Annotated in this window: 45 protein-coding genes (1 of these 45 running past the window's edge); 19 read left to right on the top strand and 26 right to left on the bottom strand. The window is 62.2% G+C overall.

The genetic code is table 11. The features are described from left to right. The 6 genes in view from ACI3KW_RS16685 to ACI3KW_RS16710 are tightly spaced (at most 60 nt apart) and all read right to left on the bottom strand, a layout consistent with a single transcriptional unit that may run on beyond the window. Positions 1 to 587: the 5' portion of a GNAT family N-acetyltransferase gene (locus ACI3KW_RS16685; RefSeq protein WP_404849017.1), read on the bottom strand. The gene continues 226 nt to the left of window position 1, outside the view; only the first 587 of its 813 coding nucleotides appear in the window; its start codon is at positions 585 to 587; the stop codon falls past the left edge of the window. Beyond that, positions 584 to 1,318: an aspartate/glutamate racemase family protein gene (locus tag ACI3KW_RS16690; protein ID WP_404849018.1), complete on the bottom strand. Its 735-nt coding sequence runs from the start codon at positions 1,316 to 1,318 to the stop codon at positions 584 to 586. Before ACI3KW_RS16690 ends, ACI3KW_RS16685 begins: the two co-directional genes overlap by 4 nt. Then, positions 1,315 to 2,133, bottom strand: coding sequence for an ABC transporter permease (locus ACI3KW_RS16695; protein ID WP_404849019.1), 819 nt, complete (start codon positions 2,131 to 2,133; stop codon positions 1,315 to 1,317). Before ACI3KW_RS16695 ends, ACI3KW_RS16690 begins: the two co-directional genes overlap by 4 nt. Before the next feature lies 1 nt (position 2,134). Beyond that, the gene (locus tag ACI3KW_RS16700) at positions 2,135 to 2,992 is read right to left on the bottom strand and encodes an ABC transporter permease (RefSeq protein WP_404849020.1); all 858 of its coding nucleotides are present in this window, start codon (positions 2,990 to 2,992) and stop codon (positions 2,135 to 2,137) included. Between the two features lie 60 nt (positions 2,993 to 3,052). Then, positions 3,053 to 4,342 carry a PotD/PotF family extracellular solute-binding protein gene (locus ACI3KW_RS16705; RefSeq protein WP_404849021.1) on the bottom strand — a complete coding sequence of 430 codons (1,290 nt, stop codon included), beginning with the start codon at positions 4,340 to 4,342 and terminating at the stop codon, positions 3,053 to 3,055. A 31-nt stretch (positions 4,343 to 4,373) separates the two neighbouring features. After that, positions 4,374 to 5,462 (bottom strand): ABC transporter ATP-binding protein, encoded by a 1,089-nt coding sequence (locus ACI3KW_RS16710; protein ID WP_404849022.1) that lies wholly within the window; start codon positions 5,460 to 5,462, stop codon positions 4,374 to 4,376. A gap of 245 nt (positions 5,463 to 5,707) precedes the next feature. On the opposite strand from ACI3KW_RS16710, the gene ACI3KW_RS16715 reads away from it, so the two are divergent. Beyond that, entirely contained in the window at positions 5,708 to 6,430 is a 723-nt protein-coding gene (locus ACI3KW_RS16715) for a GntR family transcriptional regulator (protein WP_404849023.1), read from the top strand. Here ACI3KW_RS16715 and ACI3KW_RS16720 read toward each other — a convergent pair. Continuing rightward, positions 6,427 to 7,377: a LysR substrate-binding domain-containing protein gene (locus ACI3KW_RS16720; protein WP_404849024.1), complete on the bottom strand. Its 951-nt coding sequence runs from the start codon at positions 7,375 to 7,377 to the stop codon at positions 6,427 to 6,429. The two genes, ACI3KW_RS16715 and ACI3KW_RS16720, sit on opposite strands and share 4 nt — an antisense overlap. Between ACI3KW_RS16720 and ACI3KW_RS16725 the strand changes: the two genes are divergently transcribed. Further along, a complete protein-coding gene (locus ACI3KW_RS16725) occupies positions 7,342 to 8,556 on the top strand; it encodes a serine hydrolase domain-containing protein (RefSeq protein WP_404849025.1) in 1,215 nt (404 codons plus the stop codon). The two genes, ACI3KW_RS16720 and ACI3KW_RS16725, sit on opposite strands and share 36 nt — an antisense overlap. Positions 8,557 to 8,732: 176 nt before the next feature. Beyond that, positions 8,733 to 9,623: a helix-turn-helix domain-containing protein gene (locus ACI3KW_RS16730; protein WP_404849026.1), complete on the top strand. Its 891-nt coding sequence runs from the start codon at positions 8,733 to 8,735 to the stop codon at positions 9,621 to 9,623. A 45-nt stretch (positions 9,624 to 9,668) separates the two neighbouring features. Here ACI3KW_RS16730 and ACI3KW_RS16735 read toward each other — a convergent pair whose 3' ends face one another. Next, positions 9,669 to 11,777: a TonB-dependent siderophore receptor gene (locus ACI3KW_RS16735; protein WP_404849027.1), complete on the bottom strand. Its 2,109-nt coding sequence runs from the start codon at positions 11,775 to 11,777 to the stop codon at positions 9,669 to 9,671. Between the two features lie 238 nt (positions 11,778 to 12,015). Between ACI3KW_RS16735 and ACI3KW_RS16740 the strand changes: the two genes are divergently transcribed. From ACI3KW_RS16740 to ACI3KW_RS16750, 3 genes are read left to right on the top strand one after another with little or no spacing between them, the layout of a single operon-like run. Further along, entirely contained in the window at positions 12,016 to 13,014 is a 999-nt protein-coding gene (locus ACI3KW_RS16740) for an ABC transporter substrate-binding protein (protein WP_404849028.1), read from the top strand. Continuing rightward, positions 13,011 to 14,054, top strand: coding sequence for a FecCD family ABC transporter permease (locus ACI3KW_RS16745; RefSeq protein WP_404849029.1), 1,044 nt, complete (start codon positions 13,011 to 13,013; stop codon positions 14,052 to 14,054). The genes ACI3KW_RS16740 and ACI3KW_RS16745 overlap by 4 nt, the downstream gene beginning before the upstream one ends. Positions 14,055 to 14,056: 2 nt before the next feature. Next, positions 14,057 to 15,073 carry a FecCD family ABC transporter permease gene (locus ACI3KW_RS16750; RefSeq protein WP_404849030.1) on the top strand — a complete coding sequence of 339 codons (1,017 nt, stop codon included), beginning with the start codon at positions 14,057 to 14,059 and terminating at the stop codon, positions 15,071 to 15,073. A gap of 6 nt (positions 15,074 to 15,079) precedes the next feature. Here ACI3KW_RS16750 and ACI3KW_RS16755 read toward each other — a convergent pair whose 3' ends face one another. Beyond that, on the bottom strand, positions 15,080 to 16,060 hold the full coding sequence (locus ACI3KW_RS16755; RefSeq protein WP_404849031.1) for an aldo/keto reductase: 981 nt from the start codon (positions 16,058 to 16,060) through the stop codon (positions 15,080 to 15,082). A 40-nt stretch (positions 16,061 to 16,100) separates the two neighbouring features. Beyond that, the gene (locus ACI3KW_RS16760) at positions 16,101 to 16,496 is read right to left on the bottom strand and encodes a cupin domain-containing protein (protein WP_262169233.1); all 396 of its coding nucleotides are present in this window, start codon (positions 16,494 to 16,496) and stop codon (positions 16,101 to 16,103) included. A 268-nt stretch (positions 16,497 to 16,764) separates the two neighbouring features. Here ACI3KW_RS16760 and ACI3KW_RS16765 point away from each other — a divergent pair, with 268 nt between their 5' ends. From ACI3KW_RS16765 to kduI, 5 genes are all read left to right on the top strand, one after another. Continuing rightward, a complete protein-coding gene (locus tag ACI3KW_RS16765) occupies positions 16,765 to 17,745 on the top strand; it encodes a TRAP transporter substrate-binding protein (RefSeq protein ID WP_404849032.1) in 981 nt (326 codons plus the stop codon). A gap of 109 nt (positions 17,746 to 17,854) precedes the next feature. Then, entirely contained in the window at positions 17,855 to 18,382 is a 528-nt protein-coding gene (locus ACI3KW_RS16770; RefSeq protein ID WP_404849033.1) for a TRAP transporter small permease, read from the top strand. Positions 18,383 to 18,387: 5 nt separating this feature from the next. Then, complete coding sequence (locus ACI3KW_RS16775; protein ID WP_404849034.1) at positions 18,388 to 19,671, top strand: TRAP transporter large permease; 1,284 nt, start codon at positions 18,388 to 18,390, stop codon at positions 19,669 to 19,671. A 2-nt stretch (positions 19,672 to 19,673) separates the two neighbouring features. Next, entirely contained in the window at positions 19,674 to 20,423 is a 750-nt protein-coding gene (locus ACI3KW_RS16780) for a FadR/GntR family transcriptional regulator (RefSeq protein WP_404849035.1), read from the top strand. Positions 20,424 to 20,425: 2 nt separating this feature from the next. After that, the gene (kduI, locus tag ACI3KW_RS16785; RefSeq protein ID WP_404849036.1) at positions 20,426 to 21,268 is read left to right on the top strand and encodes a 5-dehydro-4-deoxy-D-glucuronate isomerase; all 843 of its coding nucleotides are present in this window, start codon (positions 20,426 to 20,428) and stop codon (positions 21,266 to 21,268) included. On the opposite strand, the gene ACI3KW_RS16790 is transcribed toward kduI, so the two are convergent. The 10 genes from ACI3KW_RS16790 to ACI3KW_RS16835 form a co-directional block, all read right to left on the bottom strand. Beyond that, positions 21,269 to 22,069: an ABC-2 family transporter protein gene (locus ACI3KW_RS16790; RefSeq protein WP_113122424.1), complete on the bottom strand. Its 801-nt coding sequence runs from the start codon at positions 22,067 to 22,069 to the stop codon at positions 21,269 to 21,271. Positions 22,070 to 22,073: 4 nt separating this feature from the next. Then, on the bottom strand, positions 22,074 to 22,877 hold the full coding sequence (locus tag ACI3KW_RS16795; protein WP_404849037.1) for an ABC transporter permease: 804 nt from the start codon (positions 22,875 to 22,877) through the stop codon (positions 22,074 to 22,076). Between the two features lie 2 nt (positions 22,878 to 22,879). Continuing rightward, a complete protein-coding gene (locus ACI3KW_RS16800) occupies positions 22,880 to 23,878 on the bottom strand; it encodes an ATP-binding cassette domain-containing protein (protein WP_404849038.1) in 999 nt (332 codons plus the stop codon). An 87-nt stretch (positions 23,879 to 23,965) separates the two neighbouring features. After that, positions 23,966 to 24,394, bottom strand: a complete 429-nt coding sequence (locus tag ACI3KW_RS16805; RefSeq protein ID WP_404849039.1) for an Rrf2 family transcriptional regulator — start codon at positions 24,392 to 24,394, stop codon at positions 23,966 to 23,968. Positions 24,395 to 24,536: 142 nt separating this feature from the next. Beyond that, positions 24,537 to 25,724 (bottom strand): galactarate dehydratase, encoded by a 1,188-nt coding sequence (locus ACI3KW_RS16810; protein ID WP_404849040.1) that lies wholly within the window; start codon positions 25,722 to 25,724, stop codon positions 24,537 to 24,539. A 57-nt stretch (positions 25,725 to 25,781) separates the two neighbouring features. Beyond that, positions 25,782 to 26,552: an ABC transporter ATP-binding protein gene (locus ACI3KW_RS16815; RefSeq protein ID WP_404849061.1), complete on the bottom strand. Its 771-nt coding sequence runs from the start codon at positions 26,550 to 26,552 to the stop codon at positions 25,782 to 25,784. Positions 26,553 to 26,567: 15 nt separating this feature from the next. Further along, positions 26,568 to 27,416: an ABC transporter ATP-binding protein gene (locus ACI3KW_RS16820; protein ID WP_262169213.1), complete on the bottom strand. Its 849-nt coding sequence runs from the start codon at positions 27,414 to 27,416 to the stop codon at positions 26,568 to 26,570. Next, positions 27,409 to 28,323 carry an ABC transporter permease gene (locus ACI3KW_RS16825; RefSeq protein WP_404849041.1) on the bottom strand — a complete coding sequence of 305 codons (915 nt, stop codon included), beginning with the start codon at positions 28,321 to 28,323 and terminating at the stop codon, positions 27,409 to 27,411. Before ACI3KW_RS16825 ends, ACI3KW_RS16820 begins: the two co-directional genes overlap by 8 nt. Position 28,324: 1 nt before the next feature. Next, entirely contained in the window at positions 28,325 to 29,389 is a 1,065-nt protein-coding gene (locus ACI3KW_RS16830; protein ID WP_404849042.1) for an ABC transporter permease, read from the bottom strand. A gap of 20 nt (positions 29,390 to 29,409) precedes the next feature. Then, the gene (locus tag ACI3KW_RS16835; protein WP_404849043.1) at positions 29,410 to 31,005 is read right to left on the bottom strand and encodes an ABC transporter substrate-binding protein; all 1,596 of its coding nucleotides are present in this window, start codon (positions 31,003 to 31,005) and stop codon (positions 29,410 to 29,412) included. Between the two features lie 314 nt (positions 31,006 to 31,319). Here ACI3KW_RS16835 and ACI3KW_RS16840 point away from each other — a divergent pair, with 314 nt between their 5' ends. Next, the gene (locus ACI3KW_RS16840; protein ID WP_404849062.1) at positions 31,320 to 32,216 is read left to right on the top strand and encodes a dihydrodipicolinate synthase family protein; all 897 of its coding nucleotides are present in this window, start codon (positions 31,320 to 31,322) and stop codon (positions 32,214 to 32,216) included. A 6-nt stretch (positions 32,217 to 32,222) separates the two neighbouring features. On the opposite strand, the gene ACI3KW_RS16845 is transcribed toward ACI3KW_RS16840, so the two are convergent. Continuing rightward, positions 32,223 to 32,618: a GFA family protein gene (locus ACI3KW_RS16845; RefSeq protein WP_404849044.1), complete on the bottom strand. Its 396-nt coding sequence runs from the start codon at positions 32,616 to 32,618 to the stop codon at positions 32,223 to 32,225. Positions 32,619 to 32,684: 66 nt separating this feature from the next. Beyond that, positions 32,685 to 32,954: a hypothetical protein gene (locus ACI3KW_RS16850; RefSeq protein WP_404849045.1), complete on the bottom strand. Its 270-nt coding sequence runs from the start codon at positions 32,952 to 32,954 to the stop codon at positions 32,685 to 32,687. Positions 32,955 to 33,598: 644 nt separating this feature from the next. Between ACI3KW_RS16850 and ACI3KW_RS16855 the strand changes: the two genes are divergently transcribed. From ACI3KW_RS16855 to fdhD, 5 genes are all read left to right on the top strand, one after another. After that, a complete protein-coding gene (locus ACI3KW_RS16855) occupies positions 33,599 to 34,321 on the top strand; it encodes a helix-turn-helix domain-containing protein (RefSeq protein ID WP_404849046.1) in 723 nt (240 codons plus the stop codon). 673 nt (positions 34,322 to 34,994) lie between these two features. Beyond that, positions 34,995 to 39,617, top strand: a complete 4,623-nt coding sequence (locus tag ACI3KW_RS16860; RefSeq protein WP_404849047.1) for a DUF6923 family protein — start codon at positions 34,995 to 34,997, stop codon at positions 39,615 to 39,617. Between the two features lie 2 nt (positions 39,618 to 39,619). Then, entirely contained in the window at positions 39,620 to 43,261 is a 3,642-nt protein-coding gene (locus ACI3KW_RS16865) for a TonB-dependent receptor (protein ID WP_404849048.1), read from the top strand. A 107-nt stretch (positions 43,262 to 43,368) separates the two neighbouring features. Continuing rightward, on the top strand, positions 43,369 to 45,648 hold the full coding sequence (locus ACI3KW_RS16870) for an FdhF/YdeP family oxidoreductase (RefSeq protein WP_404849049.1): 2,280 nt from the start codon (positions 43,369 to 43,371) through the stop codon (positions 45,646 to 45,648). Further along, complete coding sequence (fdhD, locus tag ACI3KW_RS16875) at positions 45,648 to 46,481, top strand: formate dehydrogenase accessory sulfurtransferase FdhD (RefSeq protein WP_404849050.1); 834 nt, start codon at positions 45,648 to 45,650, stop codon at positions 46,479 to 46,481. Before ACI3KW_RS16870 ends, fdhD begins: the two co-directional genes overlap by 1 nt. On the opposite strand, the gene ACI3KW_RS16880 is transcribed toward fdhD, so the two are convergent. From ACI3KW_RS16880 to ACI3KW_RS16890, 3 genes are all read right to left on the bottom strand, one after another. Next, positions 46,478 to 48,001 (bottom strand): tripartite tricarboxylate transporter permease, encoded by a 1,524-nt coding sequence (locus ACI3KW_RS16880; protein WP_404849051.1) that lies wholly within the window; start codon positions 47,999 to 48,001, stop codon positions 46,478 to 46,480. The genes fdhD and ACI3KW_RS16880 overlap by 4 nt on opposite strands. Before the next feature lie 9 nt (positions 48,002 to 48,010). Next, positions 48,011 to 48,538: a tripartite tricarboxylate transporter TctB family protein gene (locus ACI3KW_RS16885; RefSeq protein ID WP_404849052.1), complete on the bottom strand. Its 528-nt coding sequence runs from the start codon at positions 48,536 to 48,538 to the stop codon at positions 48,011 to 48,013. A gap of 87 nt (positions 48,539 to 48,625) precedes the next feature. Further along, positions 48,626 to 49,663, bottom strand: coding sequence for a tripartite tricarboxylate transporter substrate binding protein (locus ACI3KW_RS16890; RefSeq protein ID WP_262169191.1), 1,038 nt, complete (start codon positions 49,661 to 49,663; stop codon positions 48,626 to 48,628). 227 nt (positions 49,664 to 49,890) lie between these two features. On the opposite strand from ACI3KW_RS16890, the gene ACI3KW_RS16895 reads away from it, so the two are divergent. Continuing rightward, positions 49,891 to 50,631, top strand: coding sequence for a sulfite exporter TauE/SafE family protein (locus ACI3KW_RS16895; RefSeq protein WP_404849053.1), 741 nt, complete (start codon positions 49,891 to 49,893; stop codon positions 50,629 to 50,631). On the opposite strand, the gene ACI3KW_RS16900 is transcribed toward ACI3KW_RS16895, so the two are convergent. Beyond that, complete coding sequence (locus tag ACI3KW_RS16900; protein WP_404849054.1) at positions 50,628 to 51,392, bottom strand: IclR family transcriptional regulator; 765 nt, start codon at positions 51,390 to 51,392, stop codon at positions 50,628 to 50,630. The genes ACI3KW_RS16895 and ACI3KW_RS16900 overlap by 4 nt on opposite strands. Positions 51,393 to 51,590: 198 nt before the next feature. On the opposite strand from ACI3KW_RS16900, the gene ACI3KW_RS16905 reads away from it, so the two are divergent. Further along, the gene (locus ACI3KW_RS16905) at positions 51,591 to 53,114 is read left to right on the top strand and encodes a sugar ABC transporter ATP-binding protein (RefSeq protein ID WP_404849055.1); all 1,524 of its coding nucleotides are present in this window, start codon (positions 51,591 to 51,593) and stop codon (positions 53,112 to 53,114) included. Positions 53,115 to 53,242: the final 128 nt, after the last annotated feature.

A 53,242-nucleotide genomic window follows, 5' to 3' on the forward strand; every position in this document is an offset into this window, starting at 1 on the left:
TTGGTGCCTTCGCGGCACGGACGACACACGGCATAGCCATCGATCATGCCACCGGTTCGGTGAACAAGGCTATGGCGCGGCGGCGTGAGCCAATGCCGCAAAAAGGCGTCGCGCGGGGCAGGGAAGCACAGGGCATCCAATTCGCGGACGTCGTCGAGACGTGCTGGCGACAGGCCTTGGCCGTCGGCGGGGCCGTCGGGCAGTGTGCCGCTCATGCGGATGGTTTCATAAACGGGCACGAAATCCATTCTTGCATAATTGGCTTGCTGTTCAGCCACGCCATCGAGCCCGATGGTGCGGGAGCCGAGATAGGCCATGGCAGCATCCCACACGGCCTTGCCGTGGCCTTGTCCGCGCCAGTCGGGGTGACAGATATAGAGGCCGATGAAGCCGAAATGGGCGGCATAGGCGATGGCCGAGATGCCGGCGACCATTTGTTCGCCAACGAACGCACCGAAGAAACCAGCTGGATCGGCGGCATGAAATGGCTGCGCATCGTCGAGCCCGGGATTCCAGCCTTCGGCGGCCGCCCAATCCAGCAGAAGCTGGATTTCTGCCAAGGTAAGCGTTCGAACGGTCCGGGTCATACGGGCGCAAACTCGGCTAGCGCGCCCTCATAGCGCTTGACCAGGGGGGCGGCATAGGCGCCGCGTTTGCTGGTCGTCAATCCAAGCGCCACCAAGGCTTCGGCTTGTTTCACCGCCGCGCCGACGCCATCGATAACCGGCAGGCCGAATTCCAGGCTCAGGGTTTTTGCGAGGTCTGCCATGCCGGCGCAGCCCAGCACGATGGCTTCGGCATTGTCCTCGGCAATGGCGCGAACGATTTCACTGCGCAGCCGATCGCGGGCACCCGAATTCGGGTCCTCCAACGACAGCACGGCGATATTGGCCGCCCTGATCCGCGCTCGGCCAGCCATGCCATAGCGATGTGCCAGCTCCTCGATCGGCACACGCGAGCGCTCCATCGTCGTCACCACAGTGAAGCGCTTGGCGATCAAAGCGGCCGTCATCAAGGCCGCCTCGCAGATGCCGATCACCGGCATGCGCGCCATCGCGCGGGCGGCATCAAGCCCGGTATCGTCGAAACACGCGATCACCGCCGCGGCGGCGCCTTCGCGCTCGGCCTTGCCGATCTCACCCAACAGGCCGGGCAGGGCAAAAGCCTCGTCATAATAGCCTTCGATCGACACCGGTCCCATGCTCGAGGTCACCGGGATGATCTCGGTGGCCGGCGCGGCGACCAGCCGCGCAGCATAGGCGATGGTCGCGGTCATGCTGGCGGTGGTGTTGGGGTTGATTACTGCGATGCGGGTCATGCCTGGGCTCGGCGGCGGTTGACCCACAGGATAGCCCCGAGCGTCACCAGGATCACGAGGAACGAGAACAATGTCGTCACCGTGCCCAGGGCATAGAGCACAGGCGTCGTGACATTGGTGGTCATGCCATAGATTTCGAGCGGCAGGGTGTTGGAACTGCCCGAGGTCATCAGCGTGCGGGCGAATTCGTCATAACTGAGCGAGAAGCCGAACAGCCCCACGCCGATCAGGCTGGGCGCAATCATCGGCAGCACGACATGATAGAAAGTCTGCCACGAACTGGCACCCAGATCGCGCGCCGCCTCCTCGTAGGACGGCGAGAAGCGGTTGAAGACGGCGAACATGATGAGCACGCCAAACGGTAGTGTCCAGGTGAGATGGGCGCCGAAGCCGGAGCTGAACCAATTGGGCTGAATGCCGATCTGCTGGAACAGCACGCCGATGCCCAGCGAGACGATGATCGAGGGCACGACCAGGCTGGCGACCGTCAGATAAAATAGCGGCGATGCGCCGATGAATTTGCGGCGGAAGGCGAGGCCGGCGAGCAGCGACACCAGCACGGTTGCAACCATCACCATCAGGCCCAGCGCGAGCGAGCGGCCAAAGCTGGCGCCGAAATTGCCCACCGCCTGGGTTTCGAACAGGTTCTGAAACCAGCGGATCGAGACCCCATTGAGCGGGAAGGTCAGCCCGCCCTGCGGCCCCTGGAAGCTGAGGATGAACACCGCCGAAAGCGGGCCATAAAGGAACAGCACGAACAACACGAAAAAGGCGGCCAGCACGTAGAACCCGGGGGTGCGTTTTTCCTGGCCCATGTCAAAGCTCCTTGCGGATATCGACGATGCGCAGGATGCCCGCGACCATCAGCAGCACCAGCGCGAGCAGCACGATGGCATTGGCGGCGGCAGCCGGATATTGCAGCAACGACATCTGGTTGCGCATCATCAGCGCCACCGACGCGGATTGACCGCCTGACATGACCTGCACGGTCGAAAAATCGGCCATTACCAGCGTCACCACAAAAATGGTGCCGATGGCGATCCCGGGTTTGGCCAGCGGCAGGATGACATTCCAAATGATCTGCCAATCCTTGGCGCCACCGTCGCGCGCCGCCTCGATCAGCGATTTGTCGATGCGCATCATGGTGTTGAAAATCGGCGTCACCATGAACAGCGTATAGAGGTGGACCATGGCCAGGATCACGGCGAAATCGGAATAGAGCAGCCATTCGATCGGCTGATCGATGACGCCGGCTCCCACCAGTCCAGAATTGATCAACCCATTGCGGCCAAGCACGGGAATCCAGGAGATCATGCGGATGATGTTGGAGGTGAGGAAGGGCACGGTGCAAACGAGAAACAGCACCATCTGCATGGTCGCTGTCCGCACGTGGAAGGCCAGAAAATAGGCGACCCAGAAGCCGACAAAGGCGGTGATGGCCCAGACCATGGCGGCGAATTTCAGCGTATTCCCATAGGTCTTCCAGGTGACCCACGAACCCAGTGTCTCGGTATAGTTGAAGGTCACGAAATCCGGGATCATGCCGGCGAAATCGTAGTCCCAGAAGCTGACGATCAGCAGCAGCAGAATTGGAATGGCGAGGAAGAAGCCAAGAATTAGGAGCAGCGGCGTTGCCTGCAGATAAGGCGTAGCGCGGGCGATTAGGTTGTTCATTGGATCGTCCCCAACATCGTAGCGCCGGATGAGGGGGCCTCAGCGGCCCCCTCGAAGGCATCAAGCCGCGATGAATTCGTTCCAGCGGCGGACCATGTAGCGGTCTTCGTCCATCACCGAGTTCCAGCAGGCGACCTTGCCCATGCGCTCTTCGAAGGAGCCGCCGTCACGGATGGCACCGGCCTTTTCCATCACGGTCCCGTCGGGAGCCAGGATGTCGCCCGTGGCGGCCTTGCCTTCAATCCAGTAGCCCCATTCGTCGGTCGACATGTGCTCCTTGGCCGTCTCCATAGCGGCCGAATAATAGCCTTGGCGATTGAGATAGCCGCCGACCCAGCCGGAGGTGTACCAGTTGATATATTCATAGGCCGCATCGAGCTGGGCACCCTGCAGGTGGGCCGCCAGACCCAGACCGCCGCCCCAGGAGCGATAGCCTTCCTTGAGCGGCTGATAGGTGCAGGCGATGCCTTTGGAGCGCACGGCGGCAACGGCCGGCGACCACATGGACTGGATCACCACTTCGCCCGAACTCATCAGGTTCACGCTCTCATCGAAGCTCTTCCAGAAGGCGCGGAACTGGCCGTCCTGCTTTGCCTTGATCAGGAAATCGATGGTCGCATCGATTTCGGCCGTGGTCATGTTGCCTTTGTCGCCATAAGTAATATTGCCCATGGCTTCCATGATCATCGCCGCATCCATGATGCCGATCGAGGGCACGTTGATGATGGCGGCTTTGCCCTTGAAAGCCGGGTCCATGATATCGGCCCAGGTGGTGATATCGCGCCCGACGAGATCGGGGCGGATGCCCAGGGTGTCAGCATTGTAGATGGTCGGCACCATGGTGAACCAGCCGGTTTCGCCCTTGGCGAAGGTCTTGCTGTCGGGCGCGTCGACATAACCCACGGTGTGCGGCGCAGTGCCTTGGGCAATGACGCTGTCGGGCAGCAGTTTGCCGGTTTTGAACAGCGGCACGATCTTGTCGTAATAAGTCAGCTTGCTGGTGTCCATCGGCTGGATTACGCCCGCCGGGAAAACCTTCTTGAGAATCCAGTATTCGATATCGGCGATGTCGTAACTGTCCGGCTGGGTGACGGCGCGCTGCGCCGCTGCGTCAGAGTCCGTCGCCGTCATCTCGAGCGTGATGCCGAGGTCTTCCTTGCACTTTTCGGCAATGGCATTGAGGTTGCTCACACCCGTGCCGAACTGGCGCAGGGTGATCGGGTTCTGTGCCCAGATGGTGGGGAAGCCGGTGATGGCTCCGGTGCCGAGGGCCGTACCGGCCACGGCGGCGGCGCCGGTCTTGAGCAAGTTGCGGCGGGAAATGCCGGTCTTTTTGGCAGTCTCTGTCATAGCCTGAACGTCCCTGTTTGCTGGTTTGTGGTCATGGATCGGGTGTGCCGAGGACGATAGCGTCCTCGCTATCCCAATGGAGGGGCACCGCATCACCCACCGCGACGGGCGCCGCGTAGAAGGCTTTGTCGGTGATGATGGCGGTGAATTCGGCGATGCCGGCGCCTTCGATGGTCAGCTTGATCGTGCCGCCGCGATATTCGAGATTGGAGACGATGCCGGTGAAGCCGAGGCCCTTGACGGGACTTTCCCCGATCCGGACGTGGTCGGTGCGTACTGCGGCATCGACATCGGCACCGAGCGATCGCGGCTCGCCCGCGGCCGAGAAGGTACCGCCGCCAACGATCTCGAAGGTGACAAGGCCGTCAGCGGAATTCACCACCTTGCCGGATATGACATTGTGGTCGCCCATGAAGCGGGCCACGAATGCCGTCGCCGGACGCTCGAACACTTCGCGGGGGCTTGCCGCCTGCTCGATGCGGCCGTCGCTCATCACCACGATGATGTCGGCCAGCGCCATCGCCTCTTCCTGACTATGGGTCACATGTACGAACGTGATGCCGAGCTGCTTTTGCAGCTTCTTGAGTTCGGCCCGCATGCGGATCTTGAGGAACGGATCGAGCGCCGAGAGCGGCTCGTCCAGCAGCAGTGCCTCGGGGTCGGTAATCAGCGCCCGCGCCAGCGCCACGCGCTGTTGCTGGCCGCCCGATAGCTGCGCCGGCTTGCGGCTGGCATAGGCGTCCATCTGCATCAGCTTGAGCAGGTCGAGCGCCCGGGCCCGGCGGGTGTCCTTGTCGACGCCGGCCATCTTGAGGCTGAAGGCGACATTGTCGACCAGATCGAGATGCGGGAACAGCGCATAGGACTGGAACATCATTGCCGTTCCACGCTTGGCGGGCGGCAGATGCGTCACCACATTCTTGCCGAGCACAATGTCGCCTACCGAGACGCTTTCGTGCCCGGCAATCATGCGCAGCGTCGAAGTCTTGCCGCAGCCTGACGGCCCCAACAGACAGCAATAGCTCCCAGCCGGAATCTTGAGGCTGATGGCATCGACCGCCGTCGTCTTTCCATAAATCTTGGAAACGGAAGCGATGTCGATTTCGGCAGCCTTGGACATGAGCATCCCCAATCTATCGGGGCTTTACATGCATCCGCCGTGCCAGTTGGTGAGTGACCTATTAACCTGCTGCCAGCACTGATTTATCTCGCTTTATCGCCATTGTGCGATAGATAGGCAGTTCTATTATTTGCTTCATTTATGAGCATGTGTCTGCAGTGTGCGCCAAAATTGTATGCAATCCACCGGATATCTGTGTGCAATTGCCGCTTTCACCGCCGTTCGATTCTGCTTATGAGTGAGCTATGACGCTTACAGACCAGACCTTTGCCGCGCCGCCCCCTGTCGAGGACCGCGCCATGATGATCCGCGATCATCTGCGCGACGCGATCGTCGACCGTCGGTTGGCGCCTGGCACGAAACTCAACGAAGCCGAAGTCGGCACGCTGTTCGAGGTTAGCCGCACTGTGGTTCGCGCTGCCCTCCAGGCGCTCGCCTTCGAGGGACTGGTCAAGACCGAACGCAATCGGGGTGCCTTCGTCGCCAATCCAACCCCGGAAGAGGCCCGCCAGGTCTTTGCCTCGCGCCGCTTGATCGAGCCGGGATTGGCGCTCGCCGCCGCGCAACGCATAACGGCCAGCGAAATCGCCGCGTTCCGCGAGCGCCTGCAGCACGAAAGCGAGTTGCTCAACCAACGTGGTCCCACCGCTCGCCGCGCCGAAATTCATGCCTCGGGCGATTTCCACCTGCTGCTCGCCAAGGTCGCGGGCAATGCCATCCTCTTGCGTTTCATGGAGGAACTGGTCGCCCGCTCCTCCCTGGTCATCGCGCTTTACGGCAATTCCGGCGCCTCCAGTTGCGGCCACAGTGACCACGGCAATATCCTGGCGGCGCTGGAACAGGGCAATGGGGAACGCGCCTGCAAGCTGCTGCTCACCCATATCGACCATATCGAAGCCGATCTCGACTTGCGCAACACCAGCAACCTGCCGCTACGCGACGCCTTGGTCACCGGTGCGGGAATCTAACTGCAAAACCAGTCGATGAAGGCCCGCAGCTTTGGCGGCTGATTGCGCGTGGGATAGTAGAGCTGGAATTGAGCCGGACGCGGCTCAAATTGGGGCAGCACCTCGACCAGTTCGTCGGACTCGTTGGCGGGGATTTCCGTCGTTCGATAGAGCTGGGCAACACCCAGACCCGCGCGAACGGCGAAGTCGAAGTGATTATTGTCGTCGAACACCAGCCGCGGCGGCGGATCGAGGCGCACGACCTGATCGCCCACATTGAAGGTCAGTGGCTCCAGCCGCTGGCTGCCCGGAAATCGGTAGCGGATCACCTGATGGCTCGCCAGATCATTGGGGTGCTGGGGAATGCCTGCGGCCTCCAGATAGGCACGCGAAGCCAGCACCCGGCGGTGCAGAACTGGACCGATAGGGCGCGCGATCATGTCAAGTTCCAGAGTGTCCGAAAACCGGATGCCCGCGTCGAACCCACCGGCAACGATATCGCTCAGTCGGTCATCCGTCGCGAGTTCCACGTTGACGTCGGGATAGCGCCGCACGAAATCTGCCAACCGCGGCAAGATGCAGAACTGCGCTGCTAGCCGCGACAGGTTGATCCGCAAATTCCCGGCGGGCCGGCGGCCGGCAGTCCGCACCCGATCAAGCGCTTCGGCGATATCACCAAAAGCCCGGTCGGTATCCTGCAGCAGCAGGCGGCCGGCCTCGGTCAGCCGGATACTGCGGCTGGTGCGCTCGAACAGCCGGGCGCCGACCAGGGATTCGAGCTGCCGGATTTTTTGCGACACCGCCGACGGCGTTATGCCAAGCCGGCCGGACGCGGCGGTGAAACCGCCTGCGGTCGCGACCATGCGGAATGCCGGCAGCAACGAAAGAAGATCAGGGGGCATCGTTAAACCGTGCTTCAAGGCCCTTGAAGTATGGCTCAGCTCAACTTCACGATCAAGGCGGGCCATTTAGGGCATATCATTTTGCCCTGGAGCCTACCAATGAGCCAACAATTAGAAACTTCGACCCTGTCAAACGTGATTGATGTCGCGATTGACGATGCACTTGCCCAAGCGCGCATCGCCGGTGGCGTGGTGCTTGTCGTCGAAGACGGCAAGATCGTCCACGAACGGGCGGCGGGCTATGCCGACCGCGAGGCAGGCCGGTCGATGCAGATCGATACGCCGTTCCGGTTCGCATCCGTCACCAAGCCCTTTACTACCATGGCCGCCCTGAAACTGGTGGAAGCCGGGCGCCTGTCGCCTGATGATCGGGTGATGCAATATCTGCCAGACTTCGCCCCACGCCTGGCCGATGGCTCGCTCGCGGATATCCGGGTCGAACACTTGATGGCACACACGGCAGGTCTCGACTACCGCTTCCAGCAAGCCGCGGATGGGCCCTATGCCCGCGCCGGTGTTTCGGATGGACTGGATGAAAACCGGGACCCGTTTGCAGCAAATCTCGCCCGCATTGCGAGCGTGTCGCTGGACCAGCGCCCAGGCGAGAGCTGGCGCTATTCCGTTGCGACCGATGTGCTGGGCGGTGTGGTCGAGGCCATCACCGGCATGAAGCTTGACGGCGCGATCGCTGCACTCGTCACTGAACCACTGCGATTGGGTGCGGCGTTTCATTGGCCCGATGCGAACATTGCTGTTCCCTATCATGACGGTGCATCGGGACCGGTGCGGATGGGTGTCGGCATGGAACTGCCCCAGCGTTATATCGAAGGTCCGGGCGTGCGCTTTGATCCGGAGCGCATTCGGGACGCGGCGGCTTGGCCCTCGGGTGGCGCTGGCATGGCTGGTCGCGCACGCGACGTGCTCACCCTGCTTGAGGCTTACCGTGCCGGCACTTTCCTGAGTGAGGACTTGCGCGAGGCAGCGCGGACAGTCCGGACCGGCGCGGAGGCAATGGGGCCGGGTTGGGGCTTTTCCTGGCTGGGCGCCACCCTGGTCGACCCTGCGGCTGCCGGCAGCCAATGGAGCACAGGGTCGGCGACTTGGGGCGGTACCTACGGCCACACATGGGGCATCGACTTCGCCAAAAAGCGCACATTCATTGCAATGACGAACACGGCCTATGAGGGCATGTCTGGCAAGTTCGCCCAGGGCATCGCTGCCGCATTCGCCCTGCCGCTCTCTTAACCTGGGCACGGGACGGCCAGCATTTGGCCGCCCCGCCTCACGGGCGCGAAGGAATGGACGTAGCGTATTCTTTGCAATGACCAGAAAAGATGATAGAAAAACTCCTATTATAGCTGGACGTCCGCTGGCTGCAGCGGCTTCGCGGGCCCTCTAAATTCAATAGGATCAATCCAACCTTGCACTTCTGGCCTTCCATGACCTGGCACACCGAGGGGATCAATGTGGTCGCGCCGGTCAAGTGGCGCTGTCTTGATGGGTTGATGGGCGCATTCTGGGAGGCCGACTGCCAGTCAGGCGCGCGCGGATACTATTTGGCAGACGATCCGCGCATCATGATTTTCTTCAATGATGTGTCCGACAGTGTCCGGATTTCCAATCAGAGTGGCGATTTTTCCCAGCAATACCGGCCGATGACACGGGCGATTTTTATTCCCGCCGGCGTTCCCATGTGGACCAATATCGAGGCCACCCATCGGGTGACGCATCTCAATCTGCATATGCATAAGGATCGTTTGCTGCGGTTCCTCGCGCCTTCGCTGGGCAGGTCTGCGGCGCTGGCGGCGCTGCGCAGTCCAGTAGAAATCGAGGATATCGAGGCGATCGAAACGCTGGCTAAATTGCTCGTCGATGAAATTGCGGCGCCCTCACGGCATGCCATCTATGCCGAAAGCCTTGCCAACAGCATCGTTGCCGGCCTGCTCGACATTCCGGCCGAGCGCAGCGAGCAGAATGAGGGGCGCCTGACCCAGGGCCAGATGAACAAGTTGATGGTGCGTCTCAATACACGCGGCAATGGCCGGCTGAGCGTGGCGGAGATGGCCGGTACCGTCGGCCTGTCCGAGAGCTGGTTCAGCACGGTCTTCAAGCAGACGACGGGCAAGACCCCGTTGCAATGGCAGTTGGAAAAGCGCGTCGAGCTTGCCAAGAAACTGCTGGTGGAAAGCGATCTGAGCGTGGCCAATATCGCAGCGCAGCTCGACTTTTCCGATCAGGCGCACCTGACCAAGGTGTTCCGCCAAGTTGCGGGGGAAACCCCGGCAGCCTGGCGTCGCATTCAGACGCGCTAAGCCGAAGATTGTCCCACCCACGCGGGTCGCGGGTGGGACAAGAACCTACCAGGTCTGGCGCAAGGTCGCGGTCACGGTGCGGCCGGGATTGTAGAAATCGGCGCCGAATCCGCCATAGGCCACGTGCTTTTCGTCAAAGATATTGCTGACATTGAGCTGCAGCGTGGTGTTGTCCTGCACCTTGTAGTTGAAGGCGGCGTCGAACACGATGCTGCTGCCGGCCGATTGCGTATTGGCGTCGTTGAAGAAATACGAGCCGGAATAGCGTGCGCCGAGCCCGAAGGTCATGTCGCCGATCACGCCATTGCTGGGCAGGGTATAATCCACCCACAGCGAAGCGATGTGGTTGGGCACGAAGGACAATTCGTTGCCCTCATTGCCGCCGGTACCATTCTCGACAATGTCGGACAACATGTAGGAATAGGCAACGGTCAGGCTGAGGTTTTCCATCACCTCCGCCTTGGCTTCCAGATCAATGCCGCGCACCCGCACCTCGCCAATGGTCTCCTGTATCAGGGTCGCAGGATTGGTGCGTGTCATATTGCTCTTGGTCAGGTCGTAGACCGCGGCACTGAACAGGGCAGGGAACGCATCGGGCTGGTATTTGATACCGGCTTCCCACTGCTCGCCGCGCTCGGGCTCGACCGACAGCGATGCGGGAACAGCGGACTCGGCATAGCTCACATAAGCCGCAAGCTCGTCGGTGAGCTTATAGGTCAGTGCACCGCGCTTGGTGAATTCGCTGAATTCGGCCGCGGTCAACGCGCCGGTCAGGTTGTTGGTCTGGTCGACATCCATCCAGTCATTGCGCAACCCGATGGTCGCCGTCAGCCGGTCAAAGGTCAGGTCCTGCTGCACATAGGCGGCATTGGTCCTTTGATCGTTCGTCGTGCTGCCGATCAGCGGCACCGATCCCGGTGCGCCGGTATAGACCGGGCTCAGCCAATCGATGCTGGGCGCCGGGCCCCAATAGGTCTTGTTGGTGGCATAGCTGGAATTGTGCTCGAGGCCGACCAGGGTGGTGCTGTCCACCATGCCCCAACTGGCCTCGTATTGAACGCGCCCGTCGATGACGAAGTTTTCGCGGGTGGATTCGTTGCCGAAGAAGGCGCGGCTGGCCAGGGTCGAGCCATTGGTCGGCGTGGCCGAAATGTAGGCATAGCCGAAATCGCTGGCGGTATTGCTGTAGCGCGCATTAGAGCTGAAGCTCAGGCCATAGCCGACATCGTGGCTGAGCATCACGCTGAGCGTATCCCGATCCACGCCGCGGAAATTGTAGTTCGGCTCGCCGAAGAAGACGTCGCGGTCAAAATCACTGGCCACCGGATGGCCGCCGCTGCCGGGCACGCCTTCCTTGCTCAAATGGTCGTAGACGACGGTGAGAGTAGTTGCATCGGTGGGGCGCCAGGTTAGGCCGCCCATGATGAATTGCGTCTCGTCGCGCGAATAATCATATTCGCCATCACCCACCCGCACCTTGCCGGTAAGGCGATAGGACAGCGTCTCGTCCACGGTGATGTTGTCGCCGAAGTCGGCACCGATTTCGGCAGTGCCAAATGCCCCACCGGAGATGTAGGCCTCCCCGAATTTTTCGTTCTTGGGGGTCTTGGTGACGTAATTGACCGCGCCGCCGGGGTCGGAAACGCCGAACGTCGTTGAATTGGCGCCCTTGAGCACTTCGATGCGCTCGAAGGCATAGGGTTCCTCGCGGACACCGCCGAAGGGCGCGCCGATCACCAGCCCATCGCGATAGGTATAGGCATCGAACCCGCGGATTTTGAAGAAGTCGAAGCGGTCGTCCGAGCCATAGAAATCGGTGCTGACGCCGGCGGTATATTGCAACACTTCTTCGGTCGTCTGCGCGTCACGCTGCTGGACTTCCTTGGCGGTAATCACCGAAACCGAGGCGGGCGTGTCCAACAGCGGCGCCGCGATCTTGCCGCCGCTGGTCGTGGTCGTCGCCACGATCGAATTGCGATCATCGTCGGTACCCACGCCACTCACATTGACCACGAGGGTCGGCAGCACCGTCACCGTGGCCGGATCATCGGCCTCCTGGGCGAACGCAATGGTGGGCGCCATGCTCACAAGCGCCGTGCATCCCAAAAGCATCGCGTTTCGATAGCGGGCTCGGCTGGCATCCCTGATGGTCATCTTCAATTCCAGAATTTGGTGTGGCTACAGCAGCGACCGTGTCGCCATCCTGTTCGGCGCGGTGGGCCGGCCTGTGCTAGTAACCTGACTGTATTTGTCTGGTATTGTAAAATCCGGCGGTTTTGTACGAAACCATGGGAGATTTGCGTTTGTTCATCGGGCGGTAAGCATTGCGGTTGACGGCGCCGATCTAAACCTGAAATTGAAAGTCCACTTTGATATCAGGAGACCTTGCCTCATGCTGCGGCTGTTTGGCTTTTCCGCACCATTGGTTGCGGCATGCCTATCGATCCTCACCCTTGCGTCCGCCTCGGCACAGGACGGTCCGGCTTTTCCGATCACCATCGAGCATGCCTTGGGCACGACGGTCATTGCCGAAAAGCCCGAACGGGTGGCGACGGTGGCTTGGGCCAACCACGAAGTTCCACTGGCACTGGGCATCGTGCCGGTCGGCTTTGCCCGCGCCAATTTCGGCGACGACGATGGTGATGGACTTCTGCCCTGGGTCGCCGAAAAGCTGGCCGAACTCGGCGCCGGCACACCCGTGCTGTTCGACGAGGGTGATGGCATTGACTTCGAGGCCGTCGCTGCCACCCAGCCGGACGTGATCCTGGCCGCTTATTCCGGGCTCAGCCAGGCCGACTACGACACGCTGAGCCAGATCGCGCCGGTCATTGCCTTTCCCGATGCGCCGTGGTCCACCGATTGGCGCGGCATGATCCGCCTCAATAGTGCGGGGCTGGGCCTGTCCGCTGAAGGCGAAGCGCTGATCGCAAGCATCGAGGCCGAGATTGCGGCTGCGGTCGCCGGCCATCCCGAACTCAAGGACAGGGCGGCGCTGTTCGCCACCCATCTCAATGCGTCGGATCTCAGCGCCATCAACTTCTACACCACCAATGATACGCGGGTAAAATTCTTCGCCGATCTGGGCATGGCCTCGCCGCAAAGCGTTGTCGAGGCTACCGCGCCGGGCAAGTATTCGGGGTCGGTAAGCGCGGAACGGATCGACACTTTCGACGATGTCGACATCATCGTGACCTATGGTGACCAGCAGTTGCTGGACGCACTCAAGGCCAACCCGCTGCTGGCCAGAATGCCGGCCGTGGCGAATGGCGCATTGGTCATTCTGGGCGGCAATCCTGTGGGCACGGCAGCCAATCCGACACCGCTGTCGATCTCCTGGGTGCTCGATGACTATCTGACCCTGCTCGCCGAGGCGGCCAAGAAATCCCAATGACGGCACCCAGCCTGCATCCTACTGTCCGGCGATCCATCGCCGGGCGGTCCAATGGCTTGCGCAGCCTATGGCTCGTGGCGCTGGTGGTGCTCCTCGGCGGCCTTGGCGCTCTGTCGGTCACCATCGGTTCGCGTGACGTCGCCTGGGCCGACATTGCCGCGGCCCTGGCTGGCGGGCAGGACACGATCGGCCAAGCGGCGGTCGCGCTGCGCATTCCACGAACACTGCTGGCCGTGCTGGCTGGGTCGGCGCTCGGGCTTGCCGGTGCCGTCATGCAGGGCGTAACGCGCAATCCGCTCGCCGATCCCGGCATATTGGGGGTCAATACCGGCGCTTCGCTTGCGGTCGTCATCGGCGTGGCCTGGTTCAATATCAGCTCGGCCGATGCCTATATCTGGACTGCGATTGCCGGCGCCGGGCTGACGACGGCCTTTGTCTACACTATCGGCTCAATGGGACGCGGTGGCGCGACGCCGCTCAAGCTGGCGCTGGCCGGCGTCGCTACCTCGATTGCCTTTTCGTCGCTGGTGACGGCCGTGGTGCTGCCGCGCAACGACATCGCTGGAGGCATCCGGTCCTGGCAGATCGGCGGGGTAGGCGGGGCCACCTTCGAGCGCATTCTGCCAGTCATGCCGTTCCTGGCGGTGGGCCTCGCCATCGGCCTGCTTTCGGCCCGCCGCCTGAACTCGCTGGCCCTGGGCGACGACCTGGCGGCCGGGCTGGGCGAGCGGGTAGCCCTGGCCCGCGCAGTGGCGGCGCTTGGCGCGATTCTGCTCTGCGGGGCTACGACGGCGGTGTGCGGACCCATCGGCTTTCTGGGCCTGGTCGTGCCGCATCTCTGCCGCCTGCTGGTCGGGCCGGATTATCGCTGGCTATTGCCGTTTTCCACCCTGGGCGGCGCCTCCCTGCTGCTGGCTGCCGACATTGCCGGGCGCATCATCGCCCGGCCCGCCGAGCTTGATGTCGGCATCGTCACGGCCTTTATCGGTGCGCCATTCTTCGTCTGGGTGGTGATGCAGCAGCGGATCCGCGAACTGTGACAATGCCGTTGACCGCCACGCGCGCTCGCCAGTTGCGCTACCATCGGCTGGTGACCACCATTCTGCTGGCCCTGGTGGCGGTGCTCTTCGCGCTGACCCTGTCGCTGGGCCAATCCTTCACCCCGCCAAGCGACGTCATTCGCGTGCTGATGGGCGAGCAGGTGGGCGGCGCCAGCTTCACTGTGGGACAACTGCGCTTGCCGCGGGCGGTACTTGCGGTCCTCGCAGGGCTCAGCTTCGGGCTGGGCGGCGTCGCTTTCCAGATCATGCTGCGCAATCCGCTGGCCAGTCCGGACATTATCGGCATCAGCTCCGGCGCCAGCGCCGCCGCCGTTTTCGCCATTGTCGTGCTGTCGCTGAACGGGCCAGTGGTGTCGTTGTTCGCGGTCATCGCTGGCCTGGCCATCGCGCTGCTGGTCTATGCGCTGGCCTTTCGCAAAGGCGCGGGCGGAACAAGGCTGATCCTGATCGGCATCGGCATTTCGGCCATGCTGGAAAGCATGATTACCTATATCCTGTCCCAGGCGCCGGACTGGAACTTGCAGGAAGCGCAGCGCTGGCTGACTGGGAGTCTCAATGGCGCCCAACTCGGCCAGGCGCTGCCGCTTCTTGGCGCATTGGTGGTTTTCGGCGGCTTGCTGCTCAGCCGCACCCGCGAGCTTGAGCTGCTGCGGCTGGGCGATGATACGGCCGCCGCTTTGGGCGTTCAGGTCGGCCGCACGCGGGTCATTGTGATCATCGCTGCTGTCGGCATAATTGCTACGGCTACAGCGATAACCGGCCCGATCGCCTTCGTTGCCTTTCTCTCCGGCCCGATCGCCGCCCGCATCGTGGGGCCGCGCGGCTCGCTGCTGATCCCCGCCGCGCTGGTTGGCGGGATGCTGGTGCTGGCGGGCGATTATGCCGGCCAGTTCCTGCTGCCGACGCGTTACCCGGTCGGCGTGGTGACCGGAGCCTTGGGCGCGCCCTATCTCATTTATCTGATCGTGCGCGCCAACCGGGCAGGGAGCGGAGCCTGAGCTTACCTATCGATCAATCCGCGCCTGTTGCTGGGGTGGGTAGCGTTCGCCCTGAACCGCGATACCGGCAAAGGCCCGCTCTATCGTGGCAAGATCCTCCGCCGACAGTTCGATCGCCGCCGCACCGATATTTTCATCAAGGCGATGCAGCTTGGTCGTGCCCGGAATGGGCACAAAGCTGGGGCTTTGCGCCAGCACCCACGCGAGCGCGAGCTGGGCCGGCGTCACCTGCTTTTCCTTGGCGATACCAGCGAGAGTATCGATGACAGCCTGATTGGCCGCGCGGTTTTCCTCGCTGAAACGCGGTACCGAATTGCGGAAGTCGTTTTGCGTAAAGCTGGTGCCGGCATCGATTGTGCCGGTGAGGAAGCCCTTGCCGAGCGGACTGAATGGCACAAAGCCAATGCCGAGTTCGTCCAGCACCGGGATGATTTGCTCCTCCGGCTCGCGCCACCACAGCGAATATTCGCTCTGCAAGGCCGAAACCGGCTGCACGGCATGAGCGCGGCGGATATTGGCGACGCCGGCTTCGGACAGGCCGAAATACTTCACCTTGCCCTCAGCGATCAGTTCCTTGACCGTGCCGGCGACATCCTCCATCGGCACATTCGGATCGACGCGGTGCTGATAGAGCAGGTCAATGTAATCCGTCCGCAGCCGCTTGAGGGAGTCCTCGACCGTGGAGCGGATGAGCTCGGGCCGACTGTCCATGCCGCCGCCCTGGGGAATGTTGAAGCCGAATTTGGTGGCGATCACCACTTGGTCGCGGATCGGCTGCAAGGCCTCACCGACCACTTCCTCATTGGTATAGGGGCCATAGACCTGGGCCGTATCGAAGAAAGTGATCCCGCGCTCGAAGGCGCCCCGAATGACCTTGACGCCTTCCGCAGGTTCCAGCGGCACGCCGTAGGATTGACTGATGCCCATGCAGCCAAGCCCGATGGCGGAAACCTGCAGGCCGCTGGACCCAAGTTGTCGTTGTTTCATGTCGTTTCTCCTCACGCTATTGGAATGACCGGCCAAAAATTCAGCGGCTATATTGTTCGTCGCTGACCTGTTCCATCCATTCCACGACCTTGCCGTCGAGTTCTTCCTGGATGGCGATGTGGCTCATGGCAGTGTCGGGGCTGGCGCCATGCCAGTGCTTCTCATTGGGCGCAAATCGCACCACATCGCCGGGCAACATGGTTTCGATCGGCCCACCGTCTTTTTGCACGAGACCCCGCCCGCTCAGAATGATGAGCGTCTGCCCGAGCGGATGGATATGCCAGGCCGTGCGCGCTCCGGGCTCGAAGGTCACTATGTTGGCCGCCATGTCGCTGGGAGCCTCGACCCCATAAAGCGGGTCGATCCTGACGGTGCCGGTAAACCAGTCGCTGGGTCCTTTGGCGGACGGTTGCGAGCCTGCGCGTTGAATTTTCATCAGAGTTCCTCGTGTTGGCTACAAAGATAGGACCGCTTCCCGTCCTGATTAGTATGGTTATTTTTGTTGATCCTATGAATGGCATTCATGGACCGGCTTAGCTGTCGCAATTCATCATACAAGTCGAGGGACTTTGTATGTTGACTTCGGCGGCGCATTCTTGACAGTTTCCTCCGCAGTCCCGAGCGCTTGGCGCTGGCCATCTAGGAGGGGCGCCGGCTTGTCGTGGAGGACGAGGTCGGCGCGGACATGCATGAGGGAGGATACCATGTTTCAACTGCCTAAACTGGCGGCGACGGCGCTCGTCGCTGCAACCCTGATGGTCTCGACCGCCAGCGCCCAGACGGTGCTGCGCTCGTCCGATACCCATCCGGACGGCTATCCGACGGTCGAAGCGGTCAAGCATTTCGGCGAGCTGCTGAGCGAAAAGACCGGCGGCCGCTATTCGGTCGAAGTGTTTCACTCCGCCCAACTCGGCGAAGAAAAGGACACGATCGAACAAACCCAGTTTGGTGTGATCGATCTCAACCGCATCTCGATCGGCGCCTTCGGCACCCAGGTGCCCGAAGCAACGGTGACGCAACTGCCCTATATCTTCCGCTCCGCCGATCATTTCCATGCCGTACTGGATGGTCCGATCGGCGAAGAAATCCTGGCCGCGTTCGACGCCGTGGATGTGGTGGCGCTGGCCTTTTACGATGGCGGCGCCCGCTCGTTCTATAATAGCGAAAAGCCGATCAACACGCCGGCCGATATGGCGGGCATGAAGATGCGCGTCATGCAGTCCGACATTTTCGTTGATATGGTCGCGGCGTTTGGCGGCAATGCCACGCCCATGCCCTATGGCGAAGTCTATTCGGGCATCCAGACCGGCGTCATCGACGGGGCCGAGAACAATTACCCCAGCTATGACACTGCCGGCCACGCCGAAGTGGCCAAATTTTACTCGCTCGACGAGCACCTGATGGTGCCCGAAGTGCTGGTCATCTCCAAGATCGTCTGGGATGGGCTGACACCGGAAGACCAGGCGCTGTTCCGCGAAGCAGCCAAGGAATCGGTCGCCAAGCAGCGTGAGTTGTGGGCCGCCAAGGAAGTGGAATCCAAGGCCAAGGTGGAAGCGCTGGGCGCGGTGATCAATGAAGTCGACAAGGCGCCCTTCATCGAAGCGATGAAGCCGGTCTACGAGAAATACGTGACCGATCCCGAGCTGCAGGACCTGGTCGCCCGTATTCAGGCAACTGAGGGCTAGCTGGCAAGGTCTGCACCAATCTTGGGCCGCCACGATGGGCTCCCTCCCCCTTGAGGGGAGGGAACTGATCGAGGCCCGCGAGCATCAGCGCCAATGCTGGAGACTGAAGATGAAATCCTGGCTTATGCCGACCAGCCGCGTGCTGGGGCAGCTCTCAAACGCCATGCTCTGGATTGCCGGCGTCGGCCTCGTTTCCATGACCGCCATCGTCGCCTATCAGGTGTTCATGCGCTTCGTGATCAACCAGTCGCCGGCCTGGACCGAGGCGGGATCGATCATGATCATGACCTGGTTCATCTTTCTCGGCGCTGCCGTAGGCGTGCGTGAGAATTTCCATATGGGCTTCGACGTGCTGCTCTACGTGCTGCCGCCATCAGCCAAGCCGTGGCTGCGGGCTATCAGCGATGTCGCCGTGTTCTGCTTTGCCTTCGGCATGGCTTTTTATGGTGGCGAACTGGCGGTGCGCTACTGGTCGACCCGTATCCCGGTGCTCGGCCTGCCCACCGCCTTCACCTATTTCCCCATTGTGATCTCGGGCGCGCTGATGTGCCTGTTCGCCGCCGAGCGCATTCTGTTGCGCCTGGCTGGTGAGCCGGTCGACGACATCCCGGTCGATCCGACGATCACCGAGGCCTGACCTTTATGGAATATTGGATTCTCTTCGGCGTATTCACCGGGCTGATGGTGATCGGCACCCCGATCGCCTATTGCCTCGGTATCGCGAGCTTCGCCACCATCGTCTATCTCGGCCGGCCGGCCATCGTGGTGTTCCAGCAGCTCAATTCGGGCGTCTCGGCCTTTAGCCTCCTGGCCATCCCCTTCTTCATTTTCGCCGGCGACATGATGATGCGCGGTGGCATCGCGGCGCGCATCATCTCGTTTGCCGGCTCCATTATCGGGCATGTGCGGGGCGGGCTGGGGCAGGTCAATATCGCGGCCTCGACACTGTTCGGCGGCATTTCCGGCTCGGCCGTGGCGGAAGCCGCGGCTGTGGGCGGCATCATGATCCCGCAAATGAAAGCGCGCGGTTATGGCGCCGATTACGCGGTCAACGTTACCTCCATGGCAGCATTAATCGCCCTTTTGCTGCCGCCCAGCCACAACATGATCATCTATTCGCTCTCAGGCGGCGGCAATATTTCCATCGCGGACCTGTTCACGGCGGGCGTCATTCCGGGCCTGCTGCTGGCAGCAGTGCTGAGCGTCACAGCCTATCTTGTGGCGGTCAAACGGGGCTATCCCACCGAGCCCTTTCCCGGTTTCCGTAAAGCCGGCTACTTCTTCCTCGTCTCCATCCCCGGGCTGATGCTAATCGTCATCATCTTCGGCGGCGTGCGCTCGGGCATTTTCACAGCGACCGAAAGCTCTTGCATCGCAGTGCTTTACGCCCTGCTCGTGACGCTGGTCGTCTATCGTTCGCTGAACTGGAGCGAGTTCGTTCATTCAGTGCTGGGCGCAGTGCGCACCACGGCCATGGTGCTGTTTATCATCGGCGCGGCCGCCTCCTTTGCCTGGCTCATGGCCTATCTGAAAGTGGCGACGATCCTCACGGCGGGAATGGCGACGATCTCGTCCGACCCGCTGCTGGTGCTGCTGATGATCAATGTCGTGCTGCTGCTGCTCGGCACCTTCATGGATATGGGTCCACTGATCATCATCACCACCCCGATCTTCCTTCCCATGGTCAAAGCTTTCGGCGTCGATCCGGTGCATTTCGGGGTGATCATGATCCTCAATCTGGGCATCGGGTTGAATACGCCCCCGCTCGGGCCGGTGCAGTTCGTCGCCGCCGCGGTGGGCAAGATCACCGTGATGGAAGCGATGAAGAGCATCTGGCCGTTCTACCTGGCCGGAATCATCGTATTGGGGCTGGTGACCTATATTCCGGCGCTGTCGCTGTGGCTGCCGGCCTTGTTCAGGGGATAGCGATGAGCCTTTCGGGGAGTGATGCTGTCGCGGCGCGCCGGCCCAAGCTGGCGGATCTGGTGATCGACACGCTGCGCAAGCGCATCAGCACGGGTGAATACGATGCCAGCGGCAAGCTGCCGACCGAAAACCAGATGACCACCATATTCGGCGTCAGCCGGACGGTGGTGCGCGAGGCCATTGCGGCTCTGGCGGCCGATGGGCTGGTGCAATCGCGGCAGGGCGCCGGGGTGTTCGTGGTCGCCAATGCGGTGACGCCGTTCAACTCGATCGGGGCGGACAAATCCAACAAGATCTCGGTGGCCATCAATGTGCTTGAAGTGCGCATGGGTATCGAAATCGAAGCGGCCGGACTTGCCGCCACGCGGCGCAGCGCCAGCCAGGAAGCGGCAATCCAAGAGGCATGGAACGAGTTCGGCCGATTGCTGAAGCTGGGCATTCCCACCGGCAAGACCGATTTTGCCTTTCACCGGACCATCGCCGAAGCAACCAACAATCCGTTCTACATCGAGGTGCTGGACGGGCTGGGAAGCCGGACCATTCCCTGCGATGTGGCCTCGCCATGGGGCACCGAAAGCGTGTTGTCCTATGAGTACCAGGCTGGGCTGCAACGCGAGCACCTCGCCATTCTTCGGGCCATCTCGGCGCAGGACGCCGAGGCAGCACGCGAGGCGATGCGGCAGCATCTGTCGCTGAGCCAGGAACGCTATCGCCAGCGGCTCCGCCAACAATCCACGACCAAACAGGACTGACCATGACCACCGATTTCGACATCCGCTTTGCCATCGACCCGGTAAGCGCCGGCACCATGAATACCGATGAGCTGCGCGAGCATTTCCTGATCGAGGAATTGTTCACCCTGGGCGGCATCAACTGGACCTATACCCACTATGACCGCATGGCGGTGGGCGGGGCCATGCCAGGCGGCAAGGCGCTGCCGCTGGAGACGATCAAGCCGACCGGAACGGCCGGCTTCCTCGACCGACGGGAGCTGATCGCGGTCAATATCGGTGGGGCCGGAACGATTGCGGTAGATGGCACGGACCATCCTATTGCGCCCCGCGACATGCTCTATATCGGCATGGGCGCCGCCGAGGTGAGTTTTGCTTCGGCCGATGCCGGTACACCAGCCAAATTCTACCTGCTGAGCGCGCCGGCGCATGCGAGCCATCCAACCAAGTTGATCCGCCAGAGCGATGCCAAGCGGCTTGACCTGGGCAGCCAGGAAACGGCCAACGAGCGTTCCATCTTCCAATTCGTCAACGCCGATAGCGTCAAGACCTGCCAATTGGTGGTGGGCTTGACCAGTTTCGCGCCCGGTTCTGTATGGAACACCATGCCCGCCCACGTGCATGACCGGCGCATGGAGGCCTATCTCTATTTCGATCTCAAGCCCGATGCATTCGTCGTGCACCTGATGGGCGAGCCCACTGAAACGCGGCATCTGATCGTACGCAATGAGCAGGCCGTGCTGTCGCCACCCTGGTCGATCCATTCTGGCGCTGGCACCGGCGCCTATACCTTCATCTGGGCCATGGCTGGCGACAATGTCGACTATACCGACGTCGAAAAAATCGAGATGGACGAGCTCCGGTAATCAGCCGCCGGCACCCTGATAATTGCGCAGGCAATAACGCCAATGGAGCATGGCAAGACCAGCAGCAAGCGGCCCGGCCAACAGCGCCGCCGGGCCGGCCCAGGCGCCGAGCAGGGCCACGTCCTTGCCCAGGAAAACTGCGACCGGGACATAGCTCATGAAGCCCAGGGGAGCCACGCTCAGCATCAGCACCTGCAGCGGCAAGGGGAAGATGGTGAGGGGATAGCGGGCCAACTCCCAGAAGCCGAAGAAAATCTGGTAGAGATGGTTGGACTTGACCCAGATCAGCGCCGTGGCGCCGATCATGGTCATCACGGCAGCCACGATCATGGCCGCGCTGACGAGGCACCCGAGAAATAGCAGCAAGGACAGTGGCGTCCAGGCGATATCCACCTGGGTAAGGGCCCAACCCATCAGCCCGACGGCCAGCACGATATGGCCGGCATAGCCGATGTTGAGGCCGGAAAAAACGATATAGGTCCAGACGCCAATTGGCTTGACCAGAATGGCGTCCATAGTGCCCATGCGCACCTTTTCCTCCATCTCCCGAAACTGCACGAAGCTGAGCGAGGCGCCAAGCGAGTAGGCGAGGAGATGGAACGACAGGAGCAGGGCCATTTCCGGCCAGATCCAGCCGCCCAGCGCGCCGAAGCGAGCCAGGATGAGGGAGATGGCCGTGTACATGGAGCCATAAGCTGCGAACTGGGACAGCCAGCCCAGTATCATGGCACCCGGATATTCGGTCTTGCTCTTGATGAAGGTCCGCACGAGGGCGGGAATGATCACGCGAAGACGCGCCATGACGTTACCCTCCCTGCACGATGAGGCGGTGCCGCGCCCGGCCCCATAGCCAGATCAGGCACAGCAGGAGCGCGGCAAACCAGATAAGGCCGATGCCGAAATAGAGCAGTGTCTCCGCCACGCCCAGCTTTCCGATATAGACGGCCGCCGGATAGTAGGAGACCCAGGCAAAGGGCAGGTGTCCGGCAATGGCCGCTAGCCAGCCGGGGAAGAACCAGAGCGGCACCAGCCCGCCTGACAGCAGCGTCATGATGCTGTTGAAGAACCAGTCCAACGAGTCGGTGGTCATCAGCCAGAAGGCGGCCAGCCCCAACAGGGTGGTGAGCACAAACAGCATCATGAAGGACAGCGCCCAGAATGGCAGGAAAGCCAAGCCATGGAACAGGCTGGCCGGAGCAACGAGACCCGCCGTAAAACCGACAACGGCCGCAACCGGCAGGGTGATCGCGACAAGATCGAACAGGAAGTTGCCGAAGTGACTGGCCAGCAGATAGCCGGGATAATGCAGCGGCTTGAGCAGGTAGACCGCCACATCGCCCGATTTGACAGCAGTGCCGACATCCTTGAGCAGCCGGGAATAATCCCAATACAGCACCGGTCCGGCCAACAGGGCATAGGTGATCATCTGCGGCAGGGTCACGCCGTCGACGCTGGCAGTGCCGACCGCGCCGAACACCGACGCCCAGATGGCGATGCGCGCGACGATGAAGACCAGTTCGCCGAACATGCCGGCCCAGACCTGGTTGCGATAGGCCAGCCGCGCCTGGAAAGCATTGGCGGTGAAAGCGGGATAGGCGCTCGCCCTCATGACTACGCCCCGGCCAATTTGGACTTGTTCTGGTAAAAGGTGCGGATCACCTCCTCGATGTCGGGCTCTTCGAGCGCCACGTCGCTGAGGTCATAGCCCGAGCCGAGCTCGGTCAGCACGTTGAGGATGGAGATCTCGTCGCTGTCGAGCAGGAAATGCTTGGCGGCGCCTTCGTCGCTGACCAGTTGTGCCCCGGCCAGTGTAATCGCTCCGGGATCGGTGCCAAAGGTCAGGGTCAGCCGGCGGCGCGAACCGAGTGCAGCGCGCAACCGCGTCACCTCGCCGTCGAACAGCAGCTTGCCTTCATCGACCATGATGAGGCGGGGGCAGATTTCCTCGATATCCTGCAGGTCATGGGTGGTGAGGATGATGGTAGTGCCACGCTCGCGATTGAGCTTGGACAGGAATTTGCGCACCGCATCCTTGGCAACCACATCCAACCCGATTGTGGGCTCGTCGAGGAACAGGATCTTGGGATCGTGCAACAGCGCCATGGCGATCTCGGCGCGCATGCGCTGGCCCAGGCTAAGCTGGCGCACTGGGCGATCGAGATACCCACCCATTGCCAGCATGTCGCTGAGATAGGCGAGGTTGTCGGCGTAGCGAGCCGCCGGAATGTCGTAGATATGGCGGTTGAGCTCGAAACTGTCGCGCACCGGCAAATCCCACCAGAGCTGGCTGCGCTGGCCGAAGACCACGCCGATTTCGGCGGCATTGATCATGCGATGGCTGTGCGGCGCGCGGCCAAGTACGCTCAATGTGCCGCCGCTAGGCACGAGAATACCGGTCATCATCTTGATCATCGTCGACTTGCCGGCGCCATTGGGCCCGAGATAGCCCACCGCCTCACCGGCCGCGATGGTGAAGCTGATATCGGCGACCGCGTGGATTTCGGTATAATCGCGATTGAACAGGCCCTTGAGGGCCCCGCCCAGCCCGGAAAAGCGTTTGGGCTGGTGGAATGTCTTGCTGACGCCGCTCGCGGCAATAATCGCCGTCATCATCACCCCCATGTCTCCCGGCCTCCCCTTCTATGGGTTGAGTGCCGGGAGGTAATCGGTGCGCGATTCTGGCGCTGAGAACAATAGTTAGTGCCTGGCCATTTCCGGCCGCCAGTCAGCGGTGAGGTCGGCGACCGAGACGGCCTTGAGGGAGAGCTCGAACTGCTGGCGAGCCTCCGTCAAAGCCCTATTGGTCGCAGCGTTCGCGGCCCGGGCCAGTAGGCAGGTGGGTTCGTCCTCATCATTGCCGATGGCGAACAATTCGGGTGAGCCCAGCGCCTGGTAGATTTCCAGCAGCGAAATCCGGTCCAGCGGACGCGCCAGCGACCAGCCGCCGCCATGCCCCTTGGTCGCGGCAACGATGCCCGCCGAACGCAGGCCCGCCATGGTCCGGCGCACCACGGACGCGTTCGTTCCCAGCATGCTCGCGAGCAGGTCCGAGGTTGCAGGAGCCGCCATACCATGCAGGTGGAGGAGCGCATGCAGCACCCGGGACAGGCGGCTGTCTTGTCGCATGAAGGAGCAATCCCGCTATTCGTCGAAGTCTTGGTGCATGGGATGTTACATGGTTTTAAAACCAGACACCAATGCTGGCCGAAACTTCAATCGCTCCCCGCGGGAGGGGGTGAGAGGCCGCCCGGGCCTCCCACCTGTTGGGTCAGGCGAAGGCGTAGGAGCCGTCGGGGCGCTTGGGCACGCGGCGCTGCCAATGCACATAGCTGTCCTCTCCCATGGCCTTTTCGTCCATTTCGACGCCCCAGCCGGGACGATCCGGGCGCAGTTCTAGGTAGCCATCCTTAGGAAGATAAGGGTCGACCACATAGCGGGTGGCATCCTCGCGGCTTTCCACTTCTGTGCCGCCATAGACATAGCACTGGCCCACGGGCAGGCGGTATTCGAGGATCCTGAAGTTCTGTTGGGCGGCTGCGAAGTGCACATTGACCGCGGTGGCCAGCGGACCCATCGGGTTATGCGGTGCGACGCCCACGAAATGAGCCTCCGCCAGGGTCGCAATGCGCCGCATTTCGGAAATGCCACCGACCACGCAGATGTCGGGCTGGATGAGGTCGGCGCCCTTGACCTGCAGCAGGCGCAGGAATTCGTTGCGATTGTAGAGGGATTCCCCGGTTGCCAGGGTGCAGTTCAGGCCCTGGTTGAGATCGCCATAGAGCTCGATATTTTCGGGGCGGAGCGGCTCTTCGTAGAACAGGGGATCGTAGGGCGCCAGGGCATTGCCGAGTTGCCGGGCGGATTTGACGTCAAAAATCTTGGCATGGGCATCGAAGGCGATTTCATAGGTGGGATCGACCGCTTCGCGCACCTGGCGGAAATATTCGGCCGAGGTGCGCACGACTTCCCCCCAGCGATGGCTATTGAGCTCGAGCCGCCACGGGCTGAGCTTGAAAGCGGTAAAGCCCCATTCCGTGTTGAGGCGGTCGAGTTCCTCCTTGGCGGCGGGCACGTCGGGTGCGGTATAGACGCCAGCATAAACCTTGATGCGGTCGCGCACTTCTCCGCCCAGCATCTTGTAGACCGGCACGCCGCGCGCCTTGGCCGCCAGGTCCCATAGGCAATGATCGAGCCCGGAAATAGCCGCCAGCCCAAGCGCGCCCGGCGGGAAGCGGCATTGCTGGATCATGTAATTGACCAGATAGTCGACCCGCGACGGATCCTGCCCGGCCAGGAAATTGTAGAGATAGTCGAGGATGGGGGGCAGCGCGAGGTCGGGACCGTGATTGTAGCATTCGCCCCAGCCGGTCAGGCCGTCATCGGTGTCCAGCGCCACGATAACGCGCGGCCGGTCCTTGTCCCGGGTCACGAATACCCGCATGCGGTCGATTTTCATGGCAGTCTCCTTGTAGTGGGCCGGGCTGCAAGGGCGCGGCCAGAAATTCGTCATCTGTTATGCGGTGATCGCAGCGCCCTGCGGCCGGTAACCCAGGCTCCCCTCGCGCAGCATGCGCGTATAGGGATGTTGTACCTCGTTATCGATCATGGCCTGCCGGGTGGAAATTTCCACCAATTGCCCGTCCTTCATCACTGCGATGCGGTCGCAGAGGTGGGCGACGACGGCCATATCGTGGCTGACCAGCACATAGGTGAGGCCGGCGCGTTCCCGCAGATCCTTGAGCAGATTGAGAATTTCCGCCTGGATTGACACGTCGAGTGCCGAAGTCGGCTCATCGAGCAACAGGATTTCCGGCTCGAGAATAAGCGCCCGGGCGATGGCGACGCGCTGGCGCTGCCCGCCCGACAATTGGTGCGGATAGCGGAACCGGAAGCGCGTGGGCAGGCTGACCTGCTCCAGTGCCTTTTCCACCCGAGCGTCGCGGTCCCCGATAGCGTGCATGACCAGCGGTTCGAGCAGGATGCGGCCGATCGTGTGACGCGGATGCAATGAGCCAAACGGGTCCTGAAACACCATCTGCTGGCGGCGCAATTGCGCATGGCTCCGCTTTTCGGGGCGTACCTGTTCGCCGGCAATGCTGATGGCGCCTTGCCAGTTCTTCACTCGGCCGGCAATTGCCCCCAGCAAAGTGGATTTGCCGCAGCCGGATTCCCCGACCAGGCCGAAACACTCGCCCTTGGTCACGGCCATGTCGATGCCGCGCACTACATGGCTGGTTTTCGAGCCACGTCCGAACGAGATGGTGAGGTTTTCGATGGTGATCATGTCGTCGGTCACGGTCTAGCCCTCCGCCCAAGCAGGATCGCGGCGCAGCACAGCCAGCCGGTCCTTGGGGTGCAGCAGGCTGGGCAAGGCTTCCAGCAGGCCGCGCGTATAGGGGTGTGACGCCTGTTCGAGCTGGCTGGCCGGCAATTCCTCGACAATGCGGCCCCCGAACATGATGAGCACACGATCGCAGAAGCTGCGCACTAGGTTGAGATCGTGCGAGATGAACAGCAGGCCCATATTGTTGGCACTGACCAATTCGTCGAGAATGGCCAGCACTTGCTGGCGAACGGAAACATCCAGTGCCGAAGTCGGCTCGTCCGCAATGATGAGTGCCGGCCTGGTGATCAGCATCATCGAGATCATGATGCGCTGCCCCATGCCGCCGGAGACCTCGTGGGGGTAAAGTCCCATGACGCGCTCGGGTTCGCGGATATGCACTTTTTCTAGCATTTCCAGTGTGCGTTCGCGTGCCGCGCGCCGCGACAGCTTTTCGTGCAGGATTGCGGTTTCGGCGATCTGTTCGCCCACGGTCATCACCGGATTGAGCGAATATTTGGGGTCCTGCAGGATCATCGCCATGCTGTGCCCGCGGATTTCGCGCATACGCCGGTCACTGAGCGGCAGGATTTCTTCGCCACGAAACTGCAGGCGGTCCGCCGTGATACGGGTCGCCTTGGGCAGGAGGCGCATCAGTGCGCGTCCCGTCGTGCTCTTGCCCGAACCGGACTCCCCGATAATGCCGACCTTTTCGCGACCGACATCGAAATTGACGCCGCGTACGGCCGGCGCACTGGCGTGCAGCGATGGGAAGGTAACGGTGAGATTGCGGACCGACAGCAGGGGCGTGGCTTGATCAGGCATGTTTGGGATCCAGAATGTCACGCAGGCCATCGCCGAGCAGGTTGAAAGCCAGGCTGACAAGCAGGATGGCCATGCCGGGAATGGCGGTCAGCCACCAGGCATCGAGCAGATATTGCCGCCCCTGTGCGGCCATGGCGCCCCATTCGGGGGAGGGTGGCTGCGCGCCGAGGCCGAGGAAGCCCAGGCCGGCAGCCGTCAGGATGATCGAAGCCATGTTCAGCGTCAGCCGGATGACCACCGATGGTGCGCAAAGCGGCACGATGTAGCGGAACATGATGCGCAACACGCCCGCCCCCTGCAGCTCGGCGGCGACCACGAAATCGGCCTTGCGGAAGGTCAGCGTTTCAGCGCGCACCAGCCTGGCAACCGGCGGCCACACGGTGAGCGCAATGGCGATCACAGCGTTTTCAATGCCCGGCCCCAGCGCTGCCGAGAAAGCCAACGCCAGCACCAGGCTTGGGAAGGCCAGAAAAATGTCGGTGATGCGCATCAATACCGTGTCGGCCCAGCCGCCGACATAGCCGGCGGCCGCCCCGATGACGAAGCCGATCGGGCCCACGATCACGGTGACGAGAATGGCGATATAGAGCGTCGTCCTGGCGCCCCAGACCAGCCGCGAATAAACATCGCGTCCCAGTTCATCCGTGCCGAACCAATTCTGCCCGGAGGGAGGCAAGAGCGCCCACGCCAAATCCTGCTGCAAGGGGTCATGCGTCGCCACAAAGGGCGCGAGCCATGCCGCCAGCGTCAGCAGGATTACGAAGACCAAGCCGCCCAAAGCCAGCGGATTGGCGCTGAAGCGCAGCCAGGTGACATAGGCCTGATGGGCTCGCGCCTGGGCCGGCGAGCTGAAATCTTCGTTGAGGAGCCAGTCCCGCAGGCCATGGGATTTATGCGTCACGCTCATGTCAGCGGGTCCTCGGGTCGACGAAGCGATAGACCACGTCGGTCAGCAGGTTGATGAGGATGGAGATCAGCCCGATCAGCAGCACCGCGCCCAGAATGGCGTTCATATCCGCGTAGAACAGCGCCGCGGTCAGGTATTGCCCCAGGCCGGGCCAACCGAACACCGTCTCGATCAGCACGGCGCCATCAAGCAGCCCGCAAAAGGCCAGGGTAATCACAGTCAGCAACTGGACACGGATATTGCGGAAGGCGTGTTTCCAGATGATCGGCCGCTCGCCCAGGCCCTTGGCGCGGGCGGTGAGGATATATTCTTGGTTGAGCTGTTCGAGCATGAAGCTGCGGCTCATGCGGCTGAGATAGGCCATGGCGGCATAGCCCAGCAGCAGGGCAGGGGCGGCAATGTGGTGAACGGCGCTCCAGAACACTTCCCATTCGCCCGCCAGCAGGGCGTCCAGGATTAGCATGCCGGTGGGGCCGACAACGAGGCCATCATTGTAGAGATCGATGCGCCCGCCGCCGGGTATCCAGCCAAGCCGCGCATAAAAGATCAGCATAACCATGGTGCCGAGCCAGAAAATCGGCGCCGAATAGCCGAGCAGCGCCACGATCCGCCCGAGATGGTCGACCCAGGTGCCGCGCTTGACCGCTGAGGCAATGCCAAGCGGCACGCCCAGAACGGTGCCGATGACGATCGCCAGGATCGCTAGCTCCAGGGTTGCCGGAAACACCCTGGCCAGATCCGCCGCCACCGAATTGCGGGTGACGTTGGATTGGCCGAAATCGAAGCGCGCTATGCTCTGGAGATAGCTGAAAAACTGCTCCGGCACCGAGCGGTCGAGACCCAGTTCGCTATAGACGCGGTCATAGGCAGCCTGATCGTAGTTATCGCCCAAAATGGCGAGGACCGGATCGGCCGGGATCATCCGGCCGATGATGAAGGTCAGCAGCAGGAGACCGAACAGCGTGGTCAGGATTGCCGCACCCGAAGTCGCAATCTTCCGCAGGATGTCGGGCAGCGGATTATCTGCGGCCTTGCGGCTCGGTGCGGTCAGTTCAGGGCTGCTCACGTCGGTCTCCTGCGCTTGGCCTAGCTCTTGCTGACCGTGTCCCAGCGCGTCAGCCAGGTGGGGTGGCCCACATAGCCGCTGACGCGCTTGCTCACCGCCTTAACGTCGAAGCGCTCGAACGAGGTGATGAGGGCCGGGGAGCTTTTGAGGTAAAGCGCGTTGACCTCGGCATAGAGTTCGGCGCGTCGCGCTGGCTCGGTTTCGCGGGCAGCGGCCACGACGAGTTCCTGCAATTCCTTGGGCACATCCCAGGCCGAGCGCCAAGCCAGAAGACCGCTCAGTGGCGCGCCATCGCTGTTGTCGGCATTGGTGGCATAGGATTGCAGGATGGCATGGGGATCGGGCAGGCGCTCGCCGCTACGGCCCATGAAAATATCGAAATTGCGCTCACGGAAGCGGCTGAGATAGTCGCCCATCTGCAGATCGAGTGTGATGCCGGCCTTCGCGGCATTGGCCTGCAGCGACTGCGCAAATTCGAAATAGGGTGTGCCCGGCCCAATATAGAGCACCTTGGAGAACCCATCCGGATAGCCCGCTTCGGCGAGCAGTTCCTTCGCCTTCTCGATATCGAGGCTATAGGGCATGTCGTCGAGGAAGCCCGGCAACCCGCCGGGAACGACGGTCTGACTCTTGTGCCCATAATACCGCATGATCGTGCTGGCGAGCCCGTCATAATCAATGAGGTAGCGGAAGGCCTCGCGCACTTGCGGGATCGAGAGGATGTCGTCCTTCTGGTTGAGGGCGACATAGTAGAATCCAAAACCCTGCACCTTCTGGATATCGATTGTGCCGGCCTTCTCAAAGACATCGAGATCGGTCGAGGACAGGCGGGTCGCCACGTCCAGATCGCCCGTGTCCAGCTGCAGGCGCTGCACCGAGGATTCAGGCATGTGCCGCATGATGACCCGGCGCATGGCCGGAGCGCCGTTCCAGTAGGTGGCGAAGGCGTCGGCCATCATGATGTCGTTGGCGCGCCAGGTGCGCAGCGAAAAGGGACCGCTGCCCGCGTCGGACGCCTGCAGATAAGCCCGGCCCAGATCGCCATCCTGTTCCTTGTCGGCGAGGAAAGCGCGATCGACGATCGAACAGGCCGAACTGGCCAGCGAGCCCAGGATCAGACCCGGACTCCAGGGTTCGGGCGTTTCGACCACCAGCGTGCGCGCATCGGTGGCGCGGATCAGGGTGTCGACATTGCTCTCGTTATATCCCCATTGGCGCAGGTCGATGGCCGGGGCCAGGCCCAGCTTGACCAGCCGCGCCAGCGACCAGGCGGCGTCTTCAGCCGTCAGCGGATTGCCCGAGTGAAAGGTAACGCCCTCGCGAAGGGTGAAGGTGAATGTCTTGCCATCCTCGGAAATCGTCCAGGCTTCGGCGAGCTGCGGCTTGGCTTCATTGAGCGCATCGGGCTCGAAATAGACCAGCCGGTCATAAAGATTGGCCAGGATTTCGGCGGATTCGATCTGGTTGGCTTCATGCGGATCAAGGCCGCGCATCGAGCCCATATTGATGGCGATGACGAGTTGGTCGGGCGGCGTGGCCGCAAAGGCAGGCGAACCGTACATCGCGGCGGCAACAGCGCCCATGGCAACGCCGGCCAGAAACTGACGTCTATACATATCGATTTTCCTCCCGTTTTCGATCCAGCGGCGCTCGTTTGTCATCGACACCATATCAGATCTGGTATATCAGATTTCACATACTGGTTGTCGCGTCAACTGGAGACCGCGAATTTGTTGGAAAGAACGATGCCGCCCGGTGATGCCTCGGAAGCCATTCTGGTGCGCATTTTGTTCGCCGGACACGCGCTTGCCGCGGCAATGCGCGACGGCGCTCATTCCAGGCTGGAGGTGGGGCCGTGTGTTGCGGACCGGCCAAAGTTATCTCAATCTCGTTTCAAGACTAAGCAAGGACTACGATAGTGACCGATCGGATGGCTTCAGTACGGGCGGCCCTCAAAGGGATTTCAGGGGTTCCGGTAACCCCCTATAGCGCCGATGGCGAGGTGAACATTTCGCTCCTCACCGCATTGATTGCGCGGCTGGCCGGGGCTGGCATTCACAACCTGATGGCCGCCGGAAATACCGGCGAGTTCTTCTCGCTCTCGCTCGATGAAATCCGCCGGGTGCATGCGACCACGATTGCGGCGGCGGAGGGCAAATGCCTGATCAGCGCGGCGGTCGGCCGCTCGCTGGTCGAAGCCAAGGCGCTGGCCCGCGATGCCATTGCTGCCGGCGCAGGCGCGATCATGGGGCATCATCCGATGGACCCCTTTGCGGGCCCGGCCGCACAAGCCGATTACTTCCTGGAACTGGCCGACGCCTCGAGCGTGCCATTCATCGCCTATGTCCGGACCGATACCTTCTCGGTCGACGACTTCCGCCGGCTGGCCGCGCACGAAAATGTCGCCGGCGTCAAATTCGCCTCGACCAATCTGATGCTGCTGGCCGAGGTGATCCGTTCCACCGAAGACTTGCCTGCAATCTGGGTGTGCGGCTTGGCCGAAGCCTGGGCCCCGGCCTTCTACGCCATCGGTGCCCAAGGCTTTACCTCCGGCTTCGTCAATGTTTTCCCTGAAATCTCGCTGCAGGTGCATGCGGCGCTGGTCAGCGGCGATTTCGCGGCTGCCCGCAAGCTCATCAACCGGCTCGCCCAGTTCGAGGAATTGCGCACCCATTACCGGAACGGATCGAACGTTACCGTGGTGAAAGAAGCTTTGGCCATGATGGGCATGGATGTTGGCGCCGTGCGCCTGCCGGGCGTACCCGCTCTCTCCGAAGCCGAACGCGCCACCTTGCGCGGTATCATCGAGGCGCAACGCGGCAAGTAGGACGGTCTAGAACCGCTCTTGGGTTTCTTCTCCCGGCAGGTCTGCCCAGCAATTGACCCAGGGCAGGCGGCTCTCGATGCCGTAATGGCCCTCGGGCTCAACCTGTTCGGGGTGGTCAAGCGAGCCCACAGTCAGGCGCAGATAGGCGTCGCCGTCATAGTCGAGCAAGAGCGGCGAGCCACAGTCCGGGCAAAAGCCACGAACGGCGATTGGCGATGATCGATAGATAGCCGGCGGGTCAGCTTCCCAATGCAGATCGGCCTGCCGAACGCGCACCAGGATGGCGAAGGGGCCACCCGTCGCCTTCTTGCACATGTTGCAATGGCATAATCCGACCGCAACAGGATCGGCGTCGAAATGATAGCGTCGTCTGCCGCATAGGCAGCCACCGGTCCAGCGCATCGGAGCCTCCTGGCCAGCCAACGCGCAACGAAACTGACGCTTCCTCCTGACCGCAGCTGCCAGATTTTAAGATTTGTCCGACGGAACCGGATCAGTAGCGGCAGCTATGGTGCCGGCGGGGTTCGCGTGCTGAGACGCAGACTCAGTGGGTAATGGCGTTTCGGCAATTTCGTCGGGGCGCAGAGCGCCGCTTTCCAGCAGTGCTACTATTTCCGCGGCTTCATGCTGGGCCATGCCCTCATAGGGATGGCCCGCAATCACAATGACGCGGTCGCTCGAAATTTCATAGACCTGCCACAGATCTTCGTCTTGAAGACGTTTGTCGTATCTAGTCACCATGGGCGCGGCGGCGCGGCTCCTGAAACTCGGTCATGCAAAATGTGCATGCGAAAATAACTTGGCCGAAAACGCGTCAACAAAAAGGCCCGTTGATACGGCGATCTGCGTGCATGAGCGGCCTGCTTAAATATCTATCAAACCGTTATTGTATAGAACAGCGGCTGCCTTAGAAATATTAACAAATACGCTGGAGCGAATATAGGTAACTATTGTTGACGTAAAAAACTGCGCAGACTTTTGCTTGTTCGAGGATGATGATACGTATGACGATTTTCGTCGCCCCATAAAATGTACAAATACACAATTGACGGGCTGTGGGAAGGTTGCGGCGATCCCAGCGTTTTGAAATTTTGCGTTAGGCCACAGCTAACTTTGATTGCACCAAACAAGTTGCGAATCGCCCCCAAGGTGCGGAACGTACCTCATAGACGACTCGGGACAGGGGCCGCCGAATGCTACATGACTCCGACGAGGCGCGGCGACGGCTCGGAGTTGATCAAGGGGCGCCAGCCGGCGATGTCCTGCGGCCCATTCCCATTGAGGCCGGCCCACGGGTGACTACCTTCCGCGGTGGCGCAGTGCATTCGACCCGCCCGCCGGGATCCCAGACTTTTAGCGCGGACGCACATTTCATCGCTGTGATGCTTGCCCCTTCGGCGAACATGGCGGCGGCTTTCGGCGGCGACAAGGTGCGGCATTTCGATGCCCCGGCCGGCATGATCGTCGTCAGCCCCGCCAATGTCGATAGCCGCTCCAGTTGGGCATCGACCAAAGAAAATGCCATCATCGCGATAAAGCCTGAAAGCCTGCTCGAATTGGCTGCGCACGAGGCTGACCTGGGCAAGGTGGAACTTTTCTCGCCGCCCTTCGGCACGGTTGATCAGGAAGCCCTGCGCATGGCCAGGCTCCTTAAGGCAGAGCTCACGGAACGGGTCACGCCCAACGAGCTTTATGTCGATTCGCTGGTAACGTTTTTCGGGATGCACGTGCTGCGCAGCTATTCCGATACCACCAAGCTATCGGCAGGCACCAGGATTGGCGGGCTTTCGCCGCAGAATGCGCGCCGGGTGCAGGAGTTTCTGCACGCCAATTTTGTCGCCCCGATGTCGGTCGCCGAGCTGGCTGCGGTATGCAACCTGTCGCCCAGCCATTTCATACATGGCTTCACCCGGACCTTTGGCCGGCCGCCGCATCAATATGTACTCAACCTGCGCCTCGACTTCGCCGAAACGCTGCTCCGCAAGGGCAATATGAAGATCGAGGAAGTGGCCCATTACAGCGGTTTTTCCAGCCAAAGCCACCTGACCTCCGCCATGCGACGCTATCGCGGCCGAACGCCCGCCCAAGTGCGGACAAGTAGATAAATTCCGCGCGGTCTGCCACTGGGCCCGGCAGCTATCGGAGCGTGTGGCAGCTGCGCCACAGCCGTTCCAGCGAGTGGTGTTTTCTTGTAAATTTGCCGGAGTTTTTTGAAAAAGCCGGATTATTCTGAAATACGGCTTTTCACCGATATGCTCCCTTGCTCCCGACTGGAAACGTTTCCGGTTGTCGGGGGCGACTTCGCCAGAGCATTGATGCAGCGCGCTGAACCTTTCTGATGATCAGCGTAATGCCTGGCAACGAAACGGCATAAGACAGACGGCGGCCCCGCCAGCGGAATACGTTCCACCTTATTGGGGGCCACCTATGCACAAGCCATTTTCCTGGCGCGATGTCGCGCGCCGTGTTGCCGGATCGTCCGCGGCGATGTTGGTCGTCGGGGCGGCGCTTTTGGCGGCATACAGTCCCGGTGTTATGGCAGCGCCAGGCACCCCGGGGGTTCCTCAGCTGGCATTGACGATCTACACCGAGAATTTTCAGAATCGACCCGGGCCCGCCCCGATCGTCAAACTCAATGCTTATACCGGCGCGTCCGGCCAAACATATACGGCCAATGCTAATTGGCTGACAGATTGCAACGGCTGGATCGCCTCGGCCAACCAGTCGGTAAACTCTGCGGCGCAGGTGACCGAGTGTGTATCTCAGAATACCTGGAACATGACGCAGCGGCTTTCGTGGGCGCTGGGCATGCATACCGGCCAGAGCCAGGCAGCCGCACAAGGCAATTATGCCGTCTCCGCCTTCACCGCAGGCAATCCAGGTGCCGGTCTGGTGGAGTTCCAGACAGCAACGAACATTGCCTTTGCCACAAGCAATCGCTTTGTGGCGTTTAGTGTCGATGTTGCAGCGGTAAACTGCGGCGTATCTGCGCCGTTGCTGCAGTTCTCACTTTTGGATGGCGGCGGTGCCGCAACCCCGGCGGGATCGCAGATCAACGCCTGTACGAGCGGCACGACGCGAACTGTTCCGGCGCTCGGGGCAGCCGCAAGCGGTGCGATCAACACCGGCACCTATTCCTCCAACGGAGCCGTGCTGATCAGCGGCGCTTCGGTCGGCGTGCGGATGGTCAACAACAATGGCAGCGGCACCGGCAACGACCATGCCTTCGACAATATCAGGATTCTCGACGCGACCCCGCAATTGGACAAGTCCTTCTCCCCGACCAGTCTTGGCGTCGGCGGGGTGACGACGCTGACCTTTACAATCACGAACACTTCTGAGTTGGGCGCGAAGAACGGCTGGTCCTTCACCGACACACTCCCAGCGGGCCTGACGGTGGCGTCAGCCGACATAGCCACCAACTGCCCCGCGGGCGTCCTTACCGCGCCTGTCGGCGCAACCGCCATTTCTCTCTCGGGCAATCTTACGGCCGGCTTGGCCTCGTGCACGGCAACCGTCCCCGTCAGATCGACCACCGCCGGAACCTACACCAACGACGCCTCGAACATCACCTCGTCTGTAGGCCTCAACCCGCCCGGCAGCACCTCGGTTACCTACAACACGCAGCCCTCCTTCGGCGCGTGCAATGCGACCATGTATCTCGGGCAGGGTGTTCCGTCCGGTCTTTTCGAGTTCGACACGGCCTCCAATCCCTTCGTCGTAGCCGCGGTCGGGCCGACCTCGTCAAACCAGTACAACGCAATCGCGATGCACCCTACCGATGGCTACATCTACGGGCTCGAGATTTCGGCGACGCCGAACACACTGGTTCGCATTGGCAGCGACGGCAGCGTGACGAACCTCGGCACGATTACAGGTTTTCCCGGTGGCAGTGTTTCTGGTGAGATCGGGCCAGACGGCACATATTATGTGGCGACAAGCACGACGCTCTACCGCGTCAATCTGGCGACAATGACGGCTACCCCAGTGCCACTGAGCCAGAGTGTCGGCACCCTGGACATGGGGTGGCACAATGGCCTGCTCTACACGGCGGTCGACGGCGCCGGCCTGTTCGCCATCAATCCCGCCAACGGCAATGTCACTGCCGTCGGCCCGACGGGGGTCGCCGGTAATTTCGGCGGCATGTTCGGCGCCACCAATGGCGTCTTCGGCAGCAATAACAGCGGCGGCTTCTACCAGTTCAACGTGACGACCGGCGCCGCCACGCTGATCTCGAACCTGCAGGGCTCGGGCAGCAATGATGGCGCCAAATGCGTCACCACGCCGCTCGGTTTCCCCGCCGACCTGACGATCACCAAGACCGACAACCAGACCGTCTATTCGCCGGGAACCGACACCACCTACACCATCGTCGTCAGCAATAGCGGCCCGTTCGGCGTGCAAGGGGCGGCAGTTAATGACCCGCTCCCGGCCGGCATCACCACGGCAAACTGGACCTGCGTGGGTGCCGGCGGCGGCGTGTGCGGCGCGGCGAGCGGGGTGGGCGGGATCAGCAGCACGGCCAGCCTGCCGGTCGGCGCCACGGCCACCTATACGCTCACCATGAGCGTGCCGGCCGGGTTCACCGGCGATCTGGTCAACACGGCGACCGTCACCAATCCGCCGGACTCGCCCGATCCCGACACCAGCACGAATACCTCGACCGACACCAATGTGCCGCCGGCCCCGGCTATGACCATCGTCAAGACCGGCACGCTGAACGACCTCGATGGTGATGGCTTGCTCGATCTGGGCGAGACCATCAACTACACCTTCCGCGTCACCAATACCGGCAATGTGACCCTGACCGGGGTGACGGTGAATGACCCGCTGGTCACGGTCAACCAGGCGCCCCAAACCCTGGCGCCCGGCGGCAGCTTCACCTTCACGGCCAGCTATAGCCCGAGCCAGGCCGATATCGATGCCGGCCAGGTGACCAATACCGCCACCGGCACCGGCACGCCGCCTTCGGGCCCGCCGGTCACCAGTCCGCCCGACACCGTCGTGGTGCCGCCCGAGCAGACCCCGGGGCTGACCATGGTCAAGACCGGCACTCTCAACGATCTGGACGGCGATGCCCTCATCGACCTGGGCGAGACCATCAGCTATTCCTTCCTCGTGACCAATACCGGCACGCTGACCATGAGCAATGTCATGGTCAACGATCCGCTGGTGACGATCGACCAGAGCCCCCAGACGTTGGCGCCGGGTGCGAGCTTCACCTTCACGGCGACCTATACGCCGACCCAGGCCGATATCGACACTGGCGCGGTGACCAATACGGCCAGTGCCACCGGCACCGAACCCGGTGGCGGCACCACTGAAAGCCCGCCCGACACCGTCACCGTGCCACCCGAGCAGACGCCGGGCCTCACCATCGTCAAGACCGGTACGCTCAACGATCTGGACGGCGATGGCCTGCTCGATCTGGGCGAAACCATCAGCTACGCGTTCCTGGTCCGCAATACCGGCACGGTGACGCAGACCAATGTCAGCGTGGACGATCCGCTGGTCACGATCGACCAGGGTCCGCAGACCCTGGCGCCCGGCGGCAGCTTCACCTTCACGGCGACCTATATCCCGACCCAGGCCGATATCGACAACGGCTCGGTGGTCAACACGGCCAGCGGCACCGGCACCGACCCTGGCGGCAGCACGACCACCAGCCCGCCCGACACGGTCACCGTGCCGCCGGACCAGACCCCGGGGCTGACCGTGGTCAAGACGGGTACGCTCGACGATCTGGATGGCGATAACCTGCTCGATGCCGGCGAAACCATCAGCTACGCGTTCCTGGTGCGGAATACCGGCACGGTGACGCTGACCAATGTCATGGTCGAAGATCCGCTGGTCACGATCGACCAGGGCCCGCAAACGCTGGCACCCGGCGCGATCTTCACCTTCACGGCGCGCTACACGCCGACCCAAGCCGATGTCGACAACGGCTCAGTGGTCAATACGGCCACCGCCACCGGCACGCCGCCCTCGGGCCCGCCGATCACCAGCCCGCCCGATACGGTGACCATTCCGCCCTCGCCGGTGAGCCTGGGCACGGTCAAGACCGGCGTGTTCAACGATCTGGATGGCGACGGCAATGCCAGCCCGGGTGACACCATCACCTATACGATCCTGATCACCAATGAGGGTGGTCAGACGGCCAATGATGTCTGGCCGCTCGATGCCGGTCCGACCTTCAATGGCCGGCCCGCCGCCAATAGCCTCTCCACCTTCGAGCCCCGCCCCGTCACATTGGCGCCCGGTCAATCGCAGGCGTTCACGGCGACTTACGTGCTCGACCAGACCGATATCGACAATGCCGCCGGCCTCGCCGATGGCGTCGAGAACACCGCCAGGGCCCAGGGCTCCTTTAACGGGATCAATGTGCCATCCAGCACGGCCCGCTCCGAGGTCACCATCCCGGCCGCTGCGTCGGGCGATATCTCGGTGGCCAAGATTGCGCTGCGCCGGCAGATCCGGCGTGGTGAGGAAGCCCCGTTTGCCATCACGGTGACCAACCATGCCGGCAGTTCGGCCACAGGGCTGACCATCGTGGATACGCTGCCGTCGGGCTTCCGGTATGTGGAAGGCTCCGCCAGCATTGGTGGGGTTGCCGCGACGCCGGTGATCGATGGGCGGCGCGTGGTGTTCGAGGGCATCAATGTGCCGGCCAATGCCGCAGTCGAGATCCGGCTGCGGATGCTGGCGCTGAGCTCGGCTGGACCGGGCGAGCATGTCAATCGGGCCAGTGTCACCGATGCAGCGGGTAATCCGCTGGCACCCGATGCCACGGCGACTGTCGAGATCATGATCGAGCCGGTCTTCGATTGCAGCGAGATCATCGGGCGGGTGTTCGATGACAAGAACCGCAATGGCTACCAGGACGAGGGGGAACTGGGCTTGCCCGGGGTGCGCCTCGCCACGGTCAAGGGCTGGCTGGTGACGACCGATGCGCATGGCCGCTTCCATGTCGCCTGCGCGGCTTTGCCCGACCTGCGCATCGGCTCGAACTTCATCATGAAGCTTGATCCGCGCACCCTGCCATCGGGCTATCGGCTCACCACCGAAAATCCCCGCGTGGTGCGGCTGACCGCCGGCAAGATGACCTCGCTGGATTTTGGCGTGGCCATCGGCCGGGTGGTGCGGCTGGACCTGCAGGACCAGGCGTTTGAACCGGGCAGCACCGAACTGCTGCCGCAATGGGCCGCGGGCGTCGATCAGCTGATCGGCGTGCTGGACGAGGAGCAGTCGGTCTTGCGCCTCTCCTATATCGACCCGGGCGCCGATCCCGAACTGGCCGAGGAGCGCTTGCGGCAGGTCAGTGACCTGATCCGCGACCGCTGGGAGCGCCTGTCGGGGCAATACCGCCTGGAAATCGAAATGCGCGTGGAGACGGGGCTATGACGATGAGCACCATCATCAATACTGGAATGTCTTTTCGCCTGCGCCATGTCTTGCTGCTGGCCAGCACCGCCCTGGTGGCAAATGCCTGGTTGATCGCTCCCGCGTTCAGCCAGGCGGATGGCAAGGTTGCCAATAATAGCGCAACCGGCAGCCTGCCGGTCGGGGCGAATACCGAAGCCGAAACGCCGGCCGACAGAGCCAGCATCCCCTTCATGATCAGCGTTGACGGCCAGACCGTGGACGAGAGCGGCAAGACCCGGCCGGTCGATGTGCAGCGCCAGACCGATCTGGGGCTGAGCGCGGTGGATATCCAGGTCAAGTTCGATGGCCTTGAAGCCAAGCCGCTTCTCAACGTGCTGGCCCGGCCCAGCGGCGGGCAGGTTACGTTCGAGACGGCGTCCAATTATCCCGGCTTCATCGCCCGTTCCGAGATTCGCATTCTTGGCGAAACCAATTGGCTGGGCCAGCAGGCAGTGATCAGCCTGCCGGTGGACATCAATGGCACAGCCAGCTGGACCCCGCCGCAGGGCGAAGTGCCGCTGAGCTACGTGCTGCGCGTCTATGACGCCGAAGGGCGGTTCGACGAGACAATGCCGGCCCCGGTCAAGCCTGTGGGCAATACGGCCGGGCAGGGGACGATTGATCTCTCCAATGACCGCACGGCCATGCGCAATATCCCGATCAATGGCGGCGCCGTCACTGTCTATGGCCGCAGCGTGCCGGACGGCTATGCCGTGCGTGCCTTGGGCGAAACCATCGCCCTGGATGCCGATCGCTCTTTCGTCGTGCAGCGCATTCTGCCGCCCGGCGAGCACCAGGTCGACGTCGCCCTTGCCGGCAATCAGGGCAAGGACGGGCTGCAGTTCAGCCGCGACATCAATATTCCCGACAATGACTGGTTCTATGTCGCCCTGGCCGATGTCACCGTCGGGCTGCGCACCGGGGACGAGCATATCGAAAGCGTGCGGCCCGGCGAATATGACGACATCTACAGCAAGGGACGCCTGGCCTTTTACGTCAAGGGCAAGATCAAGGGCGAATATCTGCTGACGGCCGCCGCCGATACCGATGAGGAGGAATTGCAGGAGCTGTTCGGCAATATCGGCAAGCGCAATCCGCGCGACTTCCTGCGCCACCTCGATCCCGATGATTATTACCCGGTCTATGGCGACGATTCGACCCTGGTGGAGGACGCGCCCACCAGCGGCAAGTTCTATGTGCGGCTCGAACGCGGCGACAGCCATGTGATGTGGGGCAATTACCAGACCAGCATTACCGGCACCGAATTCCTGCGCTCGGAGCGGGCATTGTATGGCGCCAACGCGCTCTACCGCTCCGAAGACACCACATCCTTCGGCGAGCGGCGCACCGAGGTTACCGCCTATGCGGCTTTGCCCGATACCCTGCCGCAGCGCGAGGAGTTTCTGGCCACTGGCGGCTCCGCCTATTTCCTGCGCCGCCAGGACATCACCGTGGGCTCGGAAACCCTGAGCGTAGAAATCCGCGATAGCGTCACCGGCCGGGTGGTCAGCCGCCGCACCCTGCAATATGGCAAGGATTATAGCTTCGACTACCTGCAGGGCATCGCCATCCTCAAATCCCCGCTCTCCTGGCAGACAGCCGCCACGGGCCCCGTGCGCGACGGCGCCTTTGGCGGCGGCAATGTCTATCTCATCGCCCAATATGAGTTCGTGCCGGCGGCCGACGATGTCGATGGCTATGTCTATGGCGGACGAGCCCAGCATTGGTTCACCGACAATCTGCGCGTCGGCGTAACCGGCATGAGCGAAACCACCGGACCCGCCGATCAGGTGGGCCTGGGCGCCGATGTCGAATTGCGCGCCTCGCAGGATACCTTCCTGCGCGCCGAAATCGCCCATTCCGAAGGGCCCGGCTTTGGCCTGTCGCGCTCCGCCGATGGCGGGCTGACCTGGGGTGAACACGGCACGGCCGGCATTGCCAACAAATCGGCCCTGGCCTGGCGCGTCGAAGGCCAGCTCGGCCTCGGCGATCTGGGCTATGCCGGGCTCGATGGCAAGGCCGGCTTCTATTACGAGACCAAGGAAGCCGGCTTTTCTAGCCTCTCCCAGCAGGTCTCGACCGATCAATGGCTCTGGGGCCTGTCCGCCGATGTGGCGCTTAACCAGGACGTCGCCCTGGCACTCGGTTATGACGATTTCGAGGATGGCGAAGGCCAGATCAAGCGCGAAGGCGATGCCAGCGTCGCCTGGCAGCTCGACGATTACTGGAACGCTTCGCTGGGCCTGAGCTATACCGAATTGATGTCGCCCCGCGCCATCAGCGCCGGCAAGTCCGGCTATGACGGCTCCCGGCTCGATGCCGGTATCCGCATCGAATATGAGTGGGAAGAGAAGCGCAAGCTCTATGCCTTCGGGCAGGCCACGCTGGGGCTGGAGGGTGATATCAGCCGCAATGACCGGGCCGGCATTGGCGCTGAGTTCGGCCTGACCGACACCATCGCGATTTCGGGCGAAGTCTCCTATGGCACCGGCGGGCTGGGCGCCCTGGCCGGCATCACCTTCGATCCCAATCCGGACGAGCATTATTATGCCGGCTACCGGCTCGAGCCGCTGCGCAGCTTTGATATCAACAAGAGCTTTGCCCTGCTCGACGATCAGGGCGGCACGCTGGTGGTTGGCCTCAAGCGCCGGCTCGACGACTATGCCGCCGCCTATGCCGAAACCAGCTATGACATGTTCGGACAAAAGCGCTCGCTGGCGCAGACCTATGGCATCCTGTTCACCCCCGATTCCTTCTGGAGTGTGGATGCGGGCCTGGTGGTCGGGCAGGTGCGCGACGACACCACCGATCCGCTGACCAATCTGCAGCGCAGCGATTTCGACCGCTACGCCCCCTCGCTGGCCGTCAGCTATGTCGATGACGAAGCCGGCATCAAGGCCAATGCCCGCGGCGAAGTGCGCATCGAGGACTCTTCGGACCATACCCGCGACCAGAACACCTATCTGTTCGCCGGGGGTCTCTCCTGGAAGACCAGCGAAGACTGGCGCCTGCTCGCCAATGTCGATGCCGTCATCTCCGATGCGCGCTCCCCCGATACGGTGTTCCAGGACACCGACTACATGGAAGCCTCGATCGGCTACGCCTATCGCCCGGTTGACAATGACCGGCTCAATGCGCTGTTCCGCTATACCTGGCACTACGACATGCCCGGTAATAACCAATTGGTCAGCGGCGCCACCGGGGACCTGTTCGCCCCGGCCCAGCGCAGCCATATCCTGTCGCTCGATGTCGACTATGACCTGCTGCCCTGGTTGACCGTCGGCGCCAAATACGGCTTCCGCTATGGCGAGGTGAAGAACCGCACCGATGACGGATCGGGCACCGGCTTTGCCGAAGACTGGCAGGTTTCTTCAGCCCATCTGGGCATCCTGCGGGCCGACCTGCATGTGGTCAAGAACTGGGACGTCCTGCTCGAAGGCCGCGTCATGCACATGCCCGAAGCCCAGACCACCGACCTGGGCGCCCTGGCCGCCGTCTACCGCCATCTCGGCGACAATTTCAAAGTCGGCCTGGGCTACAATTTCGGCCGCTTCTCCGACGACATGCGCGACCTAACCTTCAACGACCAAGGCGCCTTCGTAAACGTCATCGCCAAGTTCTGACCATCCCACCAGCCCCGGAGCAATCCGGGGCTGGAGCCGCTTTCGGCATTGCGCCTGAAAGGGCCCGTGCTTACCCTTGCCGGTGATATCGGCGAGGGATCATGGCCATGAGCGACAAGCAACCGCACTACAAGACCTACCGCCATCCTGCGGGCGGTTGGGGTGCGGCCGCAGCGACGGCCAAGGTGCTGATGGAGCAGAGCGTCATCACCAAGGGCTCGCGGGCGCTGCTCGCCATGAACCAGCCCGGCGGCTTCAAATGCCCCAGTTGCGCTTATCCCGACCCGGAATGCAAAAAGACCCTTGAATTCTGTGAGAACGGCGCCAAGGCCTTGGCGCATGAAGCGACCAAGTTCCGCGTCACCCGCGAATTCTTCGCGCAGCACTCCGTCTCCGAGCTTATGGAGCAGTCCGACTACGCGCTCGAAATGCACGGCCGCCTCACCGAGCCCATGCGCTATGACGCGGCGAGTGACCATTATGTGCCCTGTTCCTGGAACGACGCCTTTGCCCTGATCGGCAAGCATTTGCAGGCGCTCGACAGCCCGCACCAAGCTGAATTCTACACTTCTGGTCGCACGCCCAATGAGGCGGCGTTTCTCTATTCGATCTTTGTCCGCGAATTCGGCACCAACAATTTCCCCGATTGCTCGAACATGTGCCACGAGCCCACCAGCCGCGGCCTGCCGTCCTCCATCGGCGTGGGCAAGGGCACGGTGGTGATCGAGGATTTCGAGCATGCCGAAGCGATCTTCATCATCGGCCAGAATACCGGCACCAATTCGCCCCGGATGATGACCAATCTGGTCGAAGCGCGAAAGCGCGGCGTGCCGATCGTTGCGGTCAATCCCATGCCCGAGCGGGCGCTGATCCGCTTCACCGAGCCCCAGGACGTGGTGCAGATGGCCACGTTCGGGTCGACCCCGATTGCCAGCGAATTCGTCCATATCAGGATCGGCGGTGATCTGGCTTTGCTCAAGGGCATCATGAAAGTGCTGTTTGAGCGCGAGGCGCTGGGCGAGACGGTCATCGATCACGACTTCATTGCCGAGCACACGACCGGCATCGATGCCTTGCGCGCTGACGTGATGAGCCAGGACTGGGCCGAAATCGTCGCGGTCTCGGGTATTGACGAGGCCCAGATTCGGCGCTGCGCCGAGATCTATATCCGCTCCAACGCCACCATGATCTGCTACGGCATGGGCGTCACCCAACATCAGCAGGGCTCCAAGCTCGTGCAGCAGGTGGCCAATCTGTTGTTGCTGCGCGGCAATTTCGGCAAGCCCGGCGCCGGCATCGCCCCCATTCGCGGGCATTCCAATGTGCAGGGCGATCGCACCGTCGGCATCGACGAAAAACCATCCCAGGCCTATCTCGACCGGGTCCGCGACGTCTTCGGCTTCGAGCCGCCACGCGAGCACGGTCACCACACGGTGGAATCCGTCGAGGCGATGAAGAACGGCACTGCCAAGGTGTTTATCGGCCTGGGCGGCAATTTCGTCCGCGCCGTGCCCGATACCGAGCAGGCCTATGCCGCCATGCGCAAGCTGGAGCTGACCGTCGGCATCGCGACCAAGCTCAATCGCGGTCATCTGGTGCATGGACGAGATGCGCTCATCCTGCCCGTGGTGGCCCGCTCCGAACGCATCCAGACCGATGCCGGCGAGCAGTTTGTGACCATTGAGGATGCCATGTCCAACGTCACCGCATCGCGCGGCGTGCTGGAGCCGGCCGGCGCCGATCTGCTGCCAGAAGTCGAGATCGTCTGCCGCATGGCCATGGCGACCCTGCCGCAGAGCCGGGTGGATTGGGCCGGCTATATCCATGATTACGACGCCATCCGCGACAAGATCGCCGAGGTCTACCCGCAGATCTACGAAGATTTCTCCGAGCGCATCAAGAACCCCAGGGGTTTCCATCTCGACATTCCGCCCCGTCGCCGGGGCTGGCCAACGCCCAGCGGCAAGGCCAATTTCCTGGTCTTTGCCGGGCTGCATGTCGATGCGGAAGTGGCTGACACAGCCATGCTGCGCCTGGCGACAGTGCGTTCGCACGATCAATTCAACACCACCATCTACAGCCACAGCGACCGCTATCGGGGCGTCTATAACGACCGCATGGTGCTGTTCATGAACGAAGATGACCGCAAGACGCGGGGCCTCGAAGCAGGCCAGCGCATCACGCTCGAAACCATCGCCACCGATGGTATCGAACGGCGTGTCCAGGGGCTGACGATCATCGATTACCCAATGTCGCCCGGTTCCGTCGCCGGCTATTATCCCGAGCTCAATCCATTGCTGCCGCTCGACTATTACGACCGCATCAGCGGCACGCCGGCGGCCAAATCCGTGCCGGTCCGGGTTGTGCTGCCCGGCGCGGTTGCCTGATGCGGGTTTACGACCAAGTCGTGTCTGGCCCGCAAGCACAGGAAACCGCGCTTGATCGTCTGGGTTTGAACCTGGGCCGGGAAGCCGATGCACGGATCGCCCGTGCAGTGCCGGTCGAAGCGCCGATCGCCATCGAAATCGGCGGGATCGGCTATGCGGTGATGATGGCGACGCCATCGGACCTGGTCGACTACGCCATCGGTTTTGCCCTGAGTGAAGGGCTGGCGAGCAACCTAGACGACATCGCTGATATCCAGCCCCATGCTGTCGAAGGCGGCTGGATCATTCGCATGATGCTGCCGCTCGAGGGCACCAAAAAGGCCATGGCGCGGGCGCGCGTCCGCGTTACCGAGAGCAGTTGCGGCCTCTGCGGCATCGACAATATCGAACAGGTGCTGCGCCCATTGCCGCCAGTGACGGCGCGCATCTCCGTCGAGCGCAGCGCCATTTCGCGAGCGCTTGCATCGCTTCCCGATCATCAGCCGCTCAGCCAAAGCACCGGCGCTGTGCATGCCGCAGCCTTCTGCACGCCGACGGGCGAAATCGTGCTGACGCGCGAAGATGTCGGCCGCCACAATGCCCTCGACAAGCTCATCGGCGCCTTGGCCCAGAAGTCGATAGACCCCGCGACGGGCTTCTTCCTGCTCACCGCGCGTTGCAGCTATGAGCTGGTCGAAAAGACCGTGCGCGCCAATTGCCCCATGCTGGTCACCATTTCGGCACCTACCACTCTGGCCGTCGAGCGCGCCGCCAGGGCCGGATTGACCCTGGTCACGCTCGCTCGCGCCGATGCTGCCCTGGTCGTCAGCGGGCTGGAGAATATTGCCGGCTAGAGTCCGGACGGCTGTTCCACGCCCTTGCGCCCGAACAGCGCCTTGACGCGCCGGTTCACTGGCGGGATCGACATGGCAATGGTCACCACAATGATCAGGCAGATGATGGCGCTGATCGGTCGAGTGAAGAAGGGGCTCGGATCGCCCTGGGTGAGCGCCAGCCCGCGCCGCAGATTGAGGTCGAGCAGATCCCCGAGCACGATCCCCAGCACCAGGGGCGCCATGGGATATTTCATCTCGCGCAGGAGGAAACCGACAACGCCGAAGATCAGCATGACGTAAACGTCAAACATGCGCTGCGTGATGGCGAAGGAGCCGACCACACATAGAATATAGATGACCGCCATCAGCCGCTCGCGTGGCACGGCCAGCACCTTGATGAATATCTTGGTGAGCGACAGGCCAAAGATCAAATTGGCGATGGTCGCCAGCAGCAGCATGGCCACAATCTGGTAGAGGAACGGCGCGTTCTCGACCATCAGCATGGGGCCGGGGCGGATGCCATGGATCAGCATCGCCGCAATGAGCACTGCAGCCGCCGCCGAGCCCGGCAGGGCCAGCGTCAGCGTTGGGATCATGGCGGCGGAGACCACAGCATTATCCCCAGTTTCGGCGGCGATCAGGCCCTCCTGGCTGCCCTTGCCGAATTCCTCCGGGTGCTTGGAGGCGCGCTTGGCCGCCGCATAGGACGACCAGGAGCCGACGTCTTCGCCCACGCCGGGAATGATGCCGATAAACGTGCCGATGATTCCCGAGCGGATAATGGTGCGCCAATATTGAAAAATTTCCCGCAGCGTGGGCACCACCCGATCGTTGACCGGCACCACGTGGCCCACGACCTTGCGCTTCATCGCGGACAGGATTTCGGCAAGCCCGAACGCCCCCACCATTGCCGGAATGATATCAATACCGCCGCCAAGTGCGGCAATGCCGAAGGTGAAGCGTTGATGGGCGTGCAGCGTCTCCATGCCGATCATGGCGACGAGCAGGCCCAGAATACCGGCAATATAGCCCTTGAGCGGGGTGTCGCTGCCGGTCATTTGTCCCGAAATCACCACGCCGAACAAAGCCAGCCAGAAAAATTCGTAGGAGCCGAATTTCAGCGCCGCTTCGGACAGCAGCGGCGCGATGATGGCCAGGAAGAAAATGCCGACCATGGTGCCCAAAGTGGAGGACGTGGTGGCTAGGCCCATGGCCAAGCCGGCCTTGCCCTGCTGGGCCAGTGGATAACCATCGAGCGTTGCCGCCGCATTGGCTGGCGTGCCCGGAATATTGAGCAGGATCGCGGTGCGGCTGCCGCCATAGATGGCGCCGAGATAGACGCACATCAGGGTCAGGATCGCCTGATCTGGCGCCATCTTGTAGGTGAGCGTCACCAGCAGCGCGACGCCCATCGTGGCCGTCAGCCCTGGCAATATGCCGATGGTGACGCCCAGCAATGTCGCCCAGGCGACGTTGAACAGCGACCCGGGGGTGAGGAAATGGGCAATCCCTTGCCCGAGGAGGACCAATCCTTCCATTCGGCTCTCCTAAGGCAGACGGACGAGGAAAATGCGTTCGAAGACGAGGTAGATACCGCCGCCACCGACCACCGCTATGGCGAGCGCCCAGCAAAAGCTCTTGAGCGGTTCGGCAGGCCCTTCATTGAGCCAGGTCTCAAACACCATGATGAAGGCAAAGATGAACAGCATGGCCGCTGCCCAGAACGGGACGAGACCGACCAGCACCAGCGTGTGAATGAGTGCCAGGCCCAACACCGCGCCGATGCGCAGCGCCTCGCGGGTTCTGAACAGGCCGAACAGATGCTGCCAGCCCCCCGGCGCCTCGATCCGCCACGATCGCCACAACAGCAGCCCGCTGCAGCAGGTGAGCGCAATGCCCAGAAAGAGCGGCACCAGGCCAGGAATGGTCGAGGGGTGAATGCGACGCGCTTCGAGCCGCGGCATCGTCCAGGACAGGTAGATGACCGCCAGCCCCAGGGCGAGCAAAACCACGGCCATCAAAAGGTCGGCGCGAGCGCGAACGCCCGCTTCTCTTGCGTTTGAATCATCCAGCATGCTTGGTCCTTGAAGGCGGCGGGCGGATAGCTCCGCCCGCTTGGTCACGGCAATTGGCAGGTCTCGTAGGGGAGCGAGGCCCGTTTCTTATGGCGTGCCGACTTCCGTGCGGGTTTCGCAGTCGATGCCGATGGTCGAGGGATCGTTGACCGCCTCGCCGCGCTCGACCGATGAGCAGGCTTCAAGGATCACGACCGGCATGGCTTTCTCGCGCGCATCCGCGCCATAGGACGGAGCAAAAACCGCGCCGAAAGTCTCGGCATAGGTCTTGAGCGATTGCGCATTCAGCACCTGTTCGGCCCAGATCTTATCGACGGTGGCGACCACTTCCTCAGGCACGCCGCGTGGAATGAAGATGCCGAAATAATCCGGCGCCAGTTCCATATCGGGCAACCATTGGGTGATTGGCGGGATCGGATCGACGCCTTCGAGCACCAGTGGTTCGGCCGACAACACCGCCAGCGCCCGCAGCCGTCCGCCGCGGATCAGCTCGGTCTGTTCCACAGCAAGCTGGGTGGTGACCATGGCTTCGCCGGAGGCGGTGGCGATGGCCGCCGGCCCGCCGCCATCATAGGTGATCATGTTGTAGTCGAAATCCCCGGTGTCGGCGAGCGCTGCAATGGCCGTGCCCCCTGACGAGGTGATGCCGGCCGTTGCCACCGTAACCTCGTTGCCGCGGGTCTTCAGCGCCTCGAGCAATTGCCCGAAATCCTGGAATTCGCTGTTGGCCGGTACGCTGACCACCGGCACGTTGGCGACCGACAGGTAGATGTGCCAGTCGTCGATATTGGTGCCTTCGAGCAGGCCCGTCACCGAATAGGTGGCGTTGTTGGCGATGGCATTGGCCGTCCAGGTATAGCCGTCCTTGGCCGCGTTGAGCACTTCCTGCGTGCCGATGGCGCCCGAGGCGCCGGGCTGGTTGACCACCACCACATCGACGCCGAGCGCTTCGGCGAGAATGGGTGCGGTGACGCGGGTCACCTGATCGGTCGAGCCGCCAGCGCCCCAGGGCACGATCAGATTGATCGGCCGGTCAGGCTTCCATTCCTGGCCCATTGAGCCCGCCGTGCCGCCCAGCAGCACGACCGTGCTGGCAGCGAGAATCCGCCACGATGCAAGATACATCCTTCCCTCCCAATATTGTTTTTCGGACCATATCCTCCGAGGTCCTTGCCGCTAGACTGTGCCGCGATGCAAAAGCTGTCAACAGGCAAGTAACCATTTGGTGCAGAGTAAATGTATGCAGGACTGGCGGGCATCGTGCTCCCGCTGGCGCGAAAATCCAACAAAGAACTGTTCGGTTAATCCGCGCGCCGCTATAGATGGAGCGTGGATGGGGGAGCTGCTTGCCGATGGATCTTTCGAGCTATCTGCTGATGGGACTGGCGCTGGCTGCCGGTGCGGTCGTCAAGGGCGCCACCGGCATGGGGCTGCCGCTGATCGCTTTGCCGGTGCTGACCACAGTCTTTGGGCTGCAGCATGCCGTGGGGTTGATGGTCATTCCATTGATCGTCACCAATGCCTGGCAAGTCTGGCGGTTTCGCGAGGAAGCGCGCTCCGAGCGGATGGCATTTTTGCCCTTGTTCCTGGTCGCCGGCGTGGCTGGCATCGTGCTGGGAGTCTGGCTATTGGCGACGCTGCCGGAGCGATTGCTGGTACTCACGCTGGGCATCATCTTGATCGCCTATGTGGTGCTGCGGCTGTTCAATCCGCACTTCGCCTTGTCGCTGCGGGCGGCCAAAAGATTCGGACCGCTGGCGGGGGCCGGGGGCGGCATTTTACAAGGTGCCACGGGCATTTCCGCCCCGATCGGGGTGACGTTCATCCATTCGATGAGTCTGGATCGCAATGCCCATGTCTTTGCTGTGTCGGCGATGTTCCTGATCTACTCGCTGACCCAGCTGCCTTCGATGTGGATCGCGGGGCTGATGCGCGGCGAGTGGCTGTTGCAGGGCGTGCTGGCATTGGTGCCGATCCTGATCTTCATGCCGCTGGGGCAGGCGATTGCCGGCAGGCTCAGCCGGCGGGCTTTTGACCGGCTGATCCTGGCTTTTCTTGGCCTTGTGGGGCTGAAAATGGTGGTCGGCATTTAGGGGCGTTGCGACAGTTCCCGGCCGGCTTGCTTGAGCAGATTTAGGGCCTGTTCCATGTCGGGCGTGCCTTGCTTGTCGAGGCGCTGCGTATAGGGGCAGGTGAGGGCGGCGATGACCGTGCCGAGCGGTCCGAAGATCGGCACGGAGATGTTGAAAACCCCGGAAACCTGGGCGCTCGGCATCATTTCGTGACCTTGCCGGCGAACCTGGTCGAGGCGGTTTTTGAGTTCGGGCGTGAGGCTGGCGGGGTTGCCGGGGTCTTGTTCTTCGAGCATCAGCAGACGTTCTTCGGGCGTTGCAAAGGCCATGAAAACATGGCCTGAGCCGGTATGGAGCAGGCCGAGCCGGCTGCCGACGCGGACCGAGACATTCCAGTAGCCGGGGCTGTCCACCTGGGTCACGACGACCAGGATATTGCGATCGCGGATGACCAGATGCACGGCCTGTTCGGCCAGTAGCGCGAAGCTGCGCAGCACCGGAGTTGCCTGATTTATCAAGCGGTTAAGCGGCGGGCGGGCATGGGCGAGCTCGAACAGCCGCAGGGTCAGTTCGTAGCGGTCTTCGGGGGTGCGGCGCACGTAATTGCGGCGCACCAAGCGGTCGAGCATGCGGTAGATTTCGTTTGGCGAACGGGTCAGCGCCTTGGCGATTTCGGCCTGGCTGAGCCCGTCGGCGGTGGCCGCCAGCAGTTCGATAATGTCGAGGCCCTTGTCGAGCGCAGGGGCGCGATAGCGATCCTGGTCATCGGCTTCCTGGTCCATTACGGGCTCACTCCTCGGTGACATCGGCAGGCAATCGGTTAGCGGACTGTGCACGTTGACGGTCGCACAAACCGCCTTGCGTCCACACTTCATTTATGAATAGATTGTTCGTATATAACGCGAAGTCAATCGCGAAGAGGAGTGCCGACCCGATCATTGCCAGCAAGGCAGTGGCCGTTGGGACGCAAGGGATGGACCATGGATGCACTGATTGAGCTGGTCGGCATCGGCAAGTCGTTCCCCGGCGTGCGGGCGCTGCACAATGTCAGTTTCGACCTGCAGGCAGGCGAGGTCCATGCCCTGATGGGCGAGAACGGCGCCGGCAAATCGACGCTGATGAAAATCCTCTCGGGCGTCTATCGGCGCGACGCGGGGGAAATCCGGCTCGATGGCAAGCCGGTCGAGATTGGCAGCCCGCGCCAGGCCCAGGAAATGGGGATCGGCATCATCCATCAGGAACTGGCGCTGATGCGCGACCTGACAGCGGCGCAGAATATCTTCATCGGCCGCGAACCACGCCAGCTGGGTGGGTGGCTGCTGGATGAAAAGGCGCTCAATCGTGCGGCGCAGGCGATCTTTGATTCCATGAACCTCAAGCTCGCCCCGACCGTGCCGGTGGGCAGCCTGACGGTGGCCAAGCAGCAGATGGTCGAGATCGCCAAGGCGCTGAGCTATCGGTCGCGCATCCTGATCATGGACGAGCCCACGGCGGCGCTTAACGATGCCGAGATTGCCGAGCTGTTCGTCATCATCAACCGGCTCAAGGCCGAGGGCGTGGGCATTGTCTATATCTCGCACAAGATGGACGAGATCAAACGCATCTCCGACCGCGTGACGGTAATGCGCGATGGTGAATATGTCGGCACCGTGCCGGCCGCGACCACCTCGATGGAAACCATCATCTCGATGATGGTGGGCCGCACCCTGAGCAATGACGCGCTGGTCGTGCCCAATACCTCAGCGGCACCGGTGGCGCTCGAAGTGCGCAATCTCAATCGCGGGCGCGAAATCCGCGATGTCAGCTTTTCGGTGCGCCAGGGCGAAATCCTCGGCCTGGCCGGGCTGATGGGGGCAGGGCGCACTGAGGTGGCCCGCGCCATCTTCGGCGCCGATCCACGCGATAGCGGGGAAATCTGGGTCAATGGCCAGCGCGTGGGGATTTCGACGCCCGGCGACGCGGTGCATGCCGGCATTGGCTATCTGTCGGAAGACCGCAAGCATTTCGGCCTCGCGACCGGCATGAATGTGCGCAACAATATTGCGCTGGCCAGCCTGGCCCGGTTTACCCGCCCCGGCGGCCTGCTCGATGATGGCGCCATGCGCAAGGTGGCGGAGCGCTATATCGGACAGCTTTCGATCAAGACGCCTTCCGACACCCAGGAAGCGCGGCTGCTCTCGGGCGGCAATCAGCAAAAGGTGGTCATTGCCAAATGGCTGCTGCGCGATTGCGATATTCTGATCTTCGACGAGCCGACGCGCGGGATCGATGTGGGTGCCAAGTCGGAAATCTACAAACTGCTGATCGCGCTGGCCGCCGAGGGCAAGGCCATCATCGTGATCTCGTCCGAACTGCCCGAAGTGCTGCGCCTGAGTCACCGCATCGCGGTGATGTGCGAGGGACGGCTGACCGGCATGCTGCCGGGTGGCGCATCGCAGGAAGAGATCATGCACCTAGCCACCCAGCGCCAGAGTGCCGTGGCGGAGATGCGTCATGCGGGGTGATGTCCAGACTTTCGCCGAACTATCCCCGCTCCCCGCACGGGAATGGGCTTGGGCTAATCGGCATTCAACTGTTCTTGGAGCCGAAGAGCCCCGATCCCATCCCCTCCCCCTTGAGGGGAGGGCTAGGG

Source organism: Devosia sp. ZW T5_3 (assembly GCF_044987315.1).
Taxonomy (GTDB): Bacteria; Pseudomonadota; Alphaproteobacteria; order Rhizobiales; family Devosiaceae; genus Devosia.

Bases quoted from the DNA above. Each gene is read 5' to 3' on its own strand.
- ACI3KW_RS16725 (WP_404849025.1), top strand. From the start codon at position 7,342: ATGGCTCAGCTCAACTTCACGATCAAGGCGGGCCATTTAGGGCATATC.
- ACI3KW_RS16815 (WP_404849061.1), bottom strand. From the start codon at position 26,552: ATGATCACCATCGAAAACCTCACCATCTCGTTCGGACGTGGCTCGAAA.
- ACI3KW_RS16900 (WP_404849054.1), bottom strand. From the start codon at position 51,392: ATGGACCAGGAAGCCGATGACCAGGATCGCTATCGCGCCCCTGCGCTC.
- fdhD (WP_404849050.1), top strand. From the start codon at position 45,648: ATGCGGGTTTACGACCAAGTCGTGTCTGGCCCGCAAGCACAGGAAACC.
- ACI3KW_RS16740 (WP_404849028.1), top strand. From the start codon at position 12,016: ATGCTGCGGCTGTTTGGCTTTTCCGCACCATTGGTTGCGGCATGCCTA.
- ACI3KW_RS16855 (WP_404849046.1), top strand. From the start codon at position 33,599: ATGCTTGCCCCTTCGGCGAACATGGCGGCGGCTTTCGGCGGCGACAAG.
- ACI3KW_RS16780 (WP_404849035.1), top strand. From the start codon at position 19,674: ATGAGCCTTTCGGGGAGTGATGCTGTCGCGGCGCGCCGGCCCAAGCTG.
- ACI3KW_RS16750 (WP_404849030.1), top strand. From the start codon at position 14,057: ATGCCGTTGACCGCCACGCGCGCTCGCCAGTTGCGCTACCATCGGCTG.
- ACI3KW_RS16845 (WP_404849044.1), bottom strand. From the start codon at position 32,618: ATGCGCTGGACCGGTGGCTGCCTATGCGGCAGACGACGCTATCATTTC.
- ACI3KW_RS16695 (WP_404849019.1), bottom strand. From the start codon at position 2,133: ATGGGCCAGGAAAAACGCACCCCCGGGTTCTACGTGCTGGCCGCCTTT.
- kduI (WP_404849036.1), top strand. From the start codon at position 20,426: ATGACCACCGATTTCGACATCCGCTTTGCCATCGACCCGGTAAGCGCC.
- ACI3KW_RS16700 (WP_404849020.1), bottom strand. From the start codon at position 2,992: ATGAACAACCTAATCGCCCGCGCTACGCCTTATCTGCAGGCAACGCCG.
- ACI3KW_RS16715 (WP_404849023.1), top strand. From the start codon at position 5,708: ATGACGCTTACAGACCAGACCTTTGCCGCGCCGCCCCCTGTCGAGGAC.
- ACI3KW_RS16765 (WP_404849032.1), top strand. From the start codon at position 16,765: ATGTTTCAACTGCCTAAACTGGCGGCGACGGCGCTCGTCGCTGCAACC.
- ACI3KW_RS16890 (WP_262169191.1), bottom strand. From the start codon at position 49,663: ATGTATCTTGCATCGTGGCGGATTCTCGCTGCCAGCACGGTCGTGCTG.
- ACI3KW_RS16770 (WP_404849033.1), top strand. From the start codon at position 17,855: ATGAAATCCTGGCTTATGCCGACCAGCCGCGTGCTGGGGCAGCTCTCA.
- ACI3KW_RS16775 (WP_404849034.1), top strand. From the start codon at position 18,388: ATGGAATATTGGATTCTCTTCGGCGTATTCACCGGGCTGATGGTGATC.
- ACI3KW_RS16790 (WP_113122424.1), bottom strand. From the start codon at position 22,069: ATGGCGCGTCTTCGCGTGATCATTCCCGCCCTCGTGCGGACCTTCATC.
- ACI3KW_RS16825 (WP_404849041.1), bottom strand. From the start codon at position 28,323: ATGAGCGTGACGCATAAATCCCATGGCCTGCGGGACTGGCTCCTCAAC.
- ACI3KW_RS16735 (WP_404849027.1), bottom strand. From the start codon at position 11,777: ATGACCATCAGGGATGCCAGCCGAGCCCGCTATCGAAACGCGATGCTT.
- ACI3KW_RS16835 (WP_404849043.1), bottom strand. From the start codon at position 31,005: ATGTATAGACGTCAGTTTCTGGCCGGCGTTGCCATGGGCGCTGTTGCC.
- ACI3KW_RS16840 (WP_404849062.1), top strand. From the start codon at position 31,320: ATGGCTTCAGTACGGGCGGCCCTCAAAGGGATTTCAGGGGTTCCGGTA.
- ACI3KW_RS16755 (WP_404849031.1), bottom strand. From the start codon at position 16,060: ATGAAACAACGACAACTTGGGTCCAGCGGCCTGCAGGTTTCCGCCATC.
- ACI3KW_RS16760 (WP_262169233.1), bottom strand. From the start codon at position 16,496: ATGAAAATTCAACGCGCAGGCTCGCAACCGTCCGCCAAAGGACCCAGC.
- ACI3KW_RS16710 (WP_404849022.1), bottom strand. From the start codon at position 5,462: ATGTCCAAGGCTGCCGAAATCGACATCGCTTCCGTTTCCAAGATTTAT.
- ACI3KW_RS16805 (WP_404849039.1), bottom strand. From the start codon at position 24,394: ATGCGACAAGACAGCCGCCTGTCCCGGGTGCTGCATGCGCTCCTCCAC.
- ACI3KW_RS16795 (WP_404849037.1), bottom strand. From the start codon at position 22,877: ATGAGGGCGAGCGCCTATCCCGCTTTCACCGCCAATGCTTTCCAGGCG.
- ACI3KW_RS16745 (WP_404849029.1), top strand. From the start codon at position 13,011: ATGACGGCACCCAGCCTGCATCCTACTGTCCGGCGATCCATCGCCGGG.
- ACI3KW_RS16880 (WP_404849051.1), bottom strand. From the start codon at position 48,001: ATGGAAGGATTGGTCCTCCTCGGGCAAGGGATTGCCCATTTCCTCACC.
- ACI3KW_RS16905 (WP_404849055.1), top strand. From the start codon at position 51,591: ATGGATGCACTGATTGAGCTGGTCGGCATCGGCAAGTCGTTCCCCGGC.
- ACI3KW_RS16800 (WP_404849038.1), bottom strand. From the start codon at position 23,878: ATGACGGCGATTATTGCCGCGAGCGGCGTCAGCAAGACATTCCACCAG.
- ACI3KW_RS16820 (WP_262169213.1), bottom strand. From the start codon at position 27,416: ATGCCTGATCAAGCCACGCCCCTGCTGTCGGTCCGCAATCTCACCGTT.
- ACI3KW_RS16885 (WP_404849052.1), bottom strand. From the start codon at position 48,538: ATGCTGGATGATTCAAACGCAAGAGAAGCGGGCGTTCGCGCTCGCGCC.
- ACI3KW_RS16705 (WP_404849021.1), bottom strand. From the start codon at position 4,342: ATGACAGAGACTGCCAAAAAGACCGGCATTTCCCGCCGCAACTTGCTC.
- ACI3KW_RS16865 (WP_404849048.1), top strand. From the start codon at position 39,620: ATGAGCACCATCATCAATACTGGAATGTCTTTTCGCCTGCGCCATGTC.
- ACI3KW_RS16860 (WP_404849047.1), top strand. From the start codon at position 34,995: ATGACGCAGCGGCTTTCGTGGGCGCTGGGCATGCATACCGGCCAGAGC.
- ACI3KW_RS16870 (WP_404849049.1), top strand. From the start codon at position 43,369: ATGAGCGACAAGCAACCGCACTACAAGACCTACCGCCATCCTGCGGGC.
- ACI3KW_RS16895 (WP_404849053.1), top strand. From the start codon at position 49,891: ATGGATCTTTCGAGCTATCTGCTGATGGGACTGGCGCTGGCTGCCGGT.
- ACI3KW_RS16720 (WP_404849024.1), bottom strand. From the start codon at position 7,377: ATGGCCCGCCTTGATCGTGAAGTTGAGCTGAGCCATACTTCAAGGGCC.
- ACI3KW_RS16810 (WP_404849040.1), bottom strand. From the start codon at position 25,724: ATGAAAATCGACCGCATGCGGGTATTCGTGACCCGGGACAAGGACCGG.
- ACI3KW_RS16690 (WP_404849018.1), bottom strand. From the start codon at position 1,318: ATGACCCGCATCGCAGTAATCAACCCCAACACCACCGCCAGCATGACC.